We start from the raw sequence: 56259 nt of genomic DNA on the forward strand, positions 1-56259 counted from the left end.
ATGGACATCAACGGTCTGAAGAACGTCGAAACCGACCTGCGGCTCAAGACGCTGGAGGCTGAGACCGCCAGCCTGGCCAAGTCACGCTTCATTTCCAGCATGACCCATGAGCTCAAGACACCGCTCAATGCCATTCATGGCTTCGCCCAGTTGCTCAGCTACAACAACCCAGGTAGCGCCGGGCCGGTCGATGAAATCATCCGCGCCAGCAATCACCTGTGCCAATTGGTCAACGATCTGCTGAGCTGGTCGAGCGTGCAGGCCGAGCAGGCGCGCTTGCAACTGGCACCTATCGATACCACGCAACTGCTACGCGAATGCGTTGACATGGTCAGCCGCGATGCTCAAGAGGCAGAGCTGACGTTAAGTCTGGGAGAAATTCAGGTCGGCCCCGGGATCATTGCCGATGCACGGCGGCTGCGTCAGGTGATACTCAACCTGCTATCGAATGCCATCAAATACAACCGGCCTGGCGGCGCGGTCACCGTGAGTTGCCGCCATGAGCACGGCCGTGCTCGCATCTATGTCGAGGACAGCGGGCTCGGCATCGACAGCCAGGCCCGTACACGGCTGTTCGAGCCCTTTCAGCGCCTGGGCCAGGAAAATACCGCGATCCCCGGCACCGGCATCGGACTTGCGCTGTGCAAGGAACTGGCGCAACGGATGAACGGCGAAATCGGAGTCACCAGTACCTTGGGTAGCGGCAGCCTGTTCTGGATTGAACTGCCTTGCGCGCAAAGCGAGCCAACTGCTGCTGCCAGCAATCGCCAGGCCAGCGTGCTGTGCCTGCAACAGGACAACGCCGAGCGCGCGCTGATCAGGCAGGCATTCAAGAACATCGCCAGTGTGCGCATAGTGGACGAGGACCGTCTGGTGCTTGAACAAATGAGTCAGGCACCGGTGCAACTGCTGCTTATTGATCTGGACTGCATCGGCTCAGCTATTCAGGCACTGCTGGTCAGCCTGCAGGAGCTCTATGAAGCGCGCTGTCCACCCGTGATCGTGATGAGTTCCCAAGAGATTCCGCGTTACCTGTTGAACCTCAACTGCCAAGGCCTGTTGAGCAAGCCTGTCGATCCAGACGAACTCAGAGAACTGGCTGCTGTTTTCCTGTGCGAGGATATCCAACGTGTTCCGTAACCTTCAGCTAAAAGCGCCGATCGTCATCATCGATGACGTTGCGGCCAATGTCCGTTTGCTCGGCTCGACTCTCAAGGCATTCGGTATCAAGCAGATTGTCACCTTTACCGACCCGCAGGCTGGCCTGCACTGGCTTGAACACAACCCTTGGGACATTCTGCTGCTGGACCTGGACATGCCTGCGCCCAATGGTTATGACATTCTCCAGGCATTGGGGCAGCGCAACAGAATCGAACAGCCAGTGATCATCGTCACTGCCCTGAATGACCCGCAGAGCCGCCGCCAAGGGCTGGAACTGGGGGCCAATGATTACATCTGCAAGCCCATTGACTTGGCCGAGGTGATGCTGCGGGTCCAGAACTGCCTGCTTCTCAAACAAGCCACCGAGCAGTTGAAGCAGGTCAACAGCCAACTCGAAGCCAGGGTCCGGGAACGCACCGAGCAACTGGCTGAAAGCTACACAGCGCTGATTCGCGCGCTGGGTCGCGCCGCGTCTTATCGCGACGATGACACCGGCGAGCATATCTACCGCATCGGTACATTTGCCGGCATGCTGGCTCATGGTATGGGGATGCCACCAGAGTGGTGCGACCTGATCCGCCAGGCAGCACCTATGCATGATGTCGGCAAAATCGGCATCCCCGACGAAATCCTGCTCAAACCTGGCGCCCTGACCCCTGAAGAGCGTACCCGCATGCAAGCCCATGCGCACATTGGCCACGCCATCCTGCAAGACCCGGCCAACAACGAACTGACTGACATGGCGGCACAAATTGCCCTGGCGCACCATGAAAAGTGGGATGGCAGCGGCTACCCCAACGGCCTTGCTGCCGAAGCCATTCCCTTGGCAGCACGTATCGTGGCCCTGTGCGATGTCTACGATGCGCTGCGCCAAAGGCGCCCATACAAGCAGGCATGGGATCGCCAACGCGCACTGGGGCATGTCCGCGAACAAAGCGGCCGACACTTCGACCCGAACGTGGTCAAGGTCTTCGAAGGCTTTATCGACGAGATCGAGGCCATCATCGAACATAGTCTACCGAAAGCCGATCGACGCCCATCGCTGATGGATTCAGCCTTATTGCACCCTAAGGTTTTGGGCTGAGCGCCACAAGCTGAGCAGCTCGCGAGCCTCGCCACAAAAACACCAGCACCGCCAGAGCGCCAACCAGGCCCGGCAACGCGAACGCCAGGAAGCTGGCCTGCAAGGGTAACCCCGAAGCATGCAGCGCCCCGCCCAACAGCGGGCCGATAATCGCCCCGGTCCGGCCGATGCCCATCGCCCAGCCGAGGCCCGTGGAGCGCACCTGGGCCGGGTAATACTGCACCGCGCAGGCGTTGGCCAGGATCTGGGTGCCGATGGTGCAGGCACCAGCCATTGCCACCAGCAGGTACAACACCACCAGCGGCGCCTTGAAAGCCAACAGGCTCAAGGCCAACGCGCCACAGATGAAGAAGCCGAACAGCACCTTGCCCAGGCCCACCCGGTCCCCCAGCCAACCGCCGCCAATAGCGCCGATAATCGCTCCGGCGTTGAGCACCAGCAAGAAGCTCAGGCTCGAATCCAGGCCGTAACCGGCACTGTTCATCAGTTTCGGCAGCCAGGAACTCAAGGCATAGACCATCAGCAGGCAGCAAAAAAACGCCAGCCACAGCATCAAGGTGCTGAGCGTACGGCCTTCGCGAAACAGCTCGGCAATCGACACGCTGGCCCGCGCCGCACCACCCTGCTGCAGTTGCTCGTCGGCAGCCGGACGATAACCGGCCGCGGCCTGGGCGAGGATGCGCTGCGCCCGTGCGGTCTGGCCGCTGCGCAGCAGGTAGTCCATCGACTCGGGCAATTGGCGAATCAGCAGCGGCAACAGCAGTAATGGAATCGCCGCGACATAGAACACCGACTGCCAGCCCCATTGTGGAATCAGCACAATACCCAGGCCCGCCGAGAGCATGCCGCCCAGTGAATAGCCGCTGAACATCACCGCCACCAGGGTGCTGCGCGAGCGCTGCGGCGAGTATTCGTTCATCAGCGCCACCACGTTGGGCATCACTCCGCCGATGCCCAATCCGGCAATGAAGCGGCACAGGCCGAACATTTCCGGGCTGCTGGCCAAGCCGTTGAGCGCTGTGACACCGCTGAACAGCGTCACACAGAAGGCAATGGTCTTGCGCCGCCCGATGCGATCGGAAATCGACCCGAAAAACAGCGCGCCAATCATCATCCCCACCAGTGCGCAACTGCCCAGCGCGCCGGCCTGCAGGGCACTGAGCCCCCACTCGGCCATCAGCGAGGGCAGCACCACGCCGTAGATCACCAGGTCGTAGCCGTCGAAGATGATGATCAGCGCGCACCACAGCAGCACGCGGGCATGAAAGGCATTGAAACGGGCCCCGTCCAGCAGGGCGGTAACGTTAGTCTTGTGCATGGCATGACTCTTTTTATTGTCGTTATTGTCGTTCAAGGCAGCTCAGGCTGGTTGCAGCCAGCCCAGGCGACTTTTGGCCTGCTGCAGATCGGCCGCAAGGTCGTGATTCCACAGCCAGTCGAAACGCTGGGCCAGGGTCTGGCCCAGGCGTGCTTGATCGGCGGCCGTTGCCGGATCACGCAACTCGTAGAGTTCGCCGGCCTGGCGCGAGGTGCGCTGGACCTGGCAGGCTCGGGGCCGACGCACTGCATCGTAGGCGGCCAGCATAAGCGGCACCTCAGCATCCAGCAGTTGCGGGTCGCCCAGTAGCCTGGCCAACAGCCAGGCATCTTCAAGCCCCTGGCCGGCGCCAGCGCCTTGGTGCGGCAACATCGCGTGGGCGGCATCGCCGATCAGCGCCACGCGGCCATGCACGTAACCGGGTAACTCCGCCAGATCGTGCAAGGCCCACAGGCTCGGCGTCGGGATGCATTCGAGCAGCACCTGCGCCGCCTCGCTCCAGCCACTGAAAGCGTCGAGCATTTCGGCCTGACTGGCCTGACGCACCCAAGGCTGGTCGGCCGGCCATTGCGGATCGGGCCGGCTGCGGTCGGTCGTGAACGCCACGACATTGATCAACCGGCCGTGCTTGACCGGGAAGGTCAGGATATGGGCGTCCAGGCCCAGATACATCTGCGGCACGTCGATCAGATGCTCGTCCAGACCGCGCTCACGGTAGGCGCCGCGCAGGATTTCGCTATCGATCAGCCCGCGATAGGCACAGGTGCCGCTGAACTGCGGTGCAGCCGGCGGCTGGCCCAACCCTTGGAGCACGTGATCACGGATTGATGACTTGATGCCGTCGGCACCGATCAGCAGATCGCATTCATGCTCAGTGCCGTCACTGAAGCGGATCTGCAGCCGCTCAGCCTGCTGGGTGACCTGCACGGCGCGCTTGCCGAAACAGGCCATACCGTCTGGCAGGCGGCTGGCCAAGGCATCGAGAAAGTCTGCGCGATGCACCGAAGACTGGCCCACACCCGGCGCGACGCTGGCGCTCAGGTAGCCGGCGTCGACTCCCCGGCGCCATTCGAACCAGACATCCTGCCAGGGTGCCGGGGTCTGGTCGGCGATCTGCCGATAAGGTTCGCCAAGCCCCAGGCCGGCAATGGCCCGTACTGCATTGGCGCCAAACGACACGCCCGCGCCCACCTCACCGAAAGCAGCAGCGGATTCGAACAGTTGCACCTGAAGATGAGCATGGCGGCACAGGTCCAGGGCCAGGGCGACGCCGGCGATACCGCCGCCGACGATTGCGATACGCAAGGGAGATTTGCTCTGCATGTAAGACACCCCATCGGGCTGGTTGTTATTGGAATGTCTGTATCTTGCGGCGCACGGTTGTATTGATAAATAACGCAGATCGCATAGGATCTATCACCACTGTGAATAGCGCTTCATCCACGGCGACGGAGCCCCCATGAACCTGCGCGACCTTGATCTGAACCTGCTGCTGGTGCTGCACCAGCTACTCATCGACCGTCAGGTGTCCAGTGCCGCCGACAATCTCGGGCTGACCCAGCCGGCAATGAGTAACGCTCTGAAACGCTTGCGCAGCACCTTGAACGACGAGCTGTTCGTGCGCAGCGGACGCAGCATGCAACCCACGCCCTACGCCGAACAGCTGGCACAACCCGTGGCCCAGGCCATCGCCCTGCTCCACCAGGCGCTGCAACGACCTGCGGCGTTCGACCCGGCCAGCAGCCGGCGGCGCTTTACCCTGGCGATGACCGATATTGGTGAGATCTACTTCATGCCGCAGTTGATCGACACCCTGCTGCAACGTGCGCCGGGGCTGTCGGTGACGACCGTGCGCAGCGACGCTCAGCTGTCCGAAGCACTGGCCAGCGGCGCGATCGATCTGGCTGTGGGTCTGCAACCCAACCTGCAGAGCGGCTTTTACCAGCGAAGGCTGTTTGTGCATCGCTATGTGGTGCTGTGCCGTCACGACCACCCGCTGGCCGGGCAAGCGATGACCGCGCAAGCGTTTGCCCGGCAGAGTCACGTCCACGTGGCCGCCGCCAGCACCGGCCACGGTGAAGTCGAACAGTATCTGCGCCGCGCCGGCCTGCAGCGTGATATCCGCCTGGAAGTGCCGCACTTTGTGGCCGTCGGGCATATCCTCCAGCGCAGTGACCTGGTCGCCACCGTACCGGAGCGCTTTGCCTCGACCTGCCTGCAACCGTTCGGCCTGGTTGCGCTGCCATTGCCGGTGCCGCTGCCGGAAATCACCATCAACCTGTTCTGGCATGCACGCTTTCACAAAGAGCCGGCCAACCAGTGGTTTCGGGATTTGATGTTCGAGTTGTTCAGCGACTGAGTGGCCGTTCGTCGCGTCCGACAAACTTCTCCCGGCGTTCACGTGCCGTACCTGTAATGGGCGAAGATTGAGCGCTGCGCGCTTTCGATCACCCCTTGCTTTTGCTAACCCTGTTTTTTGATAACAAGAGGTGTCTCATGAAAACTTCACTGAGCAACCTGTTCGCAATTGCCGGGCTGGCCTGCATGCTGAGCGTGCCGGCCCTTGCTGCATCACCTGCGTCCCCAGGCGACGGTCAGTCATCGTCGATTCCCCACACCGAAACCGCACCGGCGGGCAGCGCCTTGCCGCCAGGCAGTTCGCTGCCCACCGATCCGGTGATGGGCAACGGCATGGACGCTTCAGGCAGCAGCGTACGGCCACCGACCCGGATCAGCCCGGACATTGACGAGCAAGAGAGCAAAGACCGTGATGCACGGCAGAAAATCCTCCGCGAACAAGACCGTGGCCAGGAAGCTCGCGATCAGCCCCCGGCAAAACCCTGAGCCTTGCGGCCCGGCATTCACCTGCGGTGATTGCCGGGCAGTGGCATAACCAAAAGGTATCGCCGCCTCAAAAAGCCGGATTGGTCCGACATGGGTCGTTGCCGCTAGACTGGGCCAAGTGAAGCAGTTAATGACCCCAGAGAATGCCCCCAGATGATCATTTCGGCCTGCACCGACTATCGCGCTGTAGCACAGCGCCGCCTGCCGCCCTTTCTGTTCCATTACATCGACGGTGGCGCCTACGCCGAGCATACGCTGCGGCGCAACGTCAGTGACCTGGCCGAGATTGCCCTGCGCCAGCGGGTATTGCGCAACATGTCGGATCTGAGCCTGAAAACCTCGCTGCTCGGTGAACAACTGGCCCTGCCGGTGGTGCTGGCTCCGGTCGGGCTGACCGGTATGTATGCGCGCCGGGGTGAAGTCCAGGCCGCGCAGGCGGCGGATGCCAAGGGCATTCCCTTTACCCTCTCGACAGTTTCAGTCTGCCCGATTGAAGAAGTCGCTCCGGCGATCAACCGCCCCATGTGGTTCCAGTTGTATGTGCTCAAAGACCGCGGTTTCATGAAAAACGCCCTGGAGCGCGCCAAAGCGGCGGGCGTCACCACCCTGGTGTTCACCGTGGACATGCCGGTGCCTGGCGCCCGCTACCGGGATGCGCATTCCGGCATGAGCGGCCCGAACGCTGCGTTCAGGCGCATGCTGCAAGCCTTTACCCATCCGGCCTGGGCCTGGGATGTCGGACTTAATGGCAAGCCGCACGACCTGGGCAATATCTCGGCCTATCGCGGCCACCCGACCGGGCTGGCCGACTATATCGGTTGGCTGGGCGCCAATTTCGACCCGTCGATTTCCTGGAAAGACCTGGAGTGGATCCGCGAATTCTGGCAAGGGCCGATGATCATCAAGGGCATTCTCGATGCCGAGGATGCCCGCGATGCGGTGAGCTTTGGTGCCGACGGCATCGTGGTCTCCAACCATGGCGGTCGGCAGCTTGATGGCGTCTTATCGACCGCGCGGGCCCTGCCAGCCATCGCCGATGCGGTCAAAGGCCAGTTGGCGATCCTCGCGGACTCGGGCATCCGCAATGGTCTGGATGTGGTGCGCATGATTGCCCTGGGCGCTGACAGCGTGATGCTCGGTCGCGCGTTTATCTATGCCCTGGCTGCCGCCGGTGGCCAGGGCGTGACGCACCTGCTGGAGCTGATCGAGAAGGAAATGCGGGTGGCCATGGTACTGACCGGTGCCCGCTCGATCAGCGAGATCGGCCGTGAATCACTGGTTTGCGCCTGAGACCGGCTCACGGCGTTCACGCAGCAAGTCGATGAACAACTGCAACTCGCGACTGACCGGCTCGCCCTTGCGGCGCAGCAGGCCGAACGGCGCCATCTGCGCGTCGATGGTCAGCGGCAGGGCCTTGACCAGGCCCATTTTCAGGTAGTCGCGCATCGCTGATTCGGACAGCACCATGACCGCGTCGGTCAACTGCACCAGTTGCTGCATGGAGTACACCGAGCTGCACTCGATGATGTCTGCCGGCATCGGCAGTTGCTGGCGCAGCAACGCCTGATCGAAGGCGATACGCGCAGGGCTTGATTGCGGCTGGAGGATCCACGGCCAGTCCCTGACCAGTTCGTCCCATTGCAGGGTTTCGCGATCGGCCAACGGGTGGCCGCTGTGCACCACGGCAATCAGTTCTTCGTTACCCAGCGCCTCGAATTGGTATTGCTCGCGATCATTGTCAATATTGCGCCGGGTCACGGCGATATCCACCCGGCCCTGCTCCAGCAATTGCACGACCTGATCACTGGTATCGCCCATGATCCGCAGCCGCAACTGTGGGTTGAGCGCCTTGATCTGCGCCACCGCCTGCATCACCAGGTCCGGTGCGGCGCCCATGATGGTGCCAATCGACAAATAGCCGTAACCGCCCTGTTGCCGAGCCGTCAGGTCCGCAGCGCAGCGCTCAAGGCCGCTCAACGCTGCCTCGGCAAAGCGCAGCAGCTCGCGGCCCAACGCCGTAGGTTGCATGCCGCGTGGCAGACGCTCGAACAGTTCGCAGCCAAACAGGTCTTCAATTTCCTGCAGCATGCGGCTGGCAGCAGGCTGCGACATGTTCATGCTGACCGAGGCGCGGTGCAGGTTACGGCTGGCGCCCAGCATCACCAGCATCTGCAGATGCTTGTAGCGCAGGCGGCCAAACAGGTGGTGTTCGTTCATCGCATGACCTTCTGAAGCTGCCCTTTAGACCGATACCCTTAAAGTATCAGCCAACAGCTAATTTCGATTAGTCAGGCATCATAAGGGCGCAGTAGAGTCAGTGCCACAACAAAACACCCGGTTGTTGCTCAGTTCGATAACTCCAAAAAGGAAACTGACGTGAACACTCTCCCTGCCTCTGTGGTGGCCAAGGTCTCTTGGCGCCTGCTGCCATTTCTGCTGTTGATGTACATCATGGCGTTTCTCGACCGCGCCAACGTGGGCTTTGCCAAGCAGACGTTCCAGGCCGATACCGGTATCAGTGACGCGGCCTTTGCCTTCGGTGCCGGGGTGTTCTTCGTCGGCTACGCGCTACTGGAAGTGCCCAGCAACCTGATCATGCACCGGGTCGGTGCCCGGCTGTGGATGTGCCGGATCATGGTCACCTGGGGGCTGGTGTCAGCGGCCATGATGTTTGCCCACGATGAAATGACTTTCTATGTGCTGCGTTTTCTGCTGGGGGTGGCCGAGGCCGGGTTCTTTCCCGGGGTAATTCTGTACCTCACCTACTGGTTCCCCAGTGCGGTGCGCGGCAAGGCCATGGGTTTCTTCTACTTTGGCGCGCCGCTGGCGTTCATTTTCGGCAGCCCGCTGTCGGGCTTGTTACTGGAACTCGATGGTGTACTCGGCGGCCGTGGCTGGCAGTGGCTGTTCGCGGTAGAAGGTCTGCTGGCCAGTGCCGTGGGCATCTGGGCCTACTTTTACCTGGATAACCGCCCTGCCGATGCCAAGTGGCTGACGGCTGAGGAGCGCACCCAACTGCAGAATGTGCTCGATGCCGAGGATCGCGATAAACAAAGCCACGGCAGCCTGCTCAAAATCCTTTGCCAGCCGGCAGTCCTGTACCTGTGCCTGATCTACCTGCTGATCCAGGCCAGCGTCTACGGCGTGGTGTTCTACCTGCCCAGCCAGGTGGCCGGGCTGCTGGGCACTAAAGTCGGGCTGATGGTCGGCATCGTCAGCGCGATCCCGTGGCTGTGCGCCCTGCTCGCGGCCTGGAAAGTACCCGGTATTGCCGACCGCAGCGGCCAGCGCCGCGCCGTGGCGGCCCTGACGCTGGTGATTTCCGGTCTGGGCATTGCCGCCTCGGTCAGCGTCTCCAGCCCGGTACTGGGCATCCTGGCCCTGTGTTTTGCAGCGTCGGGGTTCATTGCCGTGCAGCCGGTGTTCTGGACCTTTCCTGGCAGCTTCCTGGCCGGCTCCGCCGCAGCCGGCGCCATCGCCCTGATCAACTCGTTCGGCGCGTTGGGCGGTTTTATCGCACCGATCATCAAAAACCAGGCCGAGACCCTGTTCCAGTCACCGGCGGCCGGCCTTTACGTGCTCTCGGTGACCACCCTGATCGCTGCGGCGCTGATCCTGGGCATTCGCTCACCTGGCAGTGCGCAGCCGCACAAGCAAGCGAGCTTTCAACACTGATTTTTTCAATACCGACTCTTTTTGTACTGACCAAGAGGCATTATCCATGGCCATTCCTGTCATCAAACACGTGCGCGCCTATGTGCTGCGCGGCGGCGGCGCCGACTATCACGACCAGGGCGACGGGCACTGGATCGACGATCATATCGCCACGCCCATGAGCAAGTACCCCGAGTATCGCCAGAGCCGACGCAGCTTCGGCATCAACGTGCTGGGCACGCTGGTGGTCGAAGTCGAGGACAGCGACGGCAATGTCGGCTTTGCCGTGACCACCGGCGGCGAACCGGCGGCCTATATCGTCGAAAAACACCTGGCGCGCTTTGTCGAGGGTGCCAGGGTTACCGATATCGAGCGGATCTGGGACCAGATGTACCTGTCATCGCAGTACTACGGCCGTAAAGGCCTGGTGATCAACACCATTTCCGGGATTGACCTGGCGCTGTGGGACTTGCTTGGCAAGGTCCGTCAGGAGCCGGTCCACCAGTTGCTGGGGGGCGCGGTGCGTGACGAACTGCAGTTCTACGCCACCGGCGCGCGCCCGGACCTGGCGCAGCAGATGGGTTTTATCGGCGGCAAACTGCCGTTGCATCACGGCCCGGCCGAAGGCGAGCAGGGCCTGCGCAAAAACCTCGAAGAGCTGGCGGTGATGCGCGAGCGGGTCGGCAAGGACTTCTGGCTGATGCTCGACTGCTGGATGAGCCTGGACCTCAACTACGCCACGCGGCTGGCCCATGGTGCTCAGGAGTTCGGCCTGAAGTGGATCGAAGAGGCGCTGTCGCCGGATGACTACTGGGGTTACGCCGCACTGCGCAAGAACGTCCCCACCGGCATGCTGGTGACCACCGGTGAACACGAAGCGACCCGCTGGGGCTTTCGGATGCTGCTGGAGATGGGCTGCTGCGACATCATCCAGCCCGATGTCGGCTGGTGTGGCGGCATCACCGAGCTGATCAAGATCTCTGCGCTGGCCGATGCGCATAACGCGATGGTCGTGCCCCACGGCTCCTCCGTGTACAGCTACCACTTTGTCGCCACCCGCACCAACAGCCCGTTCGCCGAGTTTCTGATGATGGCGCCCAAGGCTGACCAGGTGGTGCCGATGTTCCACCCGCAACTGCTCGGTGAACCGGTGCCGGAGAACGGCCGCATGCGCCTGTCGAGACTGGACAAGCCGGGGTTTGGCGTCGAACTGAACCCCGAGTGCCAGTTGCACCGGCCCTATCAGCACTGACTCTGCGAGGAACCCTTCATGAACATGCCTATCAACCGCTTCAAGGCCGCTTTGGCCAGCGGCGCTCCGCAGTACGGCATCTGGGCCGGGTTTGCCAGCGGCTATGCCGCCGAAATCACCGCCGGTTTCGGTTATGACTGGATGCTGATCGACGGCGAACATGCGCCTAACACCGTGCCTTCAATCCTCGCCCAGTTGCAGGCCGTTGCGCCCTACTCAAGCGCACCGGTGGTGCGGGCCGTGAGCCATGACCCGGTGCTGATCAAGCAGTTGCTTGATATCGGCGTGCAGACCCTGATGATTCCCATGGTCGAAAGCGCCGAGCAGGCCCGTGCCCTGGTGCAGGCTACCCGTTACCCGCCGCATGGTATTCGCGGCGTGGGTGGCGGCCTGACCCGCGCCACCCGTTGGGATGCGGTGCCGGATTACATCAATACCGCGCACCAGCAGTTGTGCCTGATCGTGCAGGTCGAATCGCGCGCCGGCATCGAAAACGCCGCCGCCATTGCAGCGGTCGACGGGGTGGACGCGGTGTTCATCGGCCCGGCTGACCTGTCGACCGGGCTGGGCCATGTCGGCAATCCTTCGCACCCTGAGGTGCAGGAAAAAATCCGCTCGGCCATCGACGCCACCCGGGCCGCCGGCAAGCTCAGCGGCATCCTGGCCCCGGCTGAACAAGACGCCCGACGCTATCAGGACTGGGGCTGCCAGTTCATTGCCGTGGGCATCGACATCAGCCTGATGCGCCAGGCCGCACTGGCCAACCTGGCGCGCTATCGCCAGAGCGCCGAGCCACACACGGCCTCAAAGACCTATTGAACTCACGCCAAAGGATTTGCTCATGACTTCCCTGCCTGTCTATGAGAACTACATCAACGGCCAGTTCATCGCCAGCGGCGAGCATCTGGACGTCTTCAACCCCGCCACCGGCGCGTTGCTGGCCAAGGTCCCGGCCGCCGACGCCGGCCAGGTCGAAGCGGCGCTCGCTGCGGCCCGCGCCGCGCAAAAAGGCTGGGCGCGACGCACCGCCAATGAACGCGCCGGCTACTTGCGCAAGATCGCCAGCCGGATCCGCGAGAACGTGGCGCATCTGGCGCGTACCATTACCCTGGAGCAAGGCAAGATCAGTGCGCTGGCCGAAGTGGAGGTCAACTTTACCGCTGACTATCTGGACTACATGGCCGAATGGGCGCGGCGCATTGAAGGCGAAATCATCACCAGCGACCGTCCCGGCGAGAACATTTTTGTGTTTCGCAAACCTCTGGGGGTGGTGGCCGGCATTTTGCCGTGGAACTTCCCGTTCTTCCTGATCGCCCGCAAGATGGCCCCGGCGCTGTTGACCGGCAACACCATCGTGATCAAGCCCAGCGAAGAAACCCCGAACAACTGCTTTGAATTCGCCAGGCTGGTGGCTGAAACCGACCTGCCGCCAGGCGTGTTCAACGTGGTCTGCGGGGCGGGTCAAGTCGGTGCGGCGCTGAGTGCGCATACCAATGTCGACATGATCAGCTTCACCGGCAGCGTCGAGACCGGCTCGCGGATCATGGCTGCCGCAGCCGGTAATATCACCAAGCTCAATCTGGAACTGGGCGGCAAAGCCCCGGCGATTGTGCTGGCCGACGCCAACCTGGAACTGGCGGTCAAGGCGATTCGCGATTCGCGGATCATCAACAGCGGCCAGGTGTGCAACTGCGCCGAACGGGTTTACGTGGAGCGCCCGGTGGCCGACCGATTCATCGAGCAGATCAGCGCTGCCATGGCCGCCACTCGCTACGGCGATCCGCTGGCCGACAGGGACGTGGAAATGGGGCCGCTGATCAACCGCCAGGGACTCGACAGCGTGGCCGCCAAGGTCCGCACGGCCCAGTCTCAAGGCGCCCAGTTGATTACCGGCGGGAGCATTGCCGATCTCGGCCAGGGTTACCATTACCAACCCACCGTGCTGGCCGGTTGCAGCGCGGACATGGAAATCATGCGCAAGGAAATCTTTGGTCCGGTGCTGCCGATCCAGATCGTCGACGACCTGGATGAAGCCATTGCCCTGGCCAATGACTGCGAATACGGCCTGACCTCATCGCTGTATACCCAGGATTTGAACAAGGCGATGTACGCCATGCGTGAGATCGACTTCGGCGAAACCTACATCAACCGCGAGAACTTCGAGGCGATGCAAGGCTTCCATGCCGGCGTGCGCAAATCCGGGATCGGCGGCGCCGACGGCAAGCATGGGTTGTACGAGTACACCCATACTCACGTCGTTTACTTGCAGGCGTAGGATTTCCGGCGTTTTCTACCCTAGGGGCGGGGTGCGTGGCGGGATCTGGCGGCGCTTGCCGGTGGCTTCGAAGGCCGCCGCCAGGCGCAGCAGGTTGTTGTCGTCATAGGCCCGGCCGGCGAAGGTCAGGCCCACCGGCATGCCAATGTCGGCCATCACGCCCATCGGCACGGTGACGGTAGGCACGCCCAGGTGGCGGATGGCGAGGTTGCCGTTGGCCACCCAGATGCCGTTGCTCCAGGCTATGTCGTTGGACGCCGGGTTGATGTCGGCATCGGCCGGCGCCACATCGGCCACGGTCGGGAACAGTACGGCGTCCAGGCCCTGGTGCTGCATCCATTGTTCCAGATCGATACGCCGCGTCTGCTCCAGACCGCGCAAGCCGTCAGGCAGCGTGGCGATCCGGTCCCAGGGCGTGATGCCGCGCTTGGCCATGTTCACGTATTCGTCCATGCCGGCGGCCAGTTCATCCTCACGGTTAGGCAAGGTGCCGGGGTCATGGGGGAATATCTGCGGGCCGTCGACATCGGCCAGTTGGTTGAGTTGCGGATCGCCATTGGCACGCAAAAAGTCATCGAACGCCCAGCCTGACAGCTCCCACAACTCATCGTGCAGGAACTCCTTGCTGACCAGACCGCGATTGAACACCGTCGGTGCACCCGGGCGGTCGCCTTCGCAATTGGACACCAGCGGAAAATCGGTCTCGACCACCTCGGCCCCGGCCGCCTCAAGTGCCCGGCGCGCCTGCTGCCAGAGCTCGATCACGCTGGCACGGGTATGAATCTGCTGGCCGGTTGGCCCGCCAATGCCCGGTGCTTCACTGCTGCCCATCTGCGGGTCCTGGTTGATGAACATTTTCGGCACGCCAAAGCGCTTGCCGGCCAGTGCAGCGGGCGCCGCCTGCAGGTCAAGATAAGACGCCGGGCGCACGCTGGAAGCCTTGGGAATCGGCACCCAGGGCTGCAGCCGCCACAAGTCGCCACGGTTGTCGGGGTCGTCGGCGACCACCACATCGAGCACTTCAAGCAAGTCGGCCATGGTCCGGGCGTAGGGCACCACCACATCCATGGTCGGCGTCAACGGCCAGTTACCGCGTACCGAAATCACCCCGCGTGACGGCGTATAGGCGCACAGGCCATTATTGGACGCAGGGCCACGACCGCTGGACCAGGTCTCCTCAGCCAGGCCGAATGCCGCGAAGCTCGCCGCCGTGGCGGTGCCGGCACCGTTGGACGAGCCCGAGGCAAAGGGGGCAGTCAGGTAGTCGGCGTTATAGGGGCTTTCAGCGCGGCCATACACGCCGCGTTGCATACCACCATTGGCCATCGGCGGCATGTTGGTCTTGCCCAGGCAGATCGCGCCACCGGCACGCAGGCGCTCGACGGTGAAGGCATCCTTTTGAGCAACCAGATCCTTGAATGCCGGGCTGCCCGACGCGGCGGTCAGGCCTTTGACCAGATAACTGTCTTTGGCGGTATAGGGAATGCCATCGAGCGGTCCGAGGGTCTGGCCACGGGCACGCCGGGCATCGCTGGCACGGGCCTCTTCGAGCGCATCGGGGTTACGCACCACCACGGCATTGAGCGCGGTGGCCGTGCCTGCGACGTCATAGGCATCGATGCGCGCCAGGTAGGCCTGGACCAGCTCAACGGCGGTGGTTTGCCCGCTTTGCAGGGCCTGGCGCAACTCGGCGATGGAGACTTCGGTGACTTCGATCATGGACGTGTTCACTCTGATTCGGATCAAGACGCAGCCCGCCATCATACAGCAGCCGTATTCAACGGGCGGCGGGCACGGCAGAGTGTGGTGTGTGCGGCGCAGGCGTCAATAGGCGTGGCTGCACTGACTGATTGCCCGAAGGCTCAGACATTGGCTTATTGTCTTGCTGCAACCGCTCAATGATTTCAGGCTGTAACACCCGGCCTTGAGCCGCTAAGCTGTGGCCCTCCCGGCACCGCCGACGCACCCTGTTGCTTTCCCAAGGACCCCGTTTGAATACCGTTACCGCCGTACCGCCGCCCAGCTACGCGAAAATAATCCTGCTCGGCCTGCTGCAGATCCTCTCCTGGGGCGGCTCGTTCTATCTGCTGGGGGTGCTGGCCACGCCGATTGCCGCCGACACCGGCTGGTCGCATCAATGGGTACTGGGCGCGGCCTCGCTGGGCTTGCTGGTCGCAGCGCTGCTGTCGCCGTGGTGCGGGCGGATGATCGCCAAAGTCGGCGGCCGGCAGGTGCTCAGTGCCCACAGCCTGATTCTTGCGGCGGGTCTGGTCATGATGGCGCTGGCCCCTTCGCTGCCGGTGTTCCTGCTGGCCTGGGTGGTGCTTGGCGCAGCGATGGCCACCGGACTGTACGACGCGCTGTTCACGGCATTGGGGGCACTTTACGGCATGAAGGCACGCCCGGTGATTGTCGGTATCACGCTGATTTCCGGGTTCTGCACCACGGTTATCTGGCCACTGCTGGCGATAATGGAACACAGCATGGGCTGGCGCATGACCTGCGGGGTATTGGGCGTAGTCTCGCTGTGCACGCTGTTTCCGCTGTATCGCTATGCACTGGAGCGCCACACCCCGACGATTAGCGCGACGAAAGCTGCGCAAGGTAACGATCAATCACTGGCGCCCTCGCTGTACTGGGCAATGACCCTGCTGTTTGCCATCGCCGCAGCGCTGATGACCTGCGTCTCGATCGTGCTGATCACTGTGCTGCAGGATCGCGGCCACAGCCTGGCCTCGGCGATCGCGCTGGGAGCGATGATTGGTCCGGCCCAGGTGCTGTGCCGGGTAGTGGATCTGTTGGCCAAGCGCCAGGCGCCGCTGTTCACCGCCCTGCTGTCCAGCGGCATGACCGCTCTGGGTCTGTTGCTGGTGGACTTTTCCCCGGACCTGGTGGTGCTGGGTCTGCTTTGCTATGGCGTAGGCAATGGCTTGCGCGCAATGGTCAAAAGCACCCTGCCGATGGTGGTGGTCAACCCAGCCCATTACGCGGTGGTGTCCGGGCGCATGGCCCGCCCCGCGCTACTGGCCCAGGCGGCGGCGCCACTGGCCTGCGGCTACGTGATTTCCTCCTTTGGCAGCAACGCGATGCTGCACCTGCTCAACGCATTGGCGTTGCTGGCCTTCGCCCTGTGTCTGTGGCTGGCGTATCTGATCAGGCAGACCAAGGTCGTTGCTCACGCCTGATTGGCCGGCTTGCCGGGCTGCTCTTGGCCGCACGGCTCAGCCAGCGGTGAGGAATTGGTCCAAGCGCTGACCGCTGCTATCAAGGGCAGCAAATGGCTGTCACAGGCCAGGCGGGCGAATAATGCACACACTGGCGGGCGATGCCTTAACTGCGTCGCTGCCAGTGAAAGCCGGCCACATCGATCCGCTGCTTCCGGGTGCCATCCCATTGCACCGCAAACCCGGCCGCCTCCAGCGCCTGGACAAGACGCCGGGCAACGCTCATGGCGATGTCCGGGTCGTCGTTCAGCGCGCCGAAGGCGAGCATCAGGCCGCCTTCCTGAATCGACCGTTCCACGTCCTGACCGTGATAGAAGCAATAACCGTGATAATGCCCGTCAGGTGCCTGGTGGATGGCTTCGGCCACTTCCGTGAATCCGTCAGACATGGTGTAGCCGGCATTGCCCAAGGCGCAGATGCCCTCTTCGTGTAACTGATAGAACACCGCGTCTAGCCGGTCGCAATCGGTCTGCTGCGCCCAGCTGTGCTGCGCTTCGCGCTTGCGTTGCAGTTCAGGTTCGATCAACGCCTTGAGCATTGCCTCATCACAGCCATCTTCAAGAATATCGTCGACCATCTCGTGCATTTCTTCGGCCGTGTAATACCCGGACCACACCCACAGATGGATGCTGTCGGCGATGTATTGTTCATCCTCGTTCATGCGCTGTTTCTCTCTGCTTTAATGTGGGGCGGTGACATGCAGACCGGGCGGCATGGTGGCGGTTCCTTGACGTCAATCAGGGGGTTCTATATTTCCTGTGCAAATAATGAAATTATTCCCAACTATTTCTGACAGTTAGTGTCTGTCAACGCACACCGGTCATCTATGGGAAGCCGGTGTATTTAATACTCAGGAGCATGGCACATGGCGGTACTGCAGATCGGCACCATCGAGGCGATCCGTAACAAAAAGACGCAGCTTCTGGATAACTGGATCAAAGGCCTGCAAGCCAGTGGCGCAACACGCAATCTCAAAGAACACGACTTGCAGCAACAGACGTCTGAATTTATCAATCTGCTGAGCGCGGGCCTGGAAAACGGTAATGGCTCCTCCCTTGCGATCAGTGGCTGGACCGATATCCGCCAGTTTCTGGAAAGACTCTCGGCCAGCCGCGCCCTGTTAGGCCATGACTCGCAACAGACCGCCAGTTTTATCTTCGCGTTCAAAGGGCCGTTGTTTGGCTTGCTGCAAGAGCACTACCGTAACGAGCCGGAGCAACTGGCCGAACAGCTCTGGGAGGTCTCCGAACTGCTCGATGCGTTGGGCATGCATACCATTGCCACCTTCCAGAAGTCCCGTGAGGCGGTGATCAAGCGTCAGCAGGAAGAACTGCTGGAACTGTCCACCCCGGTGGTCAAGCTCTGGGATGGCGTGTTGGCCTTGCCAATGATCGGCACCCTGGATTCGCAACGCACCCAGATGGTCATGGAGTCGCTGCTGCAGCGCATCGTCGACACCGGTTCGGAAATCGCCATCATCGATATTACCGGCGTGCCAACCGTCGATACCCTGGTGGCCCAGCACCTGCTCAAGACCGTCACCGCCATCCGCCTGATGGGCGCCGACTGCATCATCAGTGGCGTACGGCCGCAGATCGCCCAGACCATCGTCCATCTGGGCCTGGACCTGCAAGGCGTGGTGACCAAAGCCAACCTGTCCGACGCCCTGAAACTGGCCTTGACCCGCCTGGGTGTTTCTGTCGAAAAAGCGGTCTGAAACCATGGACAGAATTCCGATCCTGCGCATGGGTGAGTTTTTGCTGGTCACCATTCAGGTCGACATGCACGACCAGCTCGCCCTGACCCTGCAGAACGACCTGGCCGAGCTGATCAGCAAGACCTCGGCCCGTGGCGTGCTTATCGATATCTCGGCGCTGGACATGGTCGATTCGTTCATCGGCCGGATGATCGGCACCATTTCCGGCCTGTCGCGCATCATGGATGCTGAAACCATGCTGGTCGGCATGCAGCCGGCGGTGGCCATTACCCTGGTCGAGCTGGGCATGACCCTGCCCGGCGTCAGCACCGCGCTCAATGTCGAGCGCGGGATGCAGTTGCTGCGTGAACGAGTGACGCGCCGATGATCCTGCGCAGCAGCGGCACCCAACCGATCACCATCGAGCAGGATGTGGTGCTGGCCCGGCAAACCGCCCGCAAGCTGGCCACCGAGTGCGGCATGCGTCTGGTCGACCTGACCAAGATGGTCACAGCCGTCAGTGAACTGGCGCGCAATACCGTGGTGTATGGCGGCGGCGGTGACATGGACTGGCAAATTCTCGAAGAAAACACCCGGGTCGGTCTGCGCCTGACCTTCCGTGATCAAGGCCCCGGCATCCCCGACACCAAACTGGCGCTCACCGACGGCTGGACCTCCGGCAACGGGCTGGGCCTGGGCTTGACCGGCGCCCGTCGACTGGTCGACGAATTTGAACTGGACACGGCCGCCGGCCAGGGAACGCGAGTCACGATCACCCGATGGACATGAATATCAGCGGCAGCCTCACCGAGGTGTTGCCGATCGAAGACCAGAGTCAGGTGGGGCACGCCCGGCGCACCACACAAAAGCTCGCTCAGCAGCACGGGTTCGATGAAACCGATGCCGGTCGGGTTGCCTTGGTCACGACCGAGCTGGCCAGCAACCTGCTCAAGCACGCCGGGCATGGTGAGCTTCATCTGCGTGTCCTGCCGCGAGCGCAGAGTTGCGGGATCGAAATTCTGGCCGTGGATCGTGGCCCGGGCTTCGATGTGCAGACCGCCCTGACCGACGGCTTTTCCACTGGTGGCACCCAAGGCATCGGCCTCGGCGCAATCAGTCGTATGGCCGACGTCTTCGACGTGCAGGCCGACCCGCGCGGTTCGGTGGTGCTGGCCCGTTTCTACCCGCGCGGCGACAGTACGCCAGACCTGGCGCTGGGCGTTAGCCAGCACTCATTGCACAACGATCCAGCCTGCGGCGATAGCTGGCATCTGGTGTTGCACCCACAAGGTTTCAATGCGCTGGTCATCGATGGCCTGGGGCATGGCGTGGAGGCCGAACAGGCCGCTCGCGCCGGCGAGGCGGCCTTTGCGCGGGCGAGTTGCAGCGCGCCTGCCATACTGATGGACGACTTGCATCAAGCCATGCTCGGCACTCGCGGCGGCGCTGCTGGCTTTGCCCAGTACCGGGCAGGCGATCAGGGCGGTCACCTGAGTTTCACCGGCATCGGCAATATCAGCGCCAGCCTGGTCACTGCCGAGCGCTCACGAGGGCTGGCCTCGCATCCCGGTATCGTTGGCGCTCAGTACCGCAAGGCAAAAGCGTTCGACTACCCTCACGTACAGGGACATCTTTTGATCATGCATAGCGACGGCTTGCAGTCACGCTGGAATCTTCAGCACTACCCCGGTCTGGTTTATCGCCACCCTGCCGTGATCGCGACGGTTCTGTACCGTGACTTCTGCCGTGGCCGCGACGATGTCACGGTGCTGGTCGTGGCACTGGAGAACCGCCATGAGTGACCTCATCGAACAGGCGTCGCTGCTCGCCCGCCTGCAAAGCGAAAATGAAGCACTGCGCGCCGAGCTTGAAGAAACCAATCAAGGGGTACTGGCCCTGTACGCCGAGCTCGACACCCAGGCCGAACAACTGCGCCAGACCTCGGACCTGAAAAGCCGCTTTCTGTCGTACATGAGCCATGAGTTCCGCACCCCGCTGGGCTCGATCCTGAGCATTACCAGCCTGCTCAGCGACGAACTGGACGGCCCGCTGAGCCCTGAGCAACACAAGCAGGTGGCATTTGTCAGCACTGCCACGCGTGAGCTGAGCGACATGGTCGATGACCTGCTTGACCTTGCCAAGATCGAGGCCGGACGCATCAGCATCTCACCGGCCTGGTTCGACATGTTCGATCTGTTCGCAGCCCTGCGCGGCATGTTCCGGCCTATCGTGGACCGCGGCCAGGTCGACCTGATTTTCGATGAACCGGTAGGTTTGCCGCGCCTGTTCACCGATGACAAGAAACTCGCGCAGATCCTGCGCAACTTCATTTCCAACTCATTGAAGTTCACCGCTCAGGGTGAAGTGCGGGTTTCTGCGAAGCTTGAGGGCGATAGCCACATTCGCTTCGCGGTGACCGACACCGGAATCGGCATCGACCCGCAGTTGCATGACACGCTGTTCGAGGACTTTTCCCAGGTCGACTCACCGCTGCAGAAACGCCTGCGCGGCACCGGCCTTGGTCTGTCGCTGTGCAAACGCTTTGCCGCGCTGCTGGGCGGTCGGGTGGGCGTGCAAAGCACGCCAGGGGTGGGTTCAAGTTTCTTCGTTGTCATTCCGCTGGCAGTGGCTGCGGAGTCTGTCGATGAAAACTGATATCCGCCTGTTGGTCGTCGACGATAATGAGGCCACGCGCTATGCCCTGCGCCGCCGCCTGGAGCGTCACGGCTATCAAGTGCATGAAGCCGGCACCGGCGGCGAAGGGCTCGCACTGATTGCCAGTGAACTGCCTGACGCGCTGATTCTTGACGTCAACCTGCCAGACATGAGCGGCTTCGATATTGTTCGCCGCTTGCGTGCCGACCCGCTCACGGCACTGCTGCCAGTCATCCACGTGTCGGCGGCCTCGATTCAGACCGGCGATATCATCACCGGTCTTGATGCCGGGGCGGATGCCTACCTGATCCATCCGGTGGATCCCGATGTATTGCTGGCGACCCTGCGCACCCTGCTGCGTGTACGCGAAACGGAAAACGCCCTGCGCGAAAGCGAGGCGCGCTTTCGCGAGATCTTCGTCAATGTTTCGGCACCGATCGCCGTGCTGGACGCTGATCTCAAGGTGCACGAGTGCAACCGCGCCTTCACCCAGTTGATTGAAGACAACCGCAATGCGCAGCGACTCGAAGAGTGCTTTGCTGACGACCAGCAAGCGATGCTCGATGAATTGCGCTTGCGGCTGGTGGCCGGCGAACGCTGGCAAGGCCTGCTCAACATGCGGGTTCATGGCCAGTTGCGCGAAACCGAATGGCAGTTGTCGCCATACCGTGCTGCCGGATTGAGCCTGGTGTTCGTCGAAGACGTCACCGAGCACCGCCATCGGGAACGCTCACACCTTGCGCAGCTCAATGACGCCACCAGCCAGTTGGCCCGCACCGAAGCGCAGTTGCTGCAGGTGCAGAAAATGGATGCGCTGGGCAACCTGACCGGCGGCATCGCTCACGACTTCAACAACCTGCTGACCGGGATCATCACCAGCCTGGAGCTGATTCACAAGCGGGTCAACGACTCACGTCTGGACAAGGTTCAGTTTTACGCAGAAGCCGCACTCAATTCCGCAATGAGCGCCTCCTCGCTGACCCATCGTTTGCTGGCGTTTGCCCGTAAACAGCCGCTGGATACCCGGCCGGTGGATATCAACGAACGGATCAGCTCACTGGAAGAACTGCTGATGCGTACCATGGGCGAGCGCATTGCGCTGAAGCTTGAGCTGACCAGCCACCCGGCCATCGCCATGGTTGACCCCAGCCAGCTTGAGAGCGCCGTACTCAACCTGGTGATCAATGCCCGCGATGCCCTGCCCCATGGCGGGCACGTATGGATCACCACCTACATGGCGCGCTCCAGCGGCGATCCGAATCTGGCAGACGGCGCCTATGTGGCGCTGGCCGTGCGCGATGACGGCACCGGCATCGAGCACACCCTGATCGATAAGGTGTTCGACCCGTTCTTTACCACCAAGCCGCTGGGTCAGGGCACCGGCCTTGGGCTGTCGAGCATTTACGGTTTTGCCCGCCAGTCCGGCGGCAACGCGAGTATTCGCAGCGCGGCCGGGCGCGGCACCGAAGTCACCATCATGTTGCCCGCCAGCAGTGATCCGGTAAGCGCCGAGGCCTCAAGCATTGCCGTGGACCTGGAGGGCGCAGGCGAGCACGTACTGCTGGTCGAGGACATTGCTTCGGTGCGCATGTTCGTGACCGAGGTTCTGGAAGATGCAGGCTATCGTTGCACTCAGTGCAGTGATGTTGAAACCGCGCAAATGCACCTGCAGGAAGGCGCACGCTTCGACTTGCTGCTGACCGACATTGGCCTGCCGTACATGGATGGCCGGGAACTGGCGCGACAAGCCCGTATTCAGCACCCGACGCTGCCGGTTCTGTTGATGACCGGCTACGCGGCAGGCGTCATCAACCGTCAGCTGTTTCTCGACGACAGCATGGACATCCTGCTCAAGCCATTCCAGATTCATGAGCTGCTGGAGAAGGTACGGCGCACGCTGACCGGTGCCCAGTAAGCGCGCGGGTGAAAAAAGTCGAACTCCTGTGCATGAGAACTCTCAACATTCTTACATGCACGGGAGGTATTACCATGAACGACAACAGCAAACTCGAACGTAATGCAGTTGCAGAGACCGCAGGCCGCGCCGTGGATGCCCAAGGCAAACCGGTGGATGTGGTACGCCGCGACCTTGAGGATCCGTCTGGCACAACCCGAGCGGTGGATGAAGTGCTGACCCCGACGACGATCCGCACCAAAGAGCAGGAAGCCGAAGAGCTGAAGCGTCAAGTCGACAAGATCGAGCGCGACGTTGCCGATGGCCGAGCCTGACTGTAGGAACAGCTTCAGCCGTGAAGGATTGAACCGCGAGACCTGCCCTGCAAGCGGCACTTGACCATGGCATCCGGCGCTCTGCGCAGCATAGAATGACAGGGTCAGTCTGACTCTTGCCTGGATGCTCATCATGGGATGCCCGCATGTCTGCGCCGGTGCCACGCTCAAATGCAGCTTTGGTGTCGCGCCTTCGATGCTCAACGTACTGCCTGCCAACCGTATGCTGACTGCCGGCATGCCGGCTGCGAACATCATGGATCACATTCCGCTGCTCAACATTCTGCCATTCGGCATGTGCATGAGCATGGCCAACCCAATGGTCGCAGCCGCCACCGCAGCGGCACTGGGGGTATTGACCCCGATGCCCTGCATCCCGGCCACCGCTTCACCCTGGATACCCGGTGCGCCGACCATGCTGTTAGGTTCGATGCCGGCGCTGGACGCCAACTGCACATTGATGTGCAACTGGGGCGGCGCAATCAAGGTGCTGTATCCGGGGCAGGTGCAACTGCTGATTCCTTGAGGGCACCTTTGACATCCTCCCCGGCCTGAAGGCCGGAGATTCCTGCGGCGCTCAGGCGCGGCATCGAGCCGCCCCCGAGTCGCTTCGGTGGGTTCCTGCTGCTGGCGCCATGACCTCTGCGCTCACTTCACAGGCTAACCGGGCGTGTCCCGCCCTTAGTACATTGATCGCCCCGACCACATCAGCGTTGCCCTCGAAACCACATCCCACACACCTGAACAGCGCTTGCGTCTGGCGGTTGGCCGCCGACACATGGCCGCAACTGGGGCACGTGCGGCTGGTATCTCGCGGCGGTACGGCAATCAGCCAGCCGCCGCGCCACGCCAGCTTGTAGTCCAGTTGCCGGCGGAACTCGAACCAGCCCTGATCGAGGATGGCCCTGTTCAGGCCAGATTTGGCCCGAACGTTTCTTCCCGGTGCCTCGGCCGTGCCTGCCGCCGACCTGGACATATTGCGTACCTGCAAGTCCTCGATACACACCATCGCGTGGTTTTGGCTGATCGTGGTGGAGCACTTGTGCAGGTAGTCGCGGCGGGCATTGCCGATGCGCGAGTGAATGCGCTGGACGCAGGCTTTCGCCTTCTTCCAGTTGCGGCTGAATCTGACCTTGCGGCTCATCGCCTGCTGCGCTTTGCACAGCGCGGTCTCATGGCGTTTGAAGCTGTTAAGGGGTGCGTAGAACGAGCCATCCGAAAGCGTGGCGAACCGGGCAATGCCCATGTCGATGCCGACTGCCGCACTTAGGCGCGGACGGCACGGTGTTTTCAAGGTGCATGCCCATGGGGTCTTTGTAACGAAACATCGCCGTAGAAGCGCATCTGTGTCGCCATGTTACTACGCATCATCCTGCGGCGGTGCATCCATCGAACAGCAGCAGCCCCCCACTGCAACCAGGGACGGCTACGCCGTCCGCGCTATCCTTCCCCGTCCTGAACGGCGGGGCTTGTCGCGCGCCCGATGGTCAGGGCGCTTCACGCCACTTCAGCCACCAGGCCTTCCAGCGCGACAGCGGTTTGCCTTCCAGATCAAGCGGCCTGCCATCGCTACTGTACTCGCTGGCACGTTCCAGCAGCTTGCCTCGCTGATACTCCAGGCGCGCCGCTAATTGACCATTGGCGTGAAAACGCTGGCTCTGACCATGCAACTGACCCAGCCGGTAGTGGTCCCGGGCCGCCAGGGTGCCATCCTCGAAATAGGTGTCGGCAACGCCATGCAGCAGCCCGGCCTGATAGTGAGCCTGACGAATCAATGGGCCTTGGGCGCTGTAATACTGCGCAAGGCCATGCAGCTTGTCCTGGCGATAGTTGAGCCGGGCACTGACCACTGCATTGCTGTGGTAGATGACCATCGGCCCTTCCAGCAGCCCGTTGCGGTAGCTCAGTGCCGCCTGTGGCCGGTCGTTCTCGGTTATTTGCGCAGCCCCGTGTAACTGCCCATCCTGCAGGCGGGCGCGCAAGCGGCTGTCGCCACGCCGCAGGTCAACGTCTTCGCTACTCATCAGTTGACCTTCACCAGACCGCCCTTGATCGTCAGCATCGCGCCACCATCGACCGTCTGTTCGGCACCACCCTTGTTGGTCAGGCTGACCCCCGCATCGTTGGTCAAAGTGGTACCGGCCTTGTTATCCAGCGAAGTCCCCGCCTTGTTGGTCAACGCCGTACCCGCCTGGTTGGTCAGGGATGTTCCGGCCTGGGTGGTGACACTGGCGCTGCTTTTGGCAAGGTAGTCACCGGTGCTCTGCAGTGTCAGCTTGCCAGTGACCTTGATGGTCAGGTCGCCGCTGACCGTCAGCGAGTAATCGCCCTTGACGGTGTGGCTATAGTTGCCGTTGGTGGTCAGGGTCTGGTTGCCGCCGACCTTCAGGGTACGGTCGGTGTGGATGTCCAGGGTGTCGCTGCCAGCTTGCAGGGTGACACTACGGTCGCCCTTCTCCAGGGTAACGGTTTCATTGCCTTCTTTGACCGTACGGGTCCGGGCGTTCTGGACAGTCAGGGTTTCGTCATGCCCCACGGTAGCGGTGGTGTCGTTGAGCACATTGAAGGTCAGGTCTTTCTGCGCTTGCAGAAACACTTGTTCGCTGTCCTTCTTGTCTTCAAAACGCAGTTCGTTGAAACCTCCGCCGCCCTTTGACGACTGGGTCTTGATCCCCGATTGGGTCTGATTGGCGGGCAAGCTGTAAGGCAACGAGTTGTCGCCGTTGTAGATGCAGCCGGTGACCAGCGGCCGGTCCGGATCACCGTCAATGAAGGTCACCACCACCTCCTGGCCGATACGCGGAATAAACTGCATGCCAAAGCCTTTGCCGGTCCAGCCTTGCGCGACCCGCACCCAGCAGGAACTGCTTTCATCATTCTTGCCATCGCGGTCCCAGGGGAACTGAACCTTGATCCGCCCGTATTCGTCGGTCCAGATTTCTTCGCCAGCCTTGCCCACCACTTTGGCAACCTGAGTGTGCATGGTCGGCTTGGGCGTGGTCTTGAGCGGGCGATAATTGACGCTTTTGGGGATGGCCTCAAAACGATTGCGGTAACTTTCGTGACTGACTTGATGAGACACCGAGGTCACGACCCAATCGATATTGGCTTCGGCGTCGTCATGACCGCTCAGCGTGAACCAGTGCCCCGGCACCAGCCAGCGACAATCGCTGTCACCCACGAAACGCTTTTGCTGGCTGCGCAAGGCGTCGACCCGTTGCTTGGTCAATGCATCGCCACGCGCCTTGGCCACGTAGCCGCCAGGGTGATCGTATACGGTCAGAGGCCCTGCACTGGCCTGCGCCTGGCTGTATAACGAGGTCGTCGGCGTGGTGAATTCATAATCGGTCGCCGAATACACCCCGGACACCGCCTGCACCACCAGCTCCCCGGAACGCACCCCATGCAGCTCACGCCCGCCCATGCCCTGGCCCAGATACGCCACCGTGGGGCCGTTGGGAATCTGCAAGAAGGCATCGTTGCTGTCGGCCAGCACCAGCGTATGCGCCCCCTCTGCATGGGTGAAGAACCAGAAAATGCCTTCCTCCTCCAGCAGCCGCGACACAAAGGCAAAGTCGCTTTCAGCGTACTGCACGCAATACTCACGCGGGCTGTAGCTGCCGGTCAGCGACAGCTTGAAATCGGTAAAGCCATGGGCCTTGAAAATTGTGGTGACGATGTCTGAGGTACTGAGATTCTGGAACACCCGGTTATTGCGCGCCAGGGTCAGCCACCACAGCCAGGGGCGCAACAGCAGTTGGTAGTGATCGGCAGTGGCATCACCCGGTAACTGACGGATTTCGGCCACCAGCGCGTCAAGTGGACGCTGGTTGGCGTCGTTGTGCAGGGTGACGGTGACGTGGGTAGCGATGGCTGAGGCCATGTTCACGGCACTGTCACTCAAGCCGTACAACTGGTACACGCCCGCAACCCCGAGCGACTCCTGGCCGCTGAGTGACTCAGGATACAAAGCTGACAGTGTCGAACCGCTGAGCGCCAGGGTGCTATTGGAATCTACAGGACGCGGCATCGTTTACTTGGCGCCCTTAGAGCGGTTGCAGGGAGGGCAAAGCAGTTGCAAGTTGTCGATGTTGTTGGCCAGGACGTCCTGGATACTCCAGGAGACCAGCCGGTTGCCCAGTCTGACGGTCAGTGTGTTGTTCACCCCGACCTCATATTGCAAGTGATCAGATTCACCCGTGTTGGTGTAGCGCACCGGAATCGATCCGCTCTCGGCAATGATCCAATGGTTGCCGTTGTTCTGGGGGGTGAAGGCCGCGACTGTCATCATGGTCGTCTGCTTGACAACGTTCCAGGTAAATGTCGATTTCGCCTGCATATGATCCACATCGGCGATATCGATCGGCAAGATGCGCCCGCCACAGCGGCCCGCACATTTGAACGTATCCCAGTTGAATGGCGAGTCGAACAGCTTGGTCGGGGTATTGTCACCGTCGCGGCCGATACGTTTCCTGACGAATTCCCAGTTATGCCGGGCTACAGTCTGCGTGTTATCCCAGCCTAGACCACCCATGGGTCCTACAATCAGCAACATGTCTTGCTCCTCCGCTCCAACAGGTAATCGGCAGGCATTGCTGCCAGTCCAGGAAAATAGCTTGTTACTCCAACACCCACTCTGCCAACCGCCCGGTCACCTGGCGCATCAACACATTCTCGATATCCCTTGCCCCCGCCCCGCCACATTGCGCCAGCACTGCCTTGACGATCCGCTGATCAAACTCGAACGGTTTGCCGGTGGCCGCCTTGTAGCGCGCGCGCAGTTTTTCCAGCTTGGCCAGCACGATTGACTCCAGCGTCGCTTCATCCAGCGGCTGGTAGGCCACCACGGTCATGCGCGCCAGCAAGGCCGGGCGAAAAGCGCCGAGCAGTACCTGCTGCAAGCGAGCATTGAACGGTTCGCCTGCCAGTTCCGGCGCCGGGGTTTCCAGGATCAGCTCGGCGCCAACATTGCTGGTCGCCAGAATCACGGTGTTCTTGAAATCCACCACCAAGCCCGTACCGTCTTCCATCACACCTTTGTCGAACACGTTGTAGAACGCTTCCAGAACATCGGGATGGGCTTTTTCGATTTCGTCGAGCAGCACCACACTGTAGGGCTTGCGTCGTACCGCTTCGGTCAGCACACCGCCGTGGCCATAACCCACATAGCCAGGCGGTGCGCCTTTGAGCTGGCTGACGGTGTGCGCCTCCTGGTATTCGGAAAGGTTGATGCTGATCAGGTTGCGCTCGCCGCCATACAACGCATCAGCCAGCGCATAAGCTGTTTCGGTCTTGCCGACACCGGTCGGCCCCGGTAGCAGGAATACGCCCACCGGTTTGTGCGGATCGGTCAGCCCGGCGCGGTAAGCCTGCAAGCGTTGCGCAATGGTTGCCAATGCCACGCCCTGGCCCATGACCCGCTGGCCAAGACGCTGGGCCAGCGTTCGCAAGGCAAACGCTTCGTCGGCGAGCATCCTGCCCAGCGGAATGCCGGTCCAGTTGGCGATTACCGCCGCGACAACCCTGGAGTCAACCTGCTCCGGCACCAGGGTTTCATCCTGACGAATCACGGTCAGGCCTTTTTCAAGGCGCTCCAGCCGCGCAGCCAGTTCATCGATGCGCAAATCCAGCTCGGCGTCATCCACCGCCGGATCGACAGCCTCATTGAGCACCAGCAACTGCTGACGAATATCGGCACGCTCACGCACTGCCGCGCGCTCCTGGCTCCAACGGCCCTCCAGTTCCTGAGCGGCCAGGCGACTGTCCAGTTCCTGCTGCTCCAGCACCTGGACACGAAGGCGATGGTCCTGACCGGTCAACTGTTCACGGCGCAACCGTTGCAGTTCGTCCAGCGCAGCGGCCTGGCGATGACGCAACGCTTCCAGCGCCGGGGGCACGTCGTGTTGGGCCAGGGACACTCGGGCGCAGGCCGTGTCGAGCACGCTGATGGCCTTGTCAGGCAACTGCCGCCCGGAAATGTAGCGTTGACTGAGTTTGACCGCATCGACAATCGCGCTGTTGAGCACATCGACACCGTGATGCTGTTCAAGCCGCTCGGTGACGGCACGCAGCATCTGCACAGCGGTAGGCTCGTCCGGTTCTTCGACCTGAACCAATTGAAAACGCCGGGCCAGCGCCGGGTCTTTCTCGAAGTATTTTTTGTATTCCAGCCAGGTGGTCGCGGCCAGGGTGCGCAGTTCGCCGCGGGCCAGCGCCGGTTTGAGCAGGTTGGCAGCATCGCTCTGGCCTTCGGCGGCACCAGCACCGATAAGCGTGTGGGCCTCATCAATGAACAGAATCACCTTGCCAGCCGCTTTGCGCACGCCGTCGATAACCCCTTTGAGGCGCTTCTCAAACTCGCCCTTGACCCCGGCCCCGGCTTGCAGCAGCCCAAGATCCAGCGTGCGCAGGCTTACGCCCTGCAACAACGGCGGGATTTCGCCTTTGGCAATCCGCAGCGCCAGACCTTCGACCACAGCGGTCTTGCCCACCCCGGGAGCCCCGACCAGAATCGGGTTGTTCTGGCGGCGGCGCAGCAAAATATCGATGCATTGGCGAATCTCGTTGTCACGGCCAATGATCGGATCAATGTTACCGGCCCGTGCTTCGGCGGTCAGGTCGTGGGTGTACAGCGTCAGCAAGGAGCCGCCAGCGGTATCATTCTGCGAGTCGGCACTGGACGGTACGCTGGCCGCGTTGGCTGGCGGGTTCTGCGATTCGCCCGAGTGTGCGATGCAGTCCGGCAATTGCTCGCGCAGCTTTTGCGGTGATACCGAGCGCAGCCCGGGCAGACGACTGAACACCTCCGGGTACTGCGCTTGGTGCTCCAGCAAGGTCAATAACAGCAGTGCCGAACGCACGCTGGCAATGCCTTGCGCGCAGGACTGCTGCACGGCTGCCTCGATCAACCCCAACAGCTGTCGGGACAGGGTTGGGCTGTGGCTATTGCCTGGCGTAAAGCCGTGCAAGGTTCGCTGGATTTCAGCGCACAGCGGCGCACTGTTGACCCCGAGGGCCGGTAACAAGACCGCCAGATCCCCTTCGGGCGCATCGAGCAATTCGAGCAGTAGATGCTCGACCTCGACAAATTCATGGCCACCCTGCCAGGCACGCTGCGCGGCGCGCTCCATGGCATCGCGACAATGGCTGTTGAGGCGCCCGATCAGGCTTGCGATTTCCATGTCAGGCTCCGTTTTTACCGAGGCTGACGTCGATCCAGTAATTACCCTGGCGTACTTCACGGTTCAGCCAACTGCCCTGCCCCAGGCCTGGCTGGTGTACCTGACCAAGCCGCTGGATGTCGCTCTTGTCGACATGGATGCGCAACTCACACTGCAGTTCGGCACCAAAATAGAAGCTCACCAGCGCTGCCAGTTGTCGATGGCTCAAACGCCCTGGCATAAAACTGTCAGCCCGGGTCGGCTGCAGTGGGCCCAGATGAATGCGCACCCCCTGTTGCTGGTCCCAGGCCCGACTGCCACAGACCGCGTTGCGGCCCAGACTCAGGTTGCGCCCCTGGCGACCGAGCACCGTGCGGCTGGCTGGCGGAATGCGCCGCCAGCCGCCGAGGAAGTCCTCAATCCGCACGTTCAGGTCGAAGTGATGGCGGAGCAAGCTCTGCAAACCGGCCACCGAACGCCGCCCGTTGGCCAGCAACGCCGCCCGGGCAATCAGTGCCTTTTCCGGAACCGACACAGGCATGCCGGGCGGCTGGCTGGTCAACCCGCAAAGCGCTTGCAACTGCTGGTAAACCGGGCTGTGTTCGCTGCGCTGATAAGGCAAAGCAATCCGGTGTTTAAGCTGGACTCTGTATAGCAGGCTCAGCAAGCGGTGCTGAAACAGGTCGAGAAACGCCAGCGTGCCCCGATCCCCGGCACGGACTCGTTGTTGCAACCATTCCTGATAGGCGTAAGGCAGCGGGCCATCAGGGCCACCGAGGCCAAAAACCGGGGTATGCAAGGTCAGCCGTGGCACGACCAGCGGCTTGCGGTGCAAATGGCGGTATACCAATGGCGGGCGCAGCGCTGACAAAGGCGCAAACGCCTGTGGGGCAAGCTGCAGGCTGCTGATCTGACTGGGTGAAAACACCGGCAACAAAGGACCACGCAGGCGCACGGCTTCCTGCTGCGGATCATTGCTGCAGCCCAGTGCCGGCAAGTGCGGCTGCTCACGCTCGAGAATCTGCAGCGCCTGCAACCATTCGAAACGCTGCGGCGCCCAGCGCAGACGTGCGCTTAAAGTGCCAGGCCCGCGATGCTCTCGGGTTGCCATCTCATGATCTCCTTGTCACCTTCGACCAGCACCGTACGCACGAAGCAGTTGGTGGTGGCATACAAGGCGAAGAAATTCGCCAGTACCGCGCAAAACAGTACCCGGCTATGCCCCGCCGCGCCCTTGGAATCGAGAGTCAGGCGTACTTCGAGGCCGTTACGCCAGCCACGCCAGGCATCCTGGCCGACCCGATCAACCACCCGTTCAGTGCGCATGCCGACAATGCAGTCGATCTGCTGACGTACCGCAGAGTCCTCGCGCAGATTGTGCAGCACGAGCATTTCCTTGAGCGATGCCAGTGCCTTGGGGCCTTCGACCAGCGAGGTATGGTTAAGGTTGAGCTGCGACACCAGCCGCCAGCGCGAGGCGCCGGCCAGATTGGGCATTGATTGCCGGGTCGGGCTTTTAAGCAGGTGAATCTGTGCCACTGGGCCGCTGCTTTCGAATTTGAGCACGCTATTGGGCGCCAGGCGCTCAGCCAGATGCCGATTGGTGCACAGTACCTTGGCGGTGAAATGGCGTCCGGGCTGCTCTTGGCTCGGCTGAAACTCGCTGTCGACCAGACTGAGCATCAGGTCAGTACCGGGACGCCCGGCTTTCAGGCCGCTGATGCGTCGCGCATGCCAGAACAGCGCTCGGTCGCCGACGCCATGCTGGTCACCATAGAACGGCGCAACCGGCTGGATTACGCCATTGTGGCTGGATACCAGGCTGCGAATACTGTGAATCTCTGTGCTGCTGTCGCGGTGCGAATCGGCAACCAGCAAGTGCTCACTGCGTGTGCCATCGGGCCGCAGGGTTTCGGCGGTGCGAGGAAACAGGTTGATGATTGGCGCACACCCCAGTGCGATGTCTTCGCGTTGCAGGCTGACCCGCTGGCTCGGCAGCGTATCGAACGCGATGTAGACCAGCAAACGATCAGTGGCCTGGGCCGGAATACGTAGCGGGATATCGAAAAAAGCGAATTTTTCCGGGAAGGTGAAGTACTCCACCAACAGCCGCAATGCCGGATGGACACCGTCTTCGTCAGGCAACAGGCTTTGTTGTTCAGCGAAGCCAACCGCAGCGGGTAAGGCATTGACCGCCTGCGGGGTGCCGCCTGGCACGGCGCACACAACATCAAGGCTATGCGCGGCCAGCAAATCGTAAAGCAAGGCCCGATTGATCGGCGAGCCTGCCAGGTGAATGCGCAAGTGGGTCAGGCTGTCAGGCAGCTGCGCCCAGTTCTTCTCGCCACTGCACGACAGTTGCAGGCACAGTGACGAGCTGGCGCGATTGATCGCCGTTTCACTCTGGCTTCGGTCGGTATCGAGCAGTGTCACCTCTTCAACCCTTACCGGCCACAGTGTCAGGTCAAAACCGGTACGGAAGTACAGACTGTCAGGCTGAGACTTGTCCGGGGCCTTGAACACCGACGTTGCGCGGGGTAACAGGTAGCCGTCGGCAATATTGCCCTTGGAGGTGTCGGGCACGAAACGGGCGATGGCACACGACGGCATCGGACGTAAGGCCAAGGGGTAGAGCTGTTCGAGCAAGGCGTCGCTGAACTCGGCATAACCATCGTCCAGGCGCCGCTGCAGACGTGCCGTCAATAGCGCGAAACTTTCCAGCAGGCGTTCTACATGAGGGTCCTGGGAGCCGGCCGCAGACAACTTCAAGTGCCCGGCCAGTGTTGGATGGCTGGCCGCGAAATCTGCCCCGGCACGGTGTAGCCAGGTCAATTCCCGCTGGTAGTAGTCCAGCAGTTCGGCATCAATCGAATCGCTCATGCCTGACCTCGAAGCCGCCCTCACCCAGATTCATTACAAAAGCCATACTGGCCTCCTGAAGACCGCGAATATGACCGATCACACGAATGGTCATGCGCGTGCGCTGGCCGGGCACGCCACTGATTTCCACGCTCGCAAGCTCCAGGCGCGGTTCGAAATGATTGATGGCTTTGCGTATTTCACGGCTGAGCAGTCGCTGGTCCTGCTCACGGTCGGCGTACAGCGCACTCCAGTCACCGATGCCGTAATCGATGACACTGGCGGCCATGCCATGATGGCGCTCAGTGCGCCGGGTATTGAGCAGACGCTCAAGCTCCCGGCGCACTGACTCGCCGATCCGGCGCGGGTCCTGCGCATCGAAATCGGTCGCCTGGCCACCGGCCAACAGGTCGAACAACGCAACACGCATACCCGGACTCCAGCCGATGGCGCAACAGGTGAGCGATTACTTCGATTGCAGTTTGTTGGCCGCCAGGTCCCACGTAGCCGCGGCGGTGCCTTCCTTGGTGCCGTCGTCTTTCTGGGCGGTGAGCTCCCATTTGATCTTGGTGAAGTTCAGCGACAGGGTTTCTACCGGCTTGCCGCCAGAACCGCCGCTGACGCTGACGTTGGAGATCACCACGTTGGTCAGGGTGTAGACGATGAACGGCAGAATCTTGCCGTCCGCTTCTGCAGCGTTACGACCAATGGTGATCTTTGCCTCGGTAATGGGTTTACCAGAGCAGCAGTAGCCGTTGAGGTCCGGGGTCGAGGAGTCGATGAACTTGGTCAGGGTGAACTCGCCGATGTGCGGCTTGCCGGAGGTTCGTTCCGAGTTACTGACGTCGTTGGTCACCTGCATGGCCACGTTGTGGCTGTAGGACATGACTTCGATCTTGTCTGCGTAGCCTTCGATCAGCGAGTCGCCTTTGATCGTGTCGCCCAGATCCAGAATGATTGCATCCATCGGGTGTATTCCTTGCTACGGCTTTAATTTGGGTGAATGGCCCGCTGACGCACAGCGGGCCGGACAATCAGGCAGCGGCGGACGGCGGCAGCGTGGCGACCAGACGAATCGACGCAGTCAACTCTTCGAGCTGGAAGTGCGGACGCAGGAATACCGTGGCACGGTAGCTGCCCGGACGGCCCGGTACGTCAGTGACGTCAATACGCGCTTCGCGCAACGGGTACTGCGCCTTGATCTCCTGCGGCGCGTTGTCGTTGATCAACACGTAGTCGGTGATCCAGTTGTTCAGGTAGCTCTGGACGTTTTCGCGGGTGGCGAACGTGCCGACCTTGTCGCGCAGGATCACTTTGAGATAGTGGGCAAAGCGCGAAGCAGCCAGTACGTAAGGCAGCATGCCGGAAATGCGCGCGTTGGCATTGGCCTCGAAGGTGTTGTAGGTCTTGGGCTTGTTGGTAGTCTGACCGCCGAAGAACACCGCGTCGTTGCTGTTCTTGCGATGGCACAGGGCAATGAAGCCCAGGCTGTCGAGCTCCTTCTCGCGGCGGTCGGTGATCGCCACTTCGGTCGGGCAATTCAACGCCAGATCACCCGACGGGGTAAGGAACTGATACAGCGGCAGATCGCTGACCGTGCCGCCGCCTTCCGGCCCCCGAATGGCCGCGCACCAGCGGTGTTTGGCGAACGCATCGGTGATGCGCTGGGTCAGCAGCCAGCTGGCATTACCCCACAGAAACTTCTTCGGATCGGTTTTCAGGCCTTTTTCCGATGCTTTCAGCTCGCGGCCATCGTTCGGGTCGAACGCGATGAAATCGTCGCCCTCGTGCACGCTCTCGGCGAAGTTGAGCATGGTCGGAACCGGCGCATTCTCCGGGTCGTATGGCAGGCGCGCGAGGTAATGCGGCAGCACCATCGACACGTAACGCGAGTCTTCACTCTCGCGGAACTTGTTCCACTTCACCAGCGAAGTGCTCTCGAAGGTCTTGGCCAGGTCACGTGGCACGCCCAGGTCGGCAAAGCTCTTGAGGTCGAACAACTGCGGGCTGGCGGCCGTGATGAGCGGCGCGTGGGCGGCAGCGGCGACATTCGACAGGCTGGTGAGCATGTCAATGTCCGGTGCACTGCGACCGAACTCATAGTCCCCCATCAGCAGGCTGAACGGGCTGCCACCGAACGTGCCGTACTCTTCTTCGTAAACCTTCTTGAACAGTACGCTCTGATCGAATTCCACGGCCTTTTTCAGGTCGTTGGCCAGCTCTTCCTTGCCGACGTTAAGCAGTCGCAGTTTCAGCGAAGTGCCGGTTTCGGTGTTGCTCACCAACTGGTGCAAACCGCGCCAGGAGGCTTCGAGCTTCTGGAACGGTTCGGCGTGCAAAATCAGGTTGAGCTGCGCGTGAATCTGGTCGTCCAGCGCCTTGATACGCTCGCTGATGGTGGTCAGCATGTTGGTGTCGGCGTGAACCTTGTGGCTTTCGACCTCTTCAGCGAACACCTGCAGCATCTGGTGCGCATGGGTCTTGTCATCGCTGCTGCCGCTCACGCTCATGGTGGCGACAATGCGGTCGAGCAACGAGTCGTTCAGGGTCTGGGTGCCGGTGGTAGTGGCAACAGGCTCTTTAGGCATGAAAAATCCTCCGTGGACGGCGCGGATCAGGCAGGGTTGGTGGTCGGGTTCGGATCTTCAGGCGTTTCATCCTGCCCCGCTGGGGTATCCGTATTCACCGGTAACGCTGGCGTTGGCGCAGGCAGTGCCGCCGCGAGCTGAGCCTGAAGCTGCTTGACCGCATCGTCGCTGGAGAGGCCGGAAACCAGACTCTGATCGAGGGCTTCGTTACCATCGAGTTTGATCAGCAGGTCTTGAAGGCGCTGGCGCTTTTCGAACAGTTCTTTCAAGCCATTGACCTGACGAACCAGTTTTTCGGGGCTGAAATCATCAATGCTGTTGAATTGCAGATCGACTTTGAGATTACCGCTTTGGCCTTCCAGAACATTTTCAACAGTGAAGCTCACTTGCGGGTGAATCTTGCTCAGCACGGTATTGAAATTGTCACGATCAATATCTACAAACCCCCGCTTATCCAATCCTGCCTTGGCCGGCGCTGAATTACCTGACAAGTCGGACAGAATCCCCACGACCAGAGGCAACTCCTTTGTTTCAAAGGCGTTGCCAATTTCAACGTCATAAGTGATCTGGACCCGCGGCGGACGATTGCGCCCCAAATAACGCTGTTTGCTTTCCTGATTCGCTGCCATGCCTTACTCCTTCAGATGCCTCGCCACACAGGAGGCCAGGCACACACTGTCGACAAATTCTGACTACACAGGCGCAACTCCCGTTGGAAAGCTGGCTGGGCAAAACATTAGAAGAAGGCTATAAGAAAGCAAAGAAATTTCTTATAAAACCTATGTTGGATTCGTATGAATTTGTCGAAGTTCCTTACAATCAAAGTTTTGGTTGTCGTATTGACAGTTTTTCTGATAAACGGTTGCAGCCTTTTTGCTCAACGCGTTCAATTGCACAGCGTGCGCATTGACGTCGAGCCAAGAGCCAACAACGACACCCCACTGGCGCTGGACTTTGTAGCTGCCAGTGATGCCGTGATGCTCGACCGCCTCAAAGCCACCACCGCCAGCCAGTGGTTCGAACAACGCGAGCAGTTGCAACGCGATTATCCAGGCGCCGTGCACATCTGGAGCCTGGAGGTAGTACCCGGTCAATTGCTCAACCTGACCGACAACCCGCTGCACCGCCGCAAGGCGCAAGGCTTGCTGATTTTTGCCCGCTACAGCACGCCAGGCCCGCATCGCCTGCTGCTGCAGGCACAAGACAGCATCTGGCTCAAAGTGGGTTCGCGCGAGATGCGCCTGCTTGATGCCAAGGGGCAATGAACGCAGGTTTCTCAGGATGGCTCAGGAGTCGAGAATGCGCAGTACCCCAGACGCGATTTGCTGGTACGAAGGCATGCACTTGCTGCCCCAGCATTTCCAGTTGCAAGACCTGCGAGCGCAAAGCCTGAGCGCCCGCCTGACAGAACATTCCCGCCCCTGGTACTGGGGCGTACAGCAATTGCAGATCGATCAACTGGCACTGAGCAACGGAACGCTGCGCATCAGCGCCCTCAATGCGGTAATGCCCGATGGCCTGGTGGTGGAATTCAACCCCGAACGCGACAGGGACTTTGTCCCGCAACTGACCATCACCCCCAAGGATTTTGAAGACCAGCGCAGCCTGATCGTCTACCTGGCGGTCGATCCGTTGTGGCGCTCCGGGCAACTGGTGCCGCTCAATGGCCGACTGCGCTCAGACAATGCTCAGCCGGTGCTGGACCTGAGCAGCGGCGAACACCCCGAGACCGTCAGCGTGTGGCGCCCGAACCTGCGCCTGGTGCTGGCGGCCGGACGCTCCGACTCGGTATGCCTGCCCCTGCTGCGCCTGGGCTGCGAAGACAACGTCATCAGCCAGCTGCCCTACACCCCGCCCACCCCGCTGCTCACGGCCCAGTCGCCGATTGGCTCAAGAATCGCCAGCCTGTGTGAGCAGGTGCGCCAGAAAGGCGAAGCACTGACCCGACGCTGGATCCAGTTGCAGGAGGCCGGCAAAGGCAACGACAGCGCTGAATTACACATGTACAAACGCGCCGACTTGCGCATGCAGATCAACGCGTTGTGGTCGCGTCTGCCAGAGCTGCAAGCCAACCTGGAAACCGGCGTCGCCACGCCAGTTTCACTGTACTTGCAACTGACCGGCATGGCCGGAGCAATCGCCAGCCTGCAACCGGAGCTGGGCGTGCGCAGCTTCGCGGCATTGAATTTCGAAGACCTGCAGGCCGGCTTCGATCCCGTGCTGGACTGGCTCGAGTCACGCCTGAGCAGCATCAGCGCCGGTTACCAGCGACGCAGTTTCGAGTTGCGCGAGCGATTGTTCCTGATCGGCCTGCAAGACACCAGAAGCACCCAGCAAGCACTGATCATCGGCCTGCGCATGCCCTCAGGGTCCACGCCACAAGCCGCACGCGGCTGGCTGGAACAAGCGATCATCAGCTCTCGCCCGCATCTGCCGGCCCTCAGCCGTCAGCGCATGCGCGGCCTCGAGTTTGGCAACCTTGAGCGCGATGAGTTGATTGCCTGCGGTGCCGGCGAAGACATTCGCCTGTTCAAAATCCACGCCAGCGGCCAATGGTTCACCCCCGACAGCGAGCTGTGCCTGTACGTACCACCTGGCAGCGGCTGGGTAGAGCCTGCCGAAATCGTCATGTTCGACATGAGCAGACCGGACTGAACCCCTCAGGGATTGATCGCACATGTTTGATAACGACCCATCGCAGTCCGGCGCGAACTTCGAGAGCACGCCGCTTTCCTCGGCGCTCGGCCGCGCCTGGCTTGAATGGCTGAGCTTCTGGCAAACGCGTGCCGACACCCTCGCAGCACAGGATCAGACCGCTCAGGTGGCTGAACAAGTCAGCCTGATTGCCCGGCGTCTGTGGCGTAGCGCCTATGCAGCGGTAGGTGAGGCGCAGGGCGATCAGGCCAAGGCAACACTGTTCGCGTTTGTCGCTGTGGTCGACGAGTTTCTGCTGTTTACTTCGTGGGCAGGCCAGGCAGCCTGGGTCGAGCAACCGATGGAAAGCAGGCTGTTCAAGACGCGCATGGCCGGTGATCGGCTGCCACTGGAAATCAAACGGGTACTGGACAGTCGCGATCCTGCCCTGCGTGATCTGGCCAATGTCTACCTGCTGTGCCTGACGCTGGGCTTTCAGGGCCGCTTGCGCAACGGCAACGGCAAGGCGCTGCACGAGAAATGGCGGCGCGCGCTGTTTACCTTCAGCCGCCAGCGCCCGCCTTCACTTGATCAAGTGCAGTTGCAGATGGAGCGGCTCGGCGCCCGACCGGCACAACAGATGCCACAGCGCAGTAGCATGCCCGATGGTTACCGACTGGTACTGGCCCTGACCCTTGGCCTGGTGTTGCTGATCGGCCTGGGGCAAGGCCTGTGGTGGGATGTGAGGCAACATCTGGAAGCGAGTCTGGGGCAGCCGAGCACGGAGCAGAGCGAGTGATGAGTACTCTGGATCTGATTCTTGTCGGCATTATTTTGCTGCTCATCCTGTCGGCCGTGATCTGGAAGTTTTCCAGCATGCACCTGAGCGGCGCCAACCGCAGTTACTACAACGCCCTGCGTGAGTGGGAACAGGCGCTCGGCGTCAATGATCGCTACGAAACGCCATGGACACTGATGGTCGGCGACGACGAGTTGGCCACCCCACTGCTTAACGGCTGGGGCCTGCAAAGCAGCGCCCGGCCGGCCTGGTTTGGACGCTGGTGGTACGGCCCGGAAGGCGCAGTGCTGGTGGTGCCGAATGCCTTGTTCAACCATGGCGAAAACGCCAGCGTGCAGCTCAAACTGTGGCGTCAATTGCTCGGCCTGCTGGTTCAGAGCCGGGCGCGCCGACCACTGGATGCGGTGATCTGGCTGTGCGCACTGGACCAGCTGACCGACAGCCAGGCTACCGCGACGACCGGCGCGGCGGCCCGCCGCAAGTTCATCGACCTGCAACAGCGCCTGGGCTTGAGCCTGCCGGTGTACATGGTCGCCAGCGGTGGTGAAGGCGTTCCGGGGTTGGTGGATCTGGTCAACATCCTGCCCACCACGACCGAAGATCTGCCACTGGGCTGGACCTCACCGTACGATGCGCAAACCCGCTGGAACCCCGGCTGGATCACTCAAGCGATCAGCCAGATGCAGACCGCTCTGGCCGACCTGATCCTGGAGTTGGGTACGCTACGCGGTGAAATCCATGCCGATCTTTTTCAACTGCCTCAACACCTGCACGCGCTGCACGACCCGTTGCAAGCGTTGTGCGACTCGGTGTTTCAAGGTAACGCACTGGGCGAGGCGCCGCGCTTGCGCGGGATTTGGTTCTGCGTTGCAGCCAGTGCGGTTGCGCGTGCCGCCCCGGCCGAAGCCGACCTGTTTGCCGAGATCGCCGACCAGCCCGCTGAGCCGCCGCTGTTCAGTCGCCGGTTGTGGCGCCAGCGCATCACTGCCGACCAGGGTCTGGCTCAGCCGATCGGCCGCATCCTGCAACTGCGCCAGCGCTGGCAGCGGGTGGTGGGCGTAGGCGCACTGCTGTTTGGCGTGCTCTGGGCATCAGGCATGCTCTGGGTCTGGCATGCACGCAGCGCCGACGCAGAGCGCCTGGCGCAACTGCTCAACGACGATCAGGCGCTGGTGCCCCAAGGAGAGGACGATGCCCGGGCGCGCCAGCGTATCAACAGTTTTTGGCACGTTCTGAGCACCGCACCGCGCTGGCACCTGGGCACGGTACTGTTGCCTGGCTCGCGGCTTTATGGCCTTGATCAGAAGCTTGATCATGAACTGCAGCAGCGTGCCGCGCTGCAAATGTTCGGCCCCGTCCGCCAGCGCCTGCAACGCGATCTTGAACAACTGGTCAACGATAACAGCGATGCTCATAACGATACGGGCAATAGCGAAAATGCCTGGCAACAGGCCCAGCAGATTGTCGAGCAGGCCCAGGATCTGGAACGTCGCACTCGCCTGTTCAATCAGAGCCTGAGCCTGAGCGAGCGCCCACTGGACGATATCGCGCAACTGGCCAACGAACTGTTCGGCCTGAGCCTGCAGAGCAAGAGCCTGAGCAACGAAGCGCTGTACCAACGTATTTTGAGCGATCCTCAAACCGCTCTGGCACGCCCTCTGGACCTGGACACCGCCAAGGCCGCCGTTGCCCGGCGCTATCAACAGAGCATGCATCAGTGGCTCGACGGCCAGTTCTCCAGCACCGACTTCAGCCAATTGTCGCAACTGCTCAACCTGCATCTGGGCAAGCTGCAATCAGGCCAGCGCAGCAGCATGAGCGAGCTTGAGCAGATCGACTCGGCGATTGGCCAATTGCGCCAGGTGATCAACCATACCAACGCGGCATGGAGTCAGGGTTCGGCGGTCGAACTCACTGCCGCCTATAAAGAGAGCCTGCAGCGCGCCCGACAAAGCAGCCTGATCGGCCCGGCAGTGGTCGAGCAGATCGAGCAATACGCCAAACGTACCAAGCGAACGTTCAAAGACCACTGGCTGGACCGTGGCGATCAACAGCAAAGCTTGTTGCACCAGCAGGCGGGCGGCACCCTTGCACTGCAAAGCAATCTGGAAAAGCTTGATCAAGGCATCGAAAACCTGCTGCGCGAAGACTTCGCCCAGGCCGCCCTGAACAACAGCGGCCTCTCGTTACAGAACGGCGAAGGCTTGCGCAACATCGACAGCAGCAGCCTGGGCGCCGCCTTGCAGTACCATGCCAGCTATCAGAGCTTTCTTGATCAGCAGGTTGCAGAACTGCCAGCCGCCTACCGCAAAGGACTGCTGGCTTCGGCCCGTGCCGCGGCCAATCTGGCCATGTGGCAACGCTTGAGCACGCGCGATACGACGTTAAGCTGGAGCGCTGCCGGCACCCAGCGCAACTTCGATCTGCCGGTGGAAAAGGCCTTGCAACTGATGCAGGCACTCGCCGATGTGGGTGACAACCATCAAGTCGAGCTGCTGCGCCAAGAGTTCAATCGCCGCGCCCTGAATGACATGCAGCGGGCCACGGCAGACCTGCAGAACATGCCCATTCTCAACTCACCGATCAACTTCGCCGCCTGGGATGGAACTCGCAACCTGGCCTTGCGCAGCTTTCGCGAGCCGGATGTGCCTAACCTGCAGCAATCGATGGCTCGTCAGTTCCGGCTCATAATCGACACCCTGCAACAGATCACGCCAGCCATTGACTGGATCAACACCCAGCGATCATTCCTGTCAGGCAGCGACCTGGAATTGGCTGAAAGTATCAGTGACACCATTGCGTCGATGAAAAAATACAGCGAACAGAACCCGACCAGCCCGGCGCTGATGTACCAGCAACTGGTGGCCCGCGAGTTCAACGACATGGACCTGGGCAATTGCAGCAAGACGCTCGCGGCCGCCGCGCTGCCCCAGGAGCGCGGCCGCTTCGCGGTATTGGCGCGGCAAACCTGGGAGCAGGCCCGTCAACGCTGCGCCGCACTGCAGAATTACACCGCTGCGGTGGCTTGGCAGCAACTGGCGGTTTACTTCAATACCTACCTGGCTGGACGCTTTCCATTCAGCAACAAACAAAGCGCGGTAGATGCCAACCCTGACCGGGTGCGCGAATTCCTCGAACTGGTCGACAAGTACCTGCCCGATGCCTATAACGGGCTGCAAAACAATATCTCCAGCAATAGCGGACAGGCCGCCGATTTCCTGTTCAACCTGCAACAGGCACGCGCCTGGCTGGGCCCCATGCTGATCCGTGACAAGGAAGGTTTGCGCGGTATGGACGTCGAGGTGCGCTGGCGCACCGACCGCGAAGAAGAGCGCGGCGCCGATCAGGTCATCGAATGGAATATGGAAACCGGCTCGCGCCTGGCCAGCTACCCGGCCGAGAGTATCAGCCACACCAACTGGACAGTTGGCGAGCCCGTGCGGCTGAACCTGCGTTGGGCACAAGGCAGCAGCCAGCGCCCACTTGATGACGCCACGCAGGCAGCACTGAGCGTATCCGGCCTGAGCGCCAGCTGGACTTACGAGGGCCCATGGGCGCTGCTACGCCTGATTCGCAGCCATCAGGCCATCAATCATTTCACTGCTCGCGACAACGCCGACCGGCCACTGGCGATCCAGTTGCCATTGCTGACGCCAAACCGCAACAGCGGCGCCTTGATGTTCTTGCGCTTCTCACTCAAGGCTGTCGGTGGCAAACAGCCTCTGATACTGAGTGAGTTGCCGGTTCGCGTACCGCCGTCACCCTACCCTGTCATCGACCCGTTACCCGAGCCGATCACCGCCGAGTTCAAGCCATGACCGATACACACTCCCTGGACAGCCTGCGCGAACAATTGGCGCAGTTGCTTGCCGCGATCCCCGGCGAAGACCCCACCGGCCCCAGCCTGCAGGACTCGCCCGAGATAGACCGGCTGCGCGAGGCACGCCGTGAAGATGATGCGAGCCTGCCCATGGGCGTGTGGGAGCACGCCCTCAAGCGCAGCAATTGGCCCAATGTCGAAGCCATCACCAGCCAACTGCTTGCCACCCGCAGCAAGGATCTGCTGCTCGCCGCCTGGCTCGGCGAAGCCTGGCTGCACAATCACCGCCTGGCCGGGTTATGCGCCGCACTGGAGCTGCTCGTCGAGCTGGGTGAGCGCTATGGCACCCGGCTACATCCACGTTCTGGCGATCAGGACCCCAGCTGGCTGGCGCCACCGCTGGCCTGGGCAGCACGCAAGTACAGCGAGATACTCAATGTGCGCATGCCGATGCTGGACGTCCAGCTTCGTGACCGAGAACCACTGACCCACTCTCAATGGCTCCAGGCACAGAAACAGGTCCGCGTCACCGGTGACAATAAACGCGCCCAGGCTCAAGCCAAAGAAGCCGAAGTCATCTTGCGTGGCTGGGCCGAGACGGTTCTGCAAGTGCCAGCCCGCGAAATCGCCTTGCAGGTCGACATGCTCACCACCTGCCTGCTCAATCTGGAGCGCCTCAACCGCTGGAGCGACCTGCACCTTGGTGAAGAGGCCCCCAGCCTTATCATCCTGCAACATGCACTGGAACAGCAGCGACAGGCCCAACAGGAATTTCTCGCCATGCACCCTGAGCCCGCCCCAGCGCCGGTTATCCAGCCGGCAGCGGCAATCTCCGAGCAAGCGTCCGCGGCACCTGAGCGCGCCGCTGAAGTCGCCGCGATGGGTCCTCCCCAGTCCCGGGAGGCCGCCTATCAACAACTGAAGGTTATCTCCGAGTACCTGGCACGGATCGAGCCGCACAGCCCGGTGCCGTATCTGATTGACCGGGGCATCGAATGGGGCAACAAGCCCTTGCGCGACCTGCTGGGTGAACTGGTCAATGCCGATGTCGATACCCGGCGGATCTGGTCGGTACTGGGGGTGTTGCCGTAAGCCTTGCGCCCGCACCAGCCCTTGCACTTGCTGGCGCGGCTGTCTTGCTTAAGCGATTAGGACAGCGTTTGCAGTGCTTTTGAGGCTTCAGGCAAATCATTGGCATGCACAAAGCACAGCTTGTTGCCCTCCGGGTCGCGGCAGTACGCGCCGTAATAATCGGGCGCGTAGTGCGCGCGGATCCCGGGCTCCCCTTCGCTGACAGCCCCCAGCGCCACGGCCGCCTCCCAGGCATCCCGCACCTGCTGCTGTGAAGCCGCCGCAAAGCTGACCTGCACGCCGTTGCCCCAGGTCGCCGGCAAACCATTGAACGGCAATTGCACATAAAAAAACGGCCAGCCGCTACCGGGTTTATGCCAGCCGGCCCCCGGTGGTCCGTTATCGTCGGCGTCAGGGGCGCGAACCAGCCCGAGTGGAGCGAGGACTGCGTCGTAGAAGGCGATCATCCTCGGCAAGTCACGGGCGCCGATCTGGATATGGCTGAACATGCGACCTCCTTTTTTATGGGGTGCTCGAATCGACCCAGTACAAGTCAGCGGCTGGCCCGCTCAGCCAATCACCAACTGCGGCTCACAGGTCACCGGGAAATTCACCGAACGGGCAATGAAGCATGTTTCATGGGCCGCATGGTGCAGCTCCAGGGCTTTGTCCAGATCACTGCCCGGCGCCAGGGTTACCGTGGGTCGCAGCACTACCGAGGTGAATTGCCCGGCACCGTCGGCCTGCTCCAGCATCACGCCCTCAGCGTTGTCTTCATACGCCTGGACCACAATGCCGGCGCTGGCGCACAAGCCCAGGTACCAGAGTTTATGGCAGGCCGACAACGAGGCGACCAACAAGTCCTCAGGGTTCCAGCGCGCCGGATCGCCGCGAAAGGCCGGGTCAGAAGAGCCGTCGATGCCACTGAGCTTGCCAGTCGCTTCGATCCGGTGATCGCGGCTGTAGCTGCGGTGAGCAGAGGTTCCAGTGCCCTGATTACCGGTCCAGGTCACTTTGACTTGGTACTGATGTTGTTTGTCGGCCATTAGCGGACTCCTTGTATAGAGAATGCACAGGGTGGCTGTTTCCGGCCGATCCAACAAGAGGCTGACTCAACCCTGCCTTGTCAGCCTCCCAACCCGCTCTTGAGCCAGCTATATAAATTCACCCCCTCCCTGGACAACTGCCCGTCCGCCCGCCGACACAGGCAATAGGCTCGCCCGTCATCGAGTGTCAGATCCGACAGCTTGACCAGTTCCCCGCTATCACGCAGCCCGGTAATCAGTGGCTCGCGCAACAACGCGCAGCCCAGGCCGTTCTGCGCCGCGCTCAACGCCAGCTGTCCATCCTCGAACAGCAGCCCTTGCAAAGCCGCCGGATGCTTCACGCCAGCACGGTGAAACCATTGCGCCCAGGTCCCGCGCTCTTCGTCGTGCAGCAGCGGTAATTCGCTAAGCGCCTGCAGCGAATCGAACGGGCCATGGCGCTGGTAGAACTCGCGGCTGCACCAGGGCGTCACCGCGCCGGACATCATCGGCTCACTGTGATAGCCCGGCCAGTGGCCGGTGCCGAAACGAATGGAAATATCGGCCGCATCGCTCGGGTAACTACGGTGGTTGGCGTAGGTGACATTGACGTCCACCCCCGGGTTATCGGCAAGAAACTGCGCCAATCGCGGAATGAACAGGTTGATGCCGAACATCGGGATCAAACTGATAGTCACCTGGCGAGCGCTCGACTGCTCTCGAACATGATCGGTGGCGCTGCGCAGCACCGCGAACGCCGAGCGAATGGCGCGGTAATACTCGCGGCCATCATCAGTGAGAATCAGGTTACGGCCCTGCCGCGAGGTCAGCGGCTGGCCGAGAAACTCTTCGAGCAGACGCAACTGGTGGCTGATGGCCGAAGGCGAAATGTCCAGCTCGCGGGCGGCGGCGTTGACCCCGCCATGGCGGGCGAAGGCTTCGAAAGTTCGCACTGCACGCAGTGGAGGGTCACTATCAAACTGTTCTAATTTATTCATGTATTGAGCTTAACCCGATTCAACCTGCTTGTGAACACTCAATATTTACTGAGATAAATCGATAATTGATTCCATATCGAAATCACTTATAACCATATGAGTTTTAGATATTTGATAAATTTAGAATAATTACCTACTGTGCCGCCTTCGCTCTCCCGCGCTTGAACCAAAGGCTTTTCGCTCTTCATGGATACCTTCATCCAGCAACTGCTCAACGGCCTGGTGCTTGGCAGCCTGTATGCGTTGATCGCACTGGGCTACACCATGGTCTACGGAATTTTACGCATCATCAATTTCGCCCATGGCGATCTGTTGATGATTGGCGCGCTGGTCGGCCTGTCAGCCATTCACCTATTGCAGGCCATACTGCCCGGCTGCCCGGACCTGCTGGTACTGGCTATCGCCACGGTGGCGGCCATGGCAGTCTGCGCGGTGCTGGCCGGGCTGATTGAGCGCGTTGCCTACCGCCGCCTGCGCAACGCGCCACGGCTGGCACCACTGATCAGCGGCCTGGGCGTGTCGTTGCTATTGCAGACCGTCGCCATGCTGATCTGGAGCCGCAACCCGCTGATGTTCCCTCAGCTCTTGCCGCTGGACCCGATTGAGCTCACCGCCGGCAGTGAAGACAGCGCCCCGGCAATCACCAACCTCACGGCGATTGCCACTGTGGCCATCGCCGCGACGGTGATGGGCGCCCTGCTGTTGCTGGTCAACCGCACCCGCCTGGGCCGTGCCATGCGCGCCGTGGCAGAAAATCCACAAGTCGCCAGCCTGATGGGCATCAACCCCAACACCGTGATCGTGCTGACGTTCGCAATAGGCGGTGCGCTGGCCGCTCTGGCCGGCGTGATGATGGCCAGCAATTACGGCAATGCACATTTTTATATGGGCTTTCTGCCGGGACTCAAAGCGTTTACCGCCGCCGTACTCGGCGGTATCGGCAACATCAAGGGCGCGATGCTCGGCGGCATTCTGCTGGGGCTGATCGAAGCGTTGGGCACCGGCTACCTCGGTGAACTTACCAATGGTGTATTCGGCAGCAACTATCAGGACGTGTTCGCGTTCATGGTGCTGATCGCCGTGCTGGTGCTGCGCCCCAGCGGCCTGCTCGGTGAGCGGCTGGCGGTGCGCGCATGAGCCCGATCATCAGCCGCGTGATCAACTTGCCACGGCGCGCCAGCCCACACCTGGGTGTGGTGCTGTTCGCCACTGCCCTGCTGCTGGCGCCCTGGCTGGCCGGGTATGCCGGTGGCAACGCCTGGGTGCGCACGCTGGACTTCGCCCTGCTGTACATCATGCTCGCCCTGGGCCTGAACATCGTGGTCGGCTACGCCGGCTTGCTGGATCTGGGCTTTATTGCCTTTTACGCGCTGGGCGCCTATCTGGCAGCGCTGTTGTCTTCGCCGCACTTGCTGACCCAGTTCCCGGCGCTGGCGGCCGCCTTGCCGGACGGCCTGCATACCTCAATCTGGCTGATCGTGCCGTTGGCCGCGTTACTCGCCGCGGGGCTGGGTATCGTGCTTGGCGCGCCGACCCTGCGCCTGCGCGGTGACTACCTGGCTATTGTGACGCTGGGCTTTGGCGAGATCATCCGCATCTTCATGCGCAATCTTGACCGGCCGGTAAACATCACCAATGGCCCGAAAGGCATCGCCTCCATCGAGCCGATCCAGTTGTTCGGCATGAACCTGGCGCGCACCCAGGAAATATTCGGTTGGCGTGTGCCATCGGTGCACCTGTATTACTACCTGTTCGCGGCGCTGGCGGTTCTGATCATGCTGGCCTGCCTACGCTTGCAGGATTCGCGGATCGGTCGCGCCTGGTTGGCGATTCGAGAGGACGAAGACGCAGCAGCGGCCATGGGCCTGGACACCAAACGCCTGAAATTGCTGGCCTTCGCCATCGGCGCTGCGTTCGGCGGCATTGGCGGCGCACTGTTCGCCTCGTTCCAGGGCTTCGTCTCGCCAGAGTCATTCACCCTCAACGAGTCGGTGGCGGTGCTGGCCATGGTCGTGCTTGGCGGCATGGGTCATGTGCCTGGGGTGATCCTTGGCTGCGTGCTGTTGGCCGCCCTGCCGGAGGTGCTGCGCTCGACCATGGGCAGCTTGCAGATGAGCCTGTTTGGTGAAGTGCTGATCGATCCGGAAATCATCCGTCAGTTGTTCTATGGCCTGGCGCTGATCCTGGTGATGCATTTCAGACCGACCGGTCTATGGCCAGCCCAACGGGAGGTCAGTCGATGAGCAAACCACTGCTGGAGCTGCGCCATGTCAGTAAACACTTTGGCGGCGTGACCGCCGTGCAGGATGTCAGCCTGGCGATTCAGGCGGGCGAAGTGCACGGCCTGATTGGCCCCAATGGCGCAGGCAAAACCACCTTTTTCAACCTGATGACCGGCTTGTACCGCGCCGACAGCGGTCAGTTCAGTCTCGACGGCGAACGTTACGAGCCGTCATCGGTGCACAAGGTGGCACAGGCTGGCATCGCCCGAACCTTCCAGAACATCCGCCTGTTCGGTTCGATGACTGCGCTGGAGAACGTTATGGTTGGCCGCCACGTGCGCACCCGCAACGGCGTGCTCGCCGCCCTGCTACGCCATCGCCGCGCCCGCCAGGAAGAAGCCGAGACCCGCGCCATTGCCCGTGACTGGCTGGCTTACGTCGGCATCGGCGAACTGGCCGAGCGCCGCGCTGACACCCTCTCCTATGGTCACCAGCGGCGCCTGGAAATCGCCCGCGCGCTGGCCACCGAGCCACGCCTGCTGGCACTGGACGAACCGGCGGCAGGGATGAACCTCTCGGAAAAGCAGCAACTGCGCGAGCTGCTGGACAAGATCCGCCGCGACGGCCGCACCCTGCTGCTGATTGAGCACGACGTAAAACTGGTGATGGGCCTGTGCGACCGCATCACTGTTCTCGACCACGGCCAAGTGATCGCCCGCGGCACGCCGCAACAGGTGCGTGAAAATCCGGCAGTGATCGAGGCCTACCTGGGAGCCGGCAGCCATGCCTGAAGCCTTGCTGCAAATTCGTGACCTGTCGGTGCACTACGGCGCCATTGAAGCGGTCAACGCGCTGAGCCTGAACGTGGCTGAGGGCGAACACGTGACCCTGATCGGCGCCAATGGTGCAGGCAAGACTTCGACCCTCAAGGCGCTGACCGGCCTGCTGACAGCGAGTGCGGGCACCATTCATTTCGACGGCCAGCCGCTGCACAGCCTGGGCGCCCACCAGCGCCTGCAACGCGGGTTGGCCATGGTGCCGGAAGGTCGAGGCGTGTTTGCGCGCATGAGCGTGCTGGAAAATCTCCACACCGGCGCCTACCTGCGCCGCGATACGACAGCCATAGCCGACCAGATCGAACGCATCCTCGACTGGTTCCCGCACCTGCGCAGGCGCCTGGAGCAACCGGCCGGGCTGCTGTCCGGCGGCGAACAACAGATGCTCGCCCTGGGCCGCGCACTGATGTCGCGCCCGCGCCTGCTGGTGCTGGACGAACCGTCCATGGGCCTGGCGCCGGTGATGGTCGAAAAGATCTTCGCAGTGATCTCTGAAGTGTGCCGCAGCGGCATGACCCTGCTGCTGGTGGAGCAGAACGCCCGGCTGGCGCTGCAAGTGACCGAACGCGGCTACGTGATGGACAGCGGGCGTATCACCCTTCAAGGCGCCTCCCGCGAACTGCTCGAAGACCCGCAGGTGCGCGCCGCCTACCTTGGAGAATGATGATGCTTGTAGGAGCCAGCTTGCTGGCGAAAAGGTCAGCAAGGTCACAGCACCTATATCGCCTGACCCGCCGTCTTCGCGAGCAAGCTCGCTCCTACATAAACACGCGCTCAAGATTGAATTAAAACCCGCGCTACCGGGCAGCCGGCGTGTACCTAATAGCAATGATCAAAGGAACTTCACCCATGCAGTACTCGACCCTTTTCAAACGCGCCACCGCTGCCGGTCTGTTACTCGGCAGCCTGACCTCAGCTATCGCCCAGGCTGACCAGACCGTCCTGATCGGTCTGGCCGGCCCGCTAACCGGCCCGTCGGCGCGGATCGGCAAGGACCTGGAAAACGGCGCGCAACTGGCCATCGACGCGGCCAACGCGCGCAAGCCGAAAATCGCCGGCGAAGCGGTGACCTACAAGCTGGTCTCCGAAGACGACCAGTCCGACCCGCGCACCGCGGTCACCGTCGCCCAGCGTCTGGTCGATGCCGGCGTGGTCGGTGTGGTTGGCCACTGGAACACCGGCACCAGCATCCCGGCAGCCCGCGTGTATCACGATGCAGGCATCGCCCAGGTGGCACCGGTCGCCACCGGCCACGGCTATACCCTGCAAGGCTTCGACACCAGCTTCCGGGTCATGGGCCATGACGATGACGGCGGTCAGGTCGCCGGCCAATATGCCCTGCAAAACCTCAAGGCCAAGCGCATCGCCGTGCTCGACGACCGCACCGCCTTTGGCCAGGGCCTGGCCGATCAATTCGTCAAGTCGGTTGAAGCCGGCGGTGGCAACGTGGTGGCCCGCGAGTTCGTCGACGACAAGACCGTCGACTTCAGCGCCGTGCTGACCAGCATCCGCAGCAAGAACCCGGACCTGGTGTTCTTCGGCGGCGTCGACGCCCAGGCCGCCAGCCTGGCACGTCGTCTCAAGCAACTGGGTATCAAGGCGACCCTGATGGGCGCTGGCGGCTTCGTCAGCCAGACCTTCCTCAACCTGGCGCAAAAAGACGGCGAAGGCGTCACCGCCCTGGAGCCGGGTCTGGCCGTCGAGCAAATGCCCGGCGGCAAGGATTTCGATCAAAGCTACAAGCAACGTTACAAGCAGCCGATCGAGCTGCACGCACCGTTCGCCTATGACGGCGTTGGTGTGCTGATCAATGCCCTGGAAAAAGCCGATTCCCTTGATCCAAAGAAATACCTGCCGGTGCTGCGCGCCAGCGAGTATCAGGGCGTAACCGGCACCATCGCGTTCGATGCACAGGGCAACCTGAAAAACCCGACCTTTACCGTTTACCAGGTGAAGGGCAACAAGTGGGAACCGGTCAGCGTAGCCGGCGGCAAGTAAAAACTGCTGCGCTCGGCCAGGCGGCGTTGAAAACCGGCTCGCAATGCTCAGGTACTTCAGTACATTGCGCTTGCTCGTCGGTTTTCGCCTTGCCTGACCTTCGCTCGCTACGTTTGTACCCTGTAATACCGTGAAGAGGAGAACCACTATGAGCGCTGCACAAGGCGAAATGGGCATTCTGGCCCGGCGCCGGATCGAAGCCGAGATCATCAAGCCAATCTACGAAATCCTGGTCCGCGACTACGGCAAGGACAAGGCCCAGGCGGTGATTGGCGAGGCGGTTGGCCAGGCGGCGGTCAAGGCCGGCCAGCATTTTGCGGCCAAGGAACCCAACGGCCCGGACCTGGCCGGTTTCGTCGCCCTGCAAACGCTGTGGGAGCAGGACGACGCCTTGAAGGTTGATGTGATTGCCAGCGATGCGACCCATTACGACTATGACGTGCACCGCTGCCGCTACGCCGAGATGTACCACGAGATGGGCCTGGGCGAGATCGGCCACCTGCTGTCGTGTGCCCGTGATGAATTGTTCATCGTAGGCTATGACCCCAATGTCGAGCTGACCCGCACCCAGACCATTATGCAGGGCTCGTCGCATTGCAATTTCCGCTACAAGGTAAAAGACCAATGAGCCAGGCACCGCGTATCAACGGCCAACGCCTGTGGGACTCGCTGATGGAAATGGCGCAGATCGGCGCCACGCCCAAGGGCGGCGTATCACGCCTGGCATTGACCGAAGAAGACCGCATTGGCCGCGACCTGTTCAAGCAATGGGCCATCGAGGCCGGCTGCACCGTCAAGGTCGACGCCATGGGCAATATGTTTGCCCGCCGCCCCGGCCGTGACGACAGCCTGCCCCCGGTAGTGACTGGCTCGCACGGTGACTCGCAACCGGCTGGCGGCAAGTTCGACGGCATCTACGGCGTGCTGGCCGGGCTGGAGGTGGTGCGCAGCCTCAACGATCATGGCATCGCCACTGAACGCAGCATCGAAGTGATCAACTGGACCAACGAAGAAGGCTCGCGCTTTGCCCCGGCGATGATTGCTTCGGGGGTTTATACCGGGGTATTTGACCTCGAATACGGCCTGTCGCGCACAGACGCCCAAGGCGTAAGCATCGGCCAGGCGCTGCAGCAAATCGGCTACGCGGGCAACGAACCCATGGGCGGGCGCGACATCCATGCCGCGTTCGAGCTGCATATCGAACAAGGCCCGATTCTGGAAGCCGAAGACATCACCATTGGCGTGGTCAGCGGCGCGCAGGGCCAGCGCTGGTACGAAATAGAACTGCACGGGCGCAGCGCCCACGCCGGCACTACACCGATGAACCATCGCCTCGACGCCCTGCTCGGTGTGGCGCGCATCGTCGAAGCGGTCAACGCCATGGGCCTGGCCCAAGGCGATGAAGGTCGCGCCACCGTGGGCTGGGTGCAGGTTTACCCGAACTCGCGCAACGTAGTGCCGGGGCGCGCGTTGTTCAGCGTCGAATTCCGCCACCCGGACGAAGCGGTGCTGGAGCAGCTGGACGCGCAATTGCGCAAGGAAGTCGCCGATATCGCCGCAGCCACCGGCCTGGGCCATGAGCTCAAGCAGATCTTCCAGTACGCGCCGATTGCCTTTGACGCGGCTTGCGTCGATCAGGTGCAGCGCGCAGCAGTGGAACTGGGCTACAGCCACAAGCGAATGATTTCCGGGGCCGGCCACGACGCCTGTTACCTGAGCCGGGTGGCACCGACCGCGATGATCTTTGTCCCTTGTGTCGATGGGCTGAGCCATAACGAGGCTGAGCATATTCATCCGCACTGGTCCGAGGCCGGGGCGAATGTGCTGTTGCAGGCGGTGTTAGCCAAAGCCAACGAGCATTAAGACTCTGGCAGCGCTGTGCGCTATCGCGCAGGAAACACAGAACCCTGTAGGAGCAGCTTTAGCGGCGAAGCTTTCGCGGCTAAAGCCGCTCCTACAATGCCGATCAACCCTGCCAGTTGCCGCCTTCGACAATCACGTCTTCAGGTTTGGTGTCTTCAGCCAGTTCCTTGCGCACATACTGGTCGTACAGTTTCAGCAGGTACTTGTCCTGGCCGAGTTTGGCAAGTTCGGCATTGACCCAGTCACGCAGTTCGATATTGCCTTTTTTCACCGCCGGAGCAATCGGTGCTTCGCCGCCGAGCTTTTCCGGCAGGGTCCGGTAGCCGGGGTTCTGTTTGGCCCAGCTGAACAGCACCAGGTTGTCTTGCGCATAAGCGTCACCACGACCGTTGGCCAGGGCTTGCAGCGACTCGGAGTTTTTCTCGAACTTGAGCAGCTTCCAGTCCGGATGGTTCTTGGTCAGCCACACGTCAGCGGTGGTGCCAGTGGTGACGATGATGGTCTTGTCGGCCAGGTCATCGAGCTTTTGCACCGGGCTGTTATCCGGCACCAACGCCTGCACCGCGACCTTGAGGTTCGGGTTGGTGAAGTCCACCGCTTGCTTGCGCTCCGGGGTCACGGTCATATTGGCAAGGATGATGTCGACCTTGTCGCTTTGCAGGAACGGAATCCGGCTGGCCGGCTCGACCGCAACGAATTCGACCTTGTTTTCATCACCGAGCAGTGACTTGGCAAACTGGCGGCCGATATCGGTATCGAAACCAACGTACTTGCCCTTCTCATCGACAAAACCGAATGGCGGCTTGTCGGTGAACACGCCGACGATCAGTTTGTCGCGGGCCTTGATCTTGTCCAGGTAACTGGCCGGTGCCGGAGCAGCCGCCTGGGCCGGTGCTGCCGCAGCGGGCTTGGCCGGTTTGTCGCCATTGCCGCAACCGGCTAACAGGCCCAGGCTTAGCAATGGCAACAGCAGTAAAGAACGCGCAGATTTGAATGTGGCAGTGCTCATAAGGATGTCCCTTTATCTAGGCAGCTTTTAGATAGCCTCTGCGCGGGCATGGCTGGCCTTGCCCGGCAGGGATTCAACGTAAGAGAACTTCTCCAGAAACTGCTGCGCACGTGCGCTCGAAGGATGGGTGAAGAAAGACTCCGGATCACGCTGTTCAAGGATGCGCCCGGCCTCCATGAACACGATGCGGTCGGCCACAGCGCGGGCAAAGCCCATTTCGTGAGTGACGATCAGCATGGTCATGCCGCCCCGTGCCAGGTCGAGGATCACCTCCAGCACTTCCTTGACCATTTCCGGGTCAAGGGCGGCGGTGACTTCATCGAACAGCATGACCTTGGGGTTCATGCACAACGAACGGACAATCGCGATGCGTTGCTGCTGGCCGCCGGAGAGCTGCCTTGGATAAGCATCACGCTTGTCGGCCAGGCCCACTCGCTGCAACAGGGCCTCGGCTTGGGTCCGCGCTTCTTTACGCTCGCGGCGCTGTACTTTCAGCGGGCCGAGCAGGATGTTGTCGAGCACGGTCATGTGCGGGAACAGGTGATAACTCTGGAACACCATGCCGATGTCCTGGCGCACCTTGCGCCAGTCGGTGCCCGCTGCCAGCAACTGCTGACCGGCAAAATGCAGCTCGCCGCCCTGCGCCTGCTCCAGGCCATTGAGGCAACGCAGCAAGGTGCTTTTGCCGCAGCCGCTGGGCCCGAGCACCACAATGACTTCGCCGGAGGCGACCTGCAGGTCAACCTCTTTGAGCACCTGGTTGCTGCCGAAAAACTTGTTGAAGCCCTTGAACTCGATCAGTGCGCTCATGCTTGTGTCCAGCGCCGCTCCAGCACGCGCGAGGCGACCGACAGCGGGTAACAGATAAAGAAGAAAAATAGAAACAGCGCGCCGTAGATCAGCACCGACTCATAGGTACGCTCGATGATCTGCTGGCCGACCTTGATGACGTCGACCACACCGATCAACACCGCCAGCGAGCTGGTCTTGATGATCCGCGTATAGATGTTGATGGTCGGCGGGGTCATGCGCTTGAGCGCCTGGGGCAGCAGCACATGGCCGTAAAGCTGCACCGCAGACAAGCCAATCGACAGCCCGGCCTCACGCTGACCTTTAGGCAGCGATTTAAGGGCGCCACGCGCCACCTCACCCACCTCGCTGGCACCCCAAAGGCTCAGCACCAGCACTGCGCACCAGAAGCTCGGAATGCTCAGGCCGAAGAAGATCGGCAAGCCAAAGAACAGCAGATACAACCAGACCAGCACCGGAATAGCGCGAAACAGCTCCAGGTAAATGCGCAGCAAAACGTTCAGCCAGCCGATCCCCAAGGTCGTCAGCGAGCCGTAAAGCACGCCGCCAGCGGTACTCAATACAATGCTCAACGCCGAGATCGACAGGGTTCGCGCCGCGCCTTCAGCCAGCAGCGGCAGCGACACCCACAGCAACTCAAGACCCGAACTGGCCATGTTGCAGCCTCCGTTCCAGGTAGCTGAGCAGCAATGACAGCGGCAGGAATAGCAGTATGCAGATCAGGGTCAGTACCGTGAGCATCTCGTAGGTCTTGTAGTACAGGGCGATGTAGCTCTTGGTGGTGTAGAGAATCTCCGGCACCGCCACGGCAGACACCACCGTGGTTTCCTTGAGCAGGAAAATGAAATTGGCGAACAGCGCCGGCAGGCTGAGGATTCCGGCCTGGGGCAGGATCACGTGGCGCAGCAATTGCCAATCCGACAGGCCGATGGAGCGCCCCGACTCCAGTTGCGCCGTCGGCACCGCCTCGATACCGGCACGCAGCACCTCAGTGAGGTAGGCGCCGCCAAGAAAGGTCATGGTGATGATCGCCGCAGCAAAGCCGGACACCTTGAAGCCCAGGGTCGGCAGTGCGAAATAAATGAAGAACAGCTGGATCAGCAACGGCGTGTTACGCGCCAGTTCCACATACAGACCGATCAGACGGCACAGCACCGGGGTGCGGAACATCAGAA

53 protein-coding genes and 1 pseudogene (2 of these 54 running past the window's edge) are annotated in these 56259 nt (G+C 61.6%); 31 read left to right on the forward strand and 23 right to left on the reverse strand.

What is annotated here, in order from left to right; all coding sequences use genetic code 11:
- Both PSCI_RS22890 and PSCI_RS22895 read left to right on the forward strand, forming a co-directional pair.
- Window positions 1-1140 carry the end of an ATP-binding protein gene (locus PSCI_RS22890; RefSeq protein ID WP_045491412.1) on the forward strand. Its footprint begins 1713 nt before the window's first position, so only the last 1140 of its 2853 coding nucleotides appear in the window; its start codon lies beyond the left edge, outside the window; the stop codon is at window positions 1138-1140.
- Entirely contained in the window at window positions 1130-2245 is a 1116-nt protein-coding gene (locus tag PSCI_RS22895) for an HD domain-containing phosphohydrolase (RefSeq protein WP_045491414.1), read from the forward strand. The genes PSCI_RS22890 and PSCI_RS22895 overlap by 11 nt, the downstream gene beginning before the upstream one ends.
- Here the strand turns inward: PSCI_RS22895 and PSCI_RS22900 are convergent.
- A complete protein-coding gene (locus PSCI_RS22900) occupies window positions 2229-3563 on the reverse strand; it encodes an MFS transporter (protein ID WP_045491416.1) in 1335 nt (444 codons plus the stop codon). The two genes, PSCI_RS22895 and PSCI_RS22900, sit on opposite strands and share 17 nt — an antisense overlap.
- A gap of 42 nt (window positions 3564-3605) precedes the next feature.
- A complete protein-coding gene (gene salA / locus PSCI_RS22905; protein WP_045491418.1) occupies window positions 3606-4886 on the reverse strand; it encodes a salicylate 1-monooxygenase in 1281 nt (426 codons plus the stop codon).
- 136 nt (window positions 4887-5022) lie between these two features.
- Here salA and PSCI_RS22910 point away from each other — a divergent pair, with 136 nt between their 5' ends.
- From PSCI_RS22910 to lldD, 3 genes are all read left to right on the forward strand, one after another.
- On the forward strand, window positions 5023-5922 hold the full coding sequence (locus PSCI_RS22910; RefSeq protein WP_045491420.1) for a LysR family transcriptional regulator: 900 nt from the start codon (window positions 5023-5025) through the stop codon (window positions 5920-5922).
- Window positions 5923-6059: 137 nt separating this feature from the next.
- A complete protein-coding gene (locus PSCI_RS22915) occupies window positions 6060-6407 on the forward strand; it encodes a hypothetical protein (RefSeq protein WP_045491423.1) in 348 nt (115 codons plus the stop codon).
- 153 nt (window positions 6408-6560) lie between these two features.
- A complete protein-coding gene (lldD, locus tag PSCI_RS22920; RefSeq protein ID WP_045491426.1) occupies window positions 6561-7697 on the forward strand; it encodes an FMN-dependent L-lactate dehydrogenase LldD in 1137 nt (378 codons plus the stop codon).
- Here lldD and PSCI_RS22925 read toward each other — a convergent pair.
- Window positions 7680-8624 carry a LysR family transcriptional regulator gene (locus tag PSCI_RS22925; protein WP_045491429.1) on the reverse strand — a complete coding sequence of 315 codons (945 nt, stop codon included), beginning with the start codon at window positions 8622-8624 and terminating at the stop codon, window positions 7680-7682. The genes lldD and PSCI_RS22925 overlap by 18 nt on opposite strands.
- Before the next feature lie 159 nt (window positions 8625-8783).
- Between PSCI_RS22925 and PSCI_RS22930 the strand changes: the two genes are divergently transcribed.
- The 4 genes from PSCI_RS22930 to aldA are packed head-to-tail and all read left to right on the forward strand — an operon-like array spanning window position 8784 to window position 13588.
- The gene (locus PSCI_RS22930) at window positions 8784-10082 is read left to right on the forward strand and encodes an MFS transporter (RefSeq protein ID WP_045491432.1); all 1299 of its coding nucleotides are present in this window, start codon (window positions 8784-8786) and stop codon (window positions 10080-10082) included.
- 46 nt (window positions 10083-10128) lie between these two features.
- Entirely contained in the window at window positions 10129-11313 is a 1185-nt protein-coding gene (rhmD, locus tag PSCI_RS22935) for an L-rhamnonate dehydratase (RefSeq protein WP_045491435.1), read from the forward strand.
- An 18-nt stretch (window positions 11314-11331) separates the two neighbouring features.
- Window positions 11332-12132, forward strand: a complete 801-nt coding sequence (locus PSCI_RS22940; RefSeq protein ID WP_045491439.1) for an aldolase/citrate lyase family protein — start codon at window positions 11332-11334, stop codon at window positions 12130-12132.
- A gap of 22 nt (window positions 12133-12154) precedes the next feature.
- Entirely contained in the window at window positions 12155-13588 is a 1434-nt protein-coding gene (aldA, locus tag PSCI_RS22945) for an aldehyde dehydrogenase (protein ID WP_045491442.1), read from the forward strand.
- A gap of 15 nt (window positions 13589-13603) precedes the next feature.
- Here aldA and PSCI_RS22950 read toward each other — a convergent pair whose 3' ends face one another.
- The gene (locus PSCI_RS22950) at window positions 13604-15307 is read right to left on the reverse strand and encodes an amidase (RefSeq protein ID WP_045491444.1); all 1704 of its coding nucleotides are present in this window, start codon (window positions 15305-15307) and stop codon (window positions 13604-13606) included.
- A gap of 272 nt (window positions 15308-15579) precedes the next feature.
- On the opposite strand from PSCI_RS22950, the gene PSCI_RS22955 reads away from it, so the two are divergent.
- The gene (locus PSCI_RS22955; RefSeq protein ID WP_045491447.1) at window positions 15580-16773 is read left to right on the forward strand and encodes an MFS transporter; all 1194 of its coding nucleotides are present in this window, start codon (window positions 15580-15582) and stop codon (window positions 16771-16773) included.
- 145 nt (window positions 16774-16918) lie between these two features.
- On the opposite strand, the gene PSCI_RS22960 is transcribed toward PSCI_RS22955, so the two are convergent.
- Entirely contained in the window at window positions 16919-17473 is a 555-nt protein-coding gene (locus PSCI_RS22960) for a DUF6891 domain-containing protein (RefSeq protein ID WP_045491449.1), read from the reverse strand.
- Window positions 17474-17677: 204 nt separating this feature from the next.
- Here PSCI_RS22960 and PSCI_RS22965 point away from each other — a divergent pair, with 204 nt between their 5' ends.
- The 8 genes from PSCI_RS22965 (at window position 17678) to PSCI_RS23000 (ending at window position 23918) form a co-directional block, all read left to right on the forward strand.
- Entirely contained in the window at window positions 17678-18529 is an 852-nt protein-coding gene (locus PSCI_RS22965; protein WP_045491452.1) for an STAS domain-containing protein, read from the forward strand.
- Between the two features lie 4 nt (window positions 18530-18533).
- Window positions 18534-18896, forward strand: a complete 363-nt coding sequence (locus PSCI_RS22970) for an STAS domain-containing protein (RefSeq protein WP_045491453.1) — start codon at window positions 18534-18536, stop codon at window positions 18894-18896.
- A complete protein-coding gene (locus tag PSCI_RS22975) occupies window positions 18893-19297 on the forward strand; it encodes an anti-sigma regulatory factor (RefSeq protein ID WP_045491455.1) in 405 nt (134 codons plus the stop codon). Before PSCI_RS22970 ends, PSCI_RS22975 begins: the two co-directional genes overlap by 4 nt.
- Complete coding sequence (locus tag PSCI_RS22980; protein ID WP_045494783.1) at window positions 19294-20310, forward strand: anti-sigma regulatory factor; 1017 nt, start codon at window positions 19294-19296, stop codon at window positions 20308-20310. Before PSCI_RS22975 ends, PSCI_RS22980 begins: the two co-directional genes overlap by 4 nt.
- Window positions 20303-21163 carry a sensor histidine kinase gene (locus tag PSCI_RS22985; protein ID WP_045491458.1) on the forward strand — a complete coding sequence of 287 codons (861 nt, stop codon included), beginning with the start codon at window positions 20303-20305 and terminating at the stop codon, window positions 21161-21163. The genes PSCI_RS22980 and PSCI_RS22985 overlap by 8 nt, the downstream gene beginning before the upstream one ends.
- Window positions 21153-23078, forward strand: a complete 1926-nt coding sequence (locus PSCI_RS22990) for a response regulator (protein ID WP_045491461.1) — start codon at window positions 21153-21155, stop codon at window positions 23076-23078. Before PSCI_RS22985 ends, PSCI_RS22990 begins: the two co-directional genes overlap by 11 nt.
- A gap of 74 nt (window positions 23079-23152) precedes the next feature.
- A complete protein-coding gene (locus tag PSCI_RS22995) occupies window positions 23153-23392 on the forward strand; it encodes a hypothetical protein (RefSeq protein ID WP_045491464.1) in 240 nt (79 codons plus the stop codon).
- Window positions 23393-23525: 133 nt separating this feature from the next.
- Complete coding sequence (locus PSCI_RS23000) at window positions 23526-23918, forward strand: DUF4280 domain-containing protein (RefSeq protein ID WP_045491466.1); 393 nt, start codon at window positions 23526-23528, stop codon at window positions 23916-23918.
- A gap of 51 nt (window positions 23919-23969) precedes the next feature.
- On the opposite strand, the pseudogene PSCI_RS23005 reads toward PSCI_RS23000, so the two are convergent.
- The 11 genes and pseudogenes from PSCI_RS23005 to tssB all read right to left on the reverse strand — a co-directional run.
- Window positions 23970-24668: pseudogene (locus PSCI_RS23005) on the reverse strand (RNA-guided endonuclease InsQ/TnpB family protein); the annotation flags it as partial.
- 211 nt (window positions 24669-24879) lie between these two features.
- Window positions 24880-25416, reverse strand: coding sequence for a toxin-antitoxin system YwqK family antitoxin (locus PSCI_RS23010; RefSeq protein WP_045491469.1), 537 nt, complete (start codon window positions 25414-25416; stop codon window positions 24880-24882).
- A complete protein-coding gene (gene tssI, locus PSCI_RS23015; protein ID WP_045491472.1) occupies window positions 25416-27422 on the reverse strand; it encodes a type VI secretion system Vgr family protein in 2007 nt (668 codons plus the stop codon). Before tssI ends, PSCI_RS23010 begins: the two co-directional genes overlap by 1 nt.
- Before the next feature lie 3 nt (window positions 27423-27425).
- A complete protein-coding gene (locus tag PSCI_RS28305) occupies window positions 27426-27947 on the reverse strand; it encodes an HNH endonuclease signature motif containing protein (protein WP_052483489.1) in 522 nt (173 codons plus the stop codon).
- A 64-nt stretch (window positions 27948-28011) separates the two neighbouring features.
- The gene (gene tssH / locus PSCI_RS23025) at window positions 28012-30573 is read right to left on the reverse strand and encodes a type VI secretion system ATPase TssH (RefSeq protein ID WP_045491475.1); all 2562 of its coding nucleotides are present in this window, start codon (window positions 30571-30573) and stop codon (window positions 28012-28014) included.
- Between the two features lies 1 nt (window position 30574).
- The gene (gene tssG / locus PSCI_RS23030; protein WP_045491477.1) at window positions 30575-31663 is read right to left on the reverse strand and encodes a type VI secretion system baseplate subunit TssG; all 1089 of its coding nucleotides are present in this window, start codon (window positions 31661-31663) and stop codon (window positions 30575-30577) included.
- Window positions 31627-33432 (reverse strand): type VI secretion system baseplate subunit TssF, encoded by a 1806-nt coding sequence (gene tssF / locus PSCI_RS23035; protein WP_045491479.1) that lies wholly within the window; start codon window positions 33430-33432, stop codon window positions 31627-31629. Before tssF ends, tssG begins: the two co-directional genes overlap by 37 nt.
- Complete coding sequence (tssE, locus tag PSCI_RS23040; RefSeq protein WP_045491481.1) at window positions 33416-33841, reverse strand: type VI secretion system baseplate subunit TssE; 426 nt, start codon at window positions 33839-33841, stop codon at window positions 33416-33418. The genes tssF and tssE overlap by 17 nt, the downstream gene beginning before the upstream one ends.
- 36 nt (window positions 33842-33877) lie before the next feature.
- Window positions 33878-34378, reverse strand: coding sequence for an Hcp family type VI secretion system effector (locus PSCI_RS23045; RefSeq protein WP_045491483.1), 501 nt, complete (start codon window positions 34376-34378; stop codon window positions 33878-33880).
- 67 nt (window positions 34379-34445) lie between these two features.
- Window positions 34446-35999 carry a type VI secretion system contractile sheath large subunit gene (gene tssC / locus PSCI_RS23050; RefSeq protein ID WP_045491486.1) on the reverse strand — a complete coding sequence of 518 codons (1554 nt, stop codon included), beginning with the start codon at window positions 35997-35999 and terminating at the stop codon, window positions 34446-34448.
- 26 nt (window positions 36000-36025) lie between these two features.
- A complete protein-coding gene (tssB, locus tag PSCI_RS23055) occupies window positions 36026-36628 on the reverse strand; it encodes a type VI secretion system contractile sheath small subunit (RefSeq protein WP_045491488.1) in 603 nt (200 codons plus the stop codon).
- Between the two features lie 83 nt (window positions 36629-36711).
- Here tssB and PSCI_RS29880 point away from each other — a divergent pair, with 83 nt between their 5' ends.
- From PSCI_RS29880 to tssA, 6 genes are read left to right on the forward strand one after another with little or no spacing between them, the layout of a single operon-like run.
- Window positions 36712-36909 (forward strand): hypothetical protein, encoded by a 198-nt coding sequence (locus PSCI_RS29880; protein ID WP_231906480.1) that lies wholly within the window; start codon window positions 36712-36714, stop codon window positions 36907-36909.
- On the forward strand, window positions 36899-37264 hold the full coding sequence (locus tag PSCI_RS23060; protein ID WP_373568431.1) for a type VI secretion protein: 366 nt from the start codon (window positions 36899-36901) through the stop codon (window positions 37262-37264). The genes PSCI_RS29880 and PSCI_RS23060 overlap by 11 nt, the downstream gene beginning before the upstream one ends.
- Window positions 37265-37298: 34 nt before the next feature.
- The gene (tssK, locus tag PSCI_RS23065; RefSeq protein ID WP_045491493.1) at window positions 37299-38654 is read left to right on the forward strand and encodes a type VI secretion system baseplate subunit TssK; all 1356 of its coding nucleotides are present in this window, start codon (window positions 37299-37301) and stop codon (window positions 38652-38654) included.
- Window positions 38655-38676: 22 nt separating this feature from the next.
- Window positions 38677-39432 carry a DotU family type IV/VI secretion system protein gene (locus PSCI_RS23070; RefSeq protein ID WP_045491494.1) on the forward strand — a complete coding sequence of 252 codons (756 nt, stop codon included), beginning with the start codon at window positions 38677-38679 and terminating at the stop codon, window positions 39430-39432.
- The gene (locus PSCI_RS23075) at window positions 39432-43250 is read left to right on the forward strand and encodes a type VI secretion system protein (RefSeq protein WP_045491497.1); all 3819 of its coding nucleotides are present in this window, start codon (window positions 39432-39434) and stop codon (window positions 43248-43250) included. The genes PSCI_RS23070 and PSCI_RS23075 overlap by 1 nt, the downstream gene beginning before the upstream one ends.
- Window positions 43247-44344 (forward strand): type VI secretion system protein TssA, encoded by a 1098-nt coding sequence (tssA, locus tag PSCI_RS23080; protein WP_045491499.1) that lies wholly within the window; start codon window positions 43247-43249, stop codon window positions 44342-44344. Before PSCI_RS23075 ends, tssA begins: the two co-directional genes overlap by 4 nt.
- Window positions 44345-44400: 56 nt before the next feature.
- On the opposite strand, the gene PSCI_RS23085 is transcribed toward tssA, so the two are convergent.
- From PSCI_RS23085 to PSCI_RS23095, 3 genes are all read right to left on the reverse strand, one after another.
- Window positions 44401-44832, reverse strand: coding sequence for a VOC family protein (locus PSCI_RS23085; protein WP_045491501.1), 432 nt, complete (start codon window positions 44830-44832; stop codon window positions 44401-44403).
- 60 nt (window positions 44833-44892) lie between these two features.
- Entirely contained in the window at window positions 44893-45369 is a 477-nt protein-coding gene (locus PSCI_RS23090; protein WP_045491503.1) for an OsmC family protein, read from the reverse strand.
- Between the two features lie 80 nt (window positions 45370-45449).
- Entirely contained in the window at window positions 45450-46346 is an 897-nt protein-coding gene (locus PSCI_RS23095) for a LysR substrate-binding domain-containing protein (RefSeq protein ID WP_045491505.1), read from the reverse strand.
- A 186-nt stretch (window positions 46347-46532) separates the two neighbouring features.
- Here PSCI_RS23095 and PSCI_RS23100 point away from each other — a divergent pair, with 186 nt between their 5' ends.
- The 7 genes from PSCI_RS23100 (at window position 46533) to PSCI_RS23130 (ending at window position 53265) form a co-directional block, all read left to right on the forward strand.
- On the forward strand, window positions 46533-47483 hold the full coding sequence (locus tag PSCI_RS23100) for a branched-chain amino acid ABC transporter permease (RefSeq protein WP_045491507.1): 951 nt from the start codon (window positions 46533-46535) through the stop codon (window positions 47481-47483).
- A complete protein-coding gene (locus PSCI_RS23105) occupies window positions 47480-48589 on the forward strand; it encodes an ABC transporter permease subunit (RefSeq protein ID WP_045491508.1) in 1110 nt (369 codons plus the stop codon). The genes PSCI_RS23100 and PSCI_RS23105 overlap by 4 nt, the downstream gene beginning before the upstream one ends.
- The gene (locus PSCI_RS23110) at window positions 48586-49359 is read left to right on the forward strand and encodes an ABC transporter ATP-binding protein (protein WP_045491511.1); all 774 of its coding nucleotides are present in this window, start codon (window positions 48586-48588) and stop codon (window positions 49357-49359) included. Before PSCI_RS23105 ends, PSCI_RS23110 begins: the two co-directional genes overlap by 4 nt.
- Window positions 49352-50068: an ABC transporter ATP-binding protein gene (locus PSCI_RS23115; protein ID WP_045491514.1), complete on the forward strand. Its 717-nt coding sequence runs from the start codon at window positions 49352-49354 to the stop codon at window positions 50066-50068. The genes PSCI_RS23110 and PSCI_RS23115 overlap by 8 nt, the downstream gene beginning before the upstream one ends.
- A 185-nt stretch (window positions 50069-50253) precedes the next feature.
- Window positions 50254-51402, forward strand: coding sequence for a branched-chain amino acid ABC transporter substrate-binding protein (locus tag PSCI_RS23120; protein ID WP_045491517.1), 1149 nt, complete (start codon window positions 50254-50256; stop codon window positions 51400-51402).
- Between the two features lie 148 nt (window positions 51403-51550).
- Window positions 51551-52030: an L-2-amino-thiazoline-4-carboxylic acid hydrolase gene (locus PSCI_RS23125; RefSeq protein WP_045491520.1), complete on the forward strand. Its 480-nt coding sequence runs from the start codon at window positions 51551-51553 to the stop codon at window positions 52028-52030.
- Window positions 52027-53265, forward strand: a complete 1239-nt coding sequence (locus PSCI_RS23130) for a Zn-dependent hydrolase (protein WP_045491523.1) — start codon at window positions 52027-52029, stop codon at window positions 53263-53265. Before PSCI_RS23125 ends, PSCI_RS23130 begins: the two co-directional genes overlap by 4 nt.
- Window positions 53266-53368: 103 nt before the next feature.
- Here the strand turns inward: PSCI_RS23130 and PSCI_RS23135 are convergent, their stop codons facing one another.
- The 4 genes in view from PSCI_RS23135 to PSCI_RS23150 are tightly spaced (at most 27 nt apart) and all read right to left on the reverse strand, a layout consistent with a single transcriptional unit that may run on beyond the window.
- The gene (locus PSCI_RS23135) at window positions 53369-54274 is read right to left on the reverse strand and encodes a transporter substrate-binding domain-containing protein (protein ID WP_045491524.1); all 906 of its coding nucleotides are present in this window, start codon (window positions 54272-54274) and stop codon (window positions 53369-53371) included.
- A gap of 27 nt (window positions 54275-54301) precedes the next feature.
- Window positions 54302-55084, reverse strand: coding sequence for an amino acid ABC transporter ATP-binding protein (locus PSCI_RS23140; RefSeq protein ID WP_045491526.1), 783 nt, complete (start codon window positions 55082-55084; stop codon window positions 54302-54304).
- On the reverse strand, window positions 55081-55740 hold the full coding sequence (locus tag PSCI_RS23145; RefSeq protein WP_045491528.1) for an amino acid ABC transporter permease: 660 nt from the start codon (window positions 55738-55740) through the stop codon (window positions 55081-55083). The genes PSCI_RS23140 and PSCI_RS23145 overlap by 4 nt, the downstream gene beginning before the upstream one ends.
- A protein-coding gene (locus tag PSCI_RS23150; RefSeq protein WP_045491531.1) for an amino acid ABC transporter permease crosses the window boundary here: on the reverse strand, window positions 55721-56259 show its 3' portion. It continues 127 nt past the right edge of the window; the window shows 539 of its 666 coding nt (coding positions 128-666); the start codon falls outside the window, past its right edge; the stop codon is at window positions 55721-55723. The genes PSCI_RS23145 and PSCI_RS23150 overlap by 20 nt, the downstream gene beginning before the upstream one ends.

The organism is Pseudomonas sp. StFLB209 (assembly GCF_000829415.1).
Classification (GTDB): Bacteria; Pseudomonadota; Gammaproteobacteria; order Pseudomonadales; family Pseudomonadaceae; genus Aquipseudomonas.

Bases quoted from the DNA above. Each gene is read 5' to 3' on its own strand.
- PSCI_RS22900 (WP_045491416.1), bottom strand. From the start codon at position 3,563: ATGCACAAGACTAACGTTACCGCCCTGCTGGACGGGGCCCGTTTCAAT.
- salA (WP_045491418.1), bottom strand. From the start codon at position 4,886: ATGCAGAGCAAATCTCCCTTGCGTATCGCAATCGTCGGCGGCGGTATC.
- PSCI_RS22910 (WP_045491420.1), top strand. From the start codon at position 5,023: ATGAACCTGCGCGACCTTGATCTGAACCTGCTGCTGGTGCTGCACCAG.
- PSCI_RS22915 (WP_045491423.1), top strand. From the start codon at position 6,060: ATGAAAACTTCACTGAGCAACCTGTTCGCAATTGCCGGGCTGGCCTGC.
- lldD (WP_045491426.1), top strand. From the start codon at position 6,561: ATGATCATTTCGGCCTGCACCGACTATCGCGCTGTAGCACAGCGCCGC.
- PSCI_RS22925 (WP_045491429.1), bottom strand. From the start codon at position 8,624: ATGAACGAACACCACCTGTTTGGCCGCCTGCGCTACAAGCATCTGCAG.
- rhmD (WP_045491435.1), top strand. From the start codon at position 10,129: ATGGCCATTCCTGTCATCAAACACGTGCGCGCCTATGTGCTGCGCGGC.
- PSCI_RS22940 (WP_045491439.1), top strand. From the start codon at position 11,332: ATGAACATGCCTATCAACCGCTTCAAGGCCGCTTTGGCCAGCGGCGCT.
- aldA (WP_045491442.1), top strand. From the start codon at position 12,155: ATGACTTCCCTGCCTGTCTATGAGAACTACATCAACGGCCAGTTCATC.
- PSCI_RS22950 (WP_045491444.1), bottom strand. From the start codon at position 15,307: ATGATCGAAGTCACCGAAGTCTCCATCGCCGAGTTGCGCCAGGCCCTG.
- PSCI_RS22960 (WP_045491449.1), bottom strand. From the start codon at position 17,473: ATGAACGAGGATGAACAATACATCGCCGACAGCATCCATCTGTGGGTG.
- PSCI_RS22965 (WP_045491452.1), top strand. From the start codon at position 17,678: ATGGCGGTACTGCAGATCGGCACCATCGAGGCGATCCGTAACAAAAAG.
- PSCI_RS22970 (WP_045491453.1), top strand. From the start codon at position 18,534: ATGGACAGAATTCCGATCCTGCGCATGGGTGAGTTTTTGCTGGTCACC.
- PSCI_RS22975 (WP_045491455.1), top strand. From the start codon at position 18,893: ATGATCCTGCGCAGCAGCGGCACCCAACCGATCACCATCGAGCAGGAT.
- PSCI_RS22980 (WP_045494783.1), top strand. From the start codon at position 19,294: ATGAATATCAGCGGCAGCCTCACCGAGGTGTTGCCGATCGAAGACCAG.
- PSCI_RS22985 (WP_045491458.1), top strand. From the start codon at position 20,303: ATGAGTGACCTCATCGAACAGGCGTCGCTGCTCGCCCGCCTGCAAAGC.
- PSCI_RS22990 (WP_045491461.1), top strand. From the start codon at position 21,153: ATGAAAACTGATATCCGCCTGTTGGTCGTCGACGATAATGAGGCCACG.
- PSCI_RS22995 (WP_045491464.1), top strand. From the start codon at position 23,153: ATGAACGACAACAGCAAACTCGAACGTAATGCAGTTGCAGAGACCGCA.
- PSCI_RS23000 (WP_045491466.1), top strand. From the start codon at position 23,526: ATGGGATGCCCGCATGTCTGCGCCGGTGCCACGCTCAAATGCAGCTTT.
- PSCI_RS23010 (WP_045491469.1), bottom strand. From the start codon at position 25,416: ATGAGTAGCGAAGACGTTGACCTGCGGCGTGGCGACAGCCGCTTGCGC.
- tssI (WP_045491472.1), bottom strand. From the start codon at position 27,422: ATGCCGCGTCCTGTAGATTCCAATAGCACCCTGGCGCTCAGCGGTTCG.
- PSCI_RS28305 (WP_052483489.1), bottom strand. From the start codon at position 27,947: ATGTTGCTGATTGTAGGACCCATGGGTGGTCTAGGCTGGGATAACACG.
- tssH (WP_045491475.1), bottom strand. From the start codon at position 30,573: ATGGAAATCGCAAGCCTGATCGGGCGCCTCAACAGCCATTGTCGCGAT.
- tssG (WP_045491477.1), bottom strand. From the start codon at position 31,663: ATGGCAACCCGAGAGCATCGCGGGCCTGGCACTTTAAGCGCACGTCTG.
- tssF (WP_045491479.1), bottom strand. From the start codon at position 33,432: ATGAGCGATTCGATTGATGCCGAACTGCTGGACTACTACCAGCGGGAA.
- tssE (WP_045491481.1), bottom strand. From the start codon at position 33,841: ATGCGTGTTGCGTTGTTCGACCTGTTGGCCGGTGGCCAGGCGACCGAT.
- PSCI_RS23045 (WP_045491483.1), bottom strand. From the start codon at position 34,378: ATGGATGCAATCATTCTGGATCTGGGCGACACGATCAAAGGCGACTCG.
- tssC (WP_045491486.1), bottom strand. From the start codon at position 35,999: ATGCCTAAAGAGCCTGTTGCCACTACCACCGGCACCCAGACCCTGAAC.
- tssB (WP_045491488.1), bottom strand. From the start codon at position 36,628: ATGGCAGCGAATCAGGAAAGCAAACAGCGTTATTTGGGGCGCAATCGT.
- tssK (WP_045491493.1), top strand. From the start codon at position 37,299: ATGCGCAGTACCCCAGACGCGATTTGCTGGTACGAAGGCATGCACTTG.
- PSCI_RS23070 (WP_045491494.1), top strand. From the start codon at position 38,677: ATGTTTGATAACGACCCATCGCAGTCCGGCGCGAACTTCGAGAGCACG.
- PSCI_RS23075 (WP_045491497.1), top strand. From the start codon at position 39,432: ATGAGTACTCTGGATCTGATTCTTGTCGGCATTATTTTGCTGCTCATC.
- tssA (WP_045491499.1), top strand. From the start codon at position 43,247: ATGACCGATACACACTCCCTGGACAGCCTGCGCGAACAATTGGCGCAG.
- PSCI_RS23085 (WP_045491501.1), bottom strand. From the start codon at position 44,832: ATGTTCAGCCATATCCAGATCGGCGCCCGTGACTTGCCGAGGATGATC.
- PSCI_RS23090 (WP_045491503.1), bottom strand. From the start codon at position 45,369: ATGGCCGACAAACAACATCAGTACCAAGTCAAAGTGACCTGGACCGGT.
- PSCI_RS23095 (WP_045491505.1), bottom strand. From the start codon at position 46,346: ATGAATAAATTAGAACAGTTTGATAGTGACCCTCCACTGCGTGCAGTG.
- PSCI_RS23100 (WP_045491507.1), top strand. From the start codon at position 46,533: ATGGATACCTTCATCCAGCAACTGCTCAACGGCCTGGTGCTTGGCAGC.
- PSCI_RS23105 (WP_045491508.1), top strand. From the start codon at position 47,480: ATGAGCCCGATCATCAGCCGCGTGATCAACTTGCCACGGCGCGCCAGC.
- PSCI_RS23110 (WP_045491511.1), top strand. From the start codon at position 48,586: ATGAGCAAACCACTGCTGGAGCTGCGCCATGTCAGTAAACACTTTGGC.
- PSCI_RS23115 (WP_045491514.1), top strand. From the start codon at position 49,352: ATGCCTGAAGCCTTGCTGCAAATTCGTGACCTGTCGGTGCACTACGGC.
- PSCI_RS23120 (WP_045491517.1), top strand. From the start codon at position 50,254: ATGCAGTACTCGACCCTTTTCAAACGCGCCACCGCTGCCGGTCTGTTA.
- PSCI_RS23125 (WP_045491520.1), top strand. From the start codon at position 51,551: ATGAGCGCTGCACAAGGCGAAATGGGCATTCTGGCCCGGCGCCGGATC.
- PSCI_RS23130 (WP_045491523.1), top strand. From the start codon at position 52,027: ATGAGCCAGGCACCGCGTATCAACGGCCAACGCCTGTGGGACTCGCTG.
- PSCI_RS23135 (WP_045491524.1), bottom strand. From the start codon at position 54,274: ATGAGCACTGCCACATTCAAATCTGCGCGTTCTTTACTGCTGTTGCCA.
- PSCI_RS23140 (WP_045491526.1), bottom strand. From the start codon at position 55,084: ATGAGCGCACTGATCGAGTTCAAGGGCTTCAACAAGTTTTTCGGCAGC.
- PSCI_RS23145 (WP_045491528.1), bottom strand. From the start codon at position 55,740: ATGGCCAGTTCGGGTCTTGAGTTGCTGTGGGTGTCGCTGCCGCTGCTG.